This is a genomic window from Archangium sp. (assembly GCF_057119385.1).
In genome coordinates this window covers 1-56304 of record NZ_DBNGVP010000188.1, presented here as the reverse complement: position 1 = coordinate 56304, position 56304 = coordinate 1, and the positions used below count along the sequence as shown (strand labels likewise).

The following is a 56304-nucleotide window of genomic DNA, read 5'->3' as shown; positions in this document are numbered from 1 at the left end:
CGCTCACGGCGGCGGCGGCGTCCACGAGGGAGTTGTCCCCTGTCTCCTCCATGAGGCGCAGCAGCACGTTGGCGCCCAGGGAGAAGCCCGCGGCGAAGAGCGGGCCGGTGAGGCGGGCGCGCAGGTGCTTGATGACGGAGAGCGCGTCGCCGATGTCGCCCGAGTGGTAGGAGCGGGCGAGGCGGTTGGGCTCGCCGCTGCAGGAGCGGAAGTTGATGGCGGTGGCGCCCCAGCCGCGCTCGGCGGCGCCGCGGAGGATGGCGGCGATGTAGCCGGAGCGCGAGGAGCCCTCGAGGCCGTGGAGGGTCACCACATGGGGAGCGCCCTGGGGGCCGTCGAAGGAGTCGAGGTCGACGAAGTCTCCGTCGGGCAGCTCCCAGCGCTCGCGCTTCAGGGGCGGGGCGTGGGTGGGGCGCGCGAGCGTGGCGAAGATGGTCTGCGCGTGGGGCGAGGCGAGGCCGCGCGCGGGGGCGAAGGGCTCGGTGGGTTGGAAGGACACGAGCGGGGGGATATCACCCGCGGCGGGCCTCGCGCATGGAGGAACAGCCGCGCGCGCGCAGGGCTTGGGCTTCCTCGGTCAGCTCGAAGAGGGCGAGGTACTTGCCCACGCGCTCCTCGAGGGTGGGGGCGTCGATGAGGCGGCAGACCTCGTCGGCCTGGTAGGCGCGGCAGACGTCGGGGCGCCGGTCATAGACGGAGCAGAGGTTGTCGGCGGTGAGGTGGGGGCAGCGCATGCCCAGGGGCTTGTCGAGGGCGGCGATGTCGGGCGCCACGCAGCAGGCGCCACAGCGGGTGCATTCCATGGGCATGGGAGGGGCTCAGCGCACGGCATCGCCGGCGACGATCTCCGCCGAGCCGAAGTTGTTCACCTCGAGGGGGACGGACTGGCCCTTCTTCCAGGTGAGGAACTCGGCCTCGCTCTTGGGCTCGTGCACGTGCTCCTGGGTGTCGCCGTCCTCGTAGCCGATGCGCACGGCGTACTTCTCCTCGCGGCGCAGCCGGTCCAGGGGGCCGGGCTCGAGCGCGGGCCAGCGGGGGGCGCAGTCGTGGCCGGACTCCACCTTCTTGTCCACCGGCTGCCAGACGTAGGTGTCGTAGGTGCAGCTCACGTCGTAGACGGGCTCGGAGCGGTAGCGCGTGCGCGTGTCGCAGTCCTGGTAGGACTTGCTGCAGTACTTGGGCTCGTCCCGGCACGTCTCCTTCATGTAGCCGTTGCCCATCTTCTTGCGGGTGCACTTCTCCGTGGTGCCGCACTGCTCTCGGCGCGTCTTGGTGGAGCACACGCGCTCGGTGCCATCGGCCACCTGGCGGGTGCCGCGCTGGCGGGGGAAGCAGGCGCGGATGTTCTCCACGCCGGCCACCTCGCCCGTGCCATTCACCGGCATGCGGGACGAGCGGACGCTCAAATCACTGCGCCAGCCCTCGCGGGACACTCGCTGGAAGGTCTCCCGGTGGATGGTGCGCGTCCACTCGGTGGTGGTGACCTGGCCGGTGACGCCGTGGGTGCGCGAGCCCCAGTACATGCACGAGCCGAACACGGTGAGGAGGCCGAGCCCCACGTAGAGCCACTTGCGCCCGGAGCCCTGGGTAGCCGGAGGGGGCACGGGGGCCGAGCGGCGGGGACGGGGGGCCTCGATGGGCTCCTCGGGCTCCTCGGCGAGGGCGCGCGAGGTGGAGGAGCGCTCGGCGCGGCAGTTGCGGCAGATGGGGGAGTCGCCGCGGTTGGAGGCGGAGCAGTAGTCGCAGAACCAGTCGGCCCCGGCCTGGGCGGCGGAGAGGGCCTTCTCGTCGGTGACGCCCTCGCCGAGGGACTTGCCGGTGGTGGCATCCGCCTCACCGAAGTCGAACTCGGACTCCTGGCCCGTCTCCTCGCGCGGGTTGTTGCAGCTGGGGCAGCTGCGGTGCCTCGCGAGGATGTTCCGGGCATCGCAGGAGGTGCAGTTCCACGTGCCCTCGATGATGCGGGTGCGTTCGGCCATGGCCGCATCCTAGCGGTTCCTCACACCCAGAGCCCACGGGGGGCCGGGAGGAGAGGGGTGATGGGGGGCAGGCCGGGGCGGAGGGGCCGCACCATGGGCAGCGAGCCGTTGCGGGCCACCCGGGTGATGCCGCCGCCCTTGAGGAGCTCGAGGAAGGTGGCATGGGAGGGCTCCTCCCACAGGACCACGCGGGAGAGGCCGCAGCGGGAGGCCTCGTGCCGGGCGGCCTCCAGGAGGGCCCAGGTCTCCGAGGCGGAGCGCGCATCGAGCATCAGCACCGTCAACTCCGGGCTCCGGCCCACGAGTCCCCAGAGGATGGTGGACGTCCCGGCCCTGGCACCGGCGGAGGTGGGGCGGGAGCAGCCGAGGTGCCCGGCGTAGATGCGGCCGCGCTCCAGGTGCCAGTCGAGCTGGGCCGGGGTGGGCCAGAAGAAGAAGGGCACCTCGGGGTGGCGCAGGTGGGCGAGGGCCGTGGCGAGCTCGTCCTCGCGCAGGAGCGAGTCCACGGGCCCGGCGGGGTCTCCCGGGGTGGGGGACAGGTGCCAGTCCCAGGCGGGCAGCTCCTGGTAGCCCGAGCGCGCGTAGAGGCGGGGGCCCACGTCGGAGAAGAGCAGGGCGGCGTGGGCGCGAGGCTGGCGCTCCAGCTCGGCGGCGAGCAGGTCCATCAGGCGGGTGGCGTACCCTTGGCCGCGCAGCCGCTCCTCGGTGAAGACGCTGGCGATGGCGAAGCTGTCGCCCGGGACGAGCGAGCCCCCCGGGATGCGCAGGAAGCTGGGGGTGCGGAACGTCTCGCAGGAGGCGAGCACTGCGCCGTCCTCGCCGCACAGCAACCAGGTGCGCATGGCCGAGCGGGACCACGGGTGGGCGCGCAGCCGTTTCTCCCGGGCGGCGTACTCCTCGAGGGAGAGGAACTTGCCCCACTCGGAGTAGGTGAGCGCGTCGCGCTGGACCATCTGTTCTTCGGAGGCGGCAACCAGGTGCATGCGTCAACTCCCTCTCCCACTGAGACGGGGCTGGAGTGGGGATGTTGCACACGGGGCCCGCAAATGGAACGCGGCGCCGGGCAGTGAGCCGCGGCGCCGCGTGGAGTCCATCCCGGAGACGTGCCTACTTCGGGTTGGTACCCGGGGCCTTCAGCTCCCCGCCGTAGCGGCCGGACTGGCCGCGGGTCTGCACGGGCCACTCCTCGGGCGTGGAGTAGGAGGGCAGGGCGGGGCGGAAGCGGGTGCCGATGTCGAAGAGGGTGAAGAGCAGCATCAGCACCACGAACAGCATGGACGTGGCGAACACCAGCCGGCTGGCGCCCTGGTGCTCGGCCAGGTGCATGAAGAACAGCGCCACGAGGGCGCCCTTCACGGAGGCGATCACCAGCGCGAGCGCCAGCGCGCCCGTGGGGATGTGCATGCGTCCGGTGAACACCGTGACGAGGGTGAGCACCATCAGGGCCGCCCAGACCGCGACGTACTTGCCGGGTCCGGAGTGGTGCTCCTGGCGCATCTCACGGTCTTCCTTGAACGACTCGTTGGCCATGGCGGACATGAGAAGGGCGCTCCCTTAGATGAGGTACAGCATGGGGAAGAGGAAGATCCACACCAGGTCCACCAGGTGCCAGTACATGCTGCCCAGCTCGACCGCCGTGTAGTTGTAGGCGCTGAACTCGTTCCTCATCGCCTTGAGGGTCACCCACCCCAGCACGATCATGCCCACGATGACGTGGAAGGCATGCAGGCCCGTGGAGAGGAAGTAGATGGTGAAGTAGGCGGACGCGCCCGGCAGGGTGAGGCCCGGGAAGGCGTAGTAGGGGCCGGGGAGCTGGTGCTCGTGGAACTTGTGGGCGTACTCGAAGTACTTCACCACGAGGAAGCCCATGGCCATGAGGATGGTGAGCACGAACATCACCACCACCTGCTTGTTCTTCGCCTCCTTGGCGTAGTGCACCGCCATGGCGGCGGTGAACGAGGAGGTGATGAGCAGCAGGGTGTTGAAGGTGCCCAGGTTGAGGTTCAGCTCACGGCTGGCCAGCGCGAACGCCTCCGGGAAGAGGAAGCGGTAGTTGGCGTAGATGACGAACAGGCCGGCGAACAGCAGGATTTCCGTGGCCAGGAACAGCCACATGCCGAGCCGGGCCGCGTGGTTCTGCACCTCGAGCGAGGCGAAGTGCGCGGCCACCTGGGGCCGGTGGGGCACGCCGGCCACGCCGGCGGTGGCGGTACTAGACTGCATCGGGCACCTCGGCCTTCTGGGGCTCCACGTAGAAGTGGGGCTCCTCGGAGTACGTGGGCTGCGGACCCACGAAGTTGTGCGTGGGAGGCGGAGACTCCGTCATCCACTCGTAGCCGCGGCTGCGCCACGGGTTGGAGGCGGCGCGGCGGCCGTACACCAGCGCGTACGTCAGGTAGATGGCGCTGATGAGGAAGCCGAACGCCAGCAGCGAGGCGCCGGCCGTGGAGGCCACGTTCAGCGTCTGGAAGCGCTCCGGGTACTCGTAGTAGCGCCGCGGCATGCCCGCGTTGCCCAGGAGGAACTGCGGGATGAACGTCGCGTTGAAGCCCAGGATGATGAGCGCCGCGGACACCAGGCCCCACCCCTCGTGGTACATCTTCCCGAACATCTTCGGGAACCAGTAGTGGAGGGCGGCCATGAAGGCCATGATGGTCGCGCCCACCATGATGAAGTGGAAGTGCGCCACCACGAAGTAGGTGTCGTGCCAGGGCACGTCCAGCGACGCCGTGGCGAAGGCCACGCCCGTCATGCCGCCGAACACGGTGAAGTACAGGAAGCCGCAGAAGTAGGCGAAGGGCGTCTTGAAGTCGACCGCGCCCTTGTAGACGGTGCCCACCCAGTTGAAGACCTTGATGGCGGTGAACACACCCACCAGCATGGTCAGCACCGCGAACACGCCCGCGTTGAACGTGGACTGGCCGGACACGAACATGTGGTGGCCCCACGCGAAGAAGCCCACGAAGGCGATGCCCAGCGAGGAGAACGCCACCGCGCGGTAGCCGAAGATGTTCTTGCGGCTGAAGGCGGCCACCACCTCGGACATCACGCCGAAGGCCGGCAGCACCATGATGTACACGGCGGGGTGCGAGTAGAACCAGAACAGGTGCTGGAAGAGCACCGGATCTCCGCCCTGCGCCGGGTCGAAGATGCCGAAGTGGAACAGGTGCTCACCCACCACCAGCAGGAGCACCAGGCCGAGCACCGGCGTGGCCAGCACCTGGATGCACGCCGTGGCGTACATGGCCCACACGAACAGCGGCATCTTGAACCACGTGATGCCCGGGGCGCGCATGGTGTGCGTGGTGACGATGAAGTTGAGGCCCGTGGCGATGGAGCTGAAGCCGATGATGAACGCGCCGAAGAGGATGGGCGCCACCGTCGTCGTCGTGTGCGTGCTGTACGGGGTGTAGAACGTCCAGCCCGTGTCCATGCCGCCGTTGATCATTCCCCAGATGGCGATGAACGCGCCCGTGAGCAGCAGGTAGAGCGAGAGCAGGTTCAGCCGCGGGAAGGCCACGTCCTTGGCGCCCAGCATCAGCGGCAGCATGAAGTTGCCGAAGGCGCCCGGGATGGCCGGAATCATGAACAGGAAGATCATCACCACGCCGTGCATGGTGAAGGCGCGGTTGTACGTCATCGCGTCGATGATGGTCGGCCCCGGAGTCAGCAGCTCCAGGCGGACGATCAGCGCGTAGATGCCGCCGATGAGGAAGAAGAGCAGGACCCAGATGAGGTACATCACCCCGATGCGCTTGTGGTCGAGGGTCAGCAGCCACGACTTCACCGTGGTGCCGTCGACCAGGTAGCTCGGGTGGTGCTCGTGATGCTCATCCGGCGCGGGCACGGCGCCCGGCTCGGCTGCGATGCTACTGGATGGGCTCATAGGTCGGTCCTTGAGAAGCGCCGGTGCGGATGTCCGGAGTGCGCAGGGTCTTGATGTACTCGACGATGGCCGCCGTCTGGGGGCCCGTCAGCTTGCCCTGGTAGGTGGGCATGACGTTGGGGTAGCCGGCCACGAGGTGGGCACCCGGGTCCATCATCGACTGGGTGATCCACGCCTCGTCCACGCGGATGTTGCGGCCGGTGTCCAACGTCTCCGTACGGCCGTAGAGGCCCAGGAAGGTGGGCCCGATGTGCGGCTCGCCATTGACGGTGTGGCACTTGAAGCAGCCCACCTCGGCGGCCACCTTCTGGCCCTGCTCGGCCATGCGGGCCGGGTGCGGCACGAGGCTCAGGTCCGCCAGCGCGTCCTGGCGGTTCTGCAGCGCGCCCTTGCGCTGCTCCTTCACCCACGCGTCCCACTCCTCGGGCGCGAGCACGACCACCTCGCCCAGCATCTTGGAGTGAGACAGGCCGCAGTACTCCGTGCACAGAATCTGGTACGTGCCGGGCTTGGTGGCCTCGAACCAGGTCTGCGTGTAGCGGCCCGGAATCGCATCCATCTTGATGCGGAAGGCCGGCACGAAGAAGGAGTGGAGCACGTCACGCGAGGTGATGAGCAGACGCACCGGGCGGTTGGCCGGCACGTGCAGCACGTTCACGCCGTTGGGGCCCTCCGGGTAGGAGAACTTCCACATCCACTGCTTGCCCATGACGTAGACGTCCATGGCGTCCTTGGGCGGAGTGGAGACGAAGACGAAGTCCCGGAAGCCGATGACGAACCACGTCAGGAAGAAGAACAGCGGCAGCGAGACGAAGAGGAACTCCGTCTTCACCGACGGGACGACGTACTCCGTCGTCTGGTTCGGCTTGCGCTTGCGGTAGCGGAAGAAGAAGAAGACCGCCGCCGTGCCCACCGCGAGCGAGCTCAGCATCGTCACGGAGACGACGAAGTAGTGCAGGCGGTCCACCCGCTCCGCGAAGGTCGACGCCTGCTCCGGCAGGAACAGGAATGTGTTCAGCAACTCGTTCATGCTGCTGCGCCTTTCTTCAGCTCACGCCTCCAGTAGTAGGCGAGCATGGTAGCGAGCGCGCCAAAGACCATGAGCGCGCCTATCCGGAGGAATCCAAAGATGTAGAAGCCGTACCGCCGGGTGGCGGTGTCATACTTGAAGCAGGTGAGGACGATGCGGTCGAAGCTGGTGCCCACGCGGCCACCGGCCGCTTCCAGCAGGGCCAGCTTCATGTCCTTCGCGGGGAAGGACGTGCCGTAGAGGTAGCGGGAGATGGCCCCCTCGGGGGTGAGCACCATCAGAACGGCCGGGTGCACGTACTGCTGGGTGCCCGTGTCGTAGGCGTACTTGAAGCCCACGGTGTTCGCGAGCTGGTGGATGTTCTCCTCGGTGCCGGTGAGGAAGTGCCAGGGCGCCGTCTCCGGCAGGCCCATGGACTGAAGGTGCTTGCGGCGCCGCTCGTGGCTCTGCGCCGGGGTGTCCTTCGGGTCGATGCTCACCGTCACCGCCTCGTAGTCCTTGCCCAGCTCCAGCCCCAGCTCCCGCATGGTGCGGATCTGCTCGTTGATGACGAGGTTACAGAGCAGGGGGCAGTTGTAATAGACGAGCGTGAGCAGCACCGGCCGGGTCCGCGGGAGCACGTCCCGCAGGCGCACCGGCTTGCCGGAGGCGTCGGTGAACTGGGCCTCCAGCGGCGCCAGGTCCCCGAGGTGCTCCTCGACGTCCACCCCGCGCACCTGCGGCGGGGCATCCGACTGGGCGTCGATGATGCTCTTGGGAACCTTGCCGCCACCCGGGAGGGCGTACGCCTGCGTCCCGGCGCCGAGCGCCAGGAGCAGGGCCGCCATCGCGGCGCGGAGAATGAGGGGAGAGGAGGGGGTGTACATCGCGCTTCTTCTTCTACCGCGAAACTACGGCTTCGGGGGCGCGGGCTGCGGCGCCGGGGTGGGATTGGCGGGGGCCTGCTGCTGCTGCCGGCTGGCCGCCTGCTCGGAGATGATCTGATTCATCGCCGTGGAGATGGTGGGACGGGCCACCACGCCGGGCTCGTCCGCCCAGCCGCTCTCCAGCGCCTTCTGCTGGGAGCCGATCTTCTCCTCGGCGTGCGTGTCCAGCTGGAACATGCGCTGGTTCACGATGCCAATCTCGTACGCCGTCTTGCCGTCCTTGTCCGGCGTGATGAGCGCCGGGACGGGGGCCGAACCCTCGGGGACGAACTCGTGCGTCGTCGCCACCTGGATGCGCCAGGCCCAGATACCGCCGACGATGAAGATGACGAGCGACACCACGCCCACCTGGACGACCTTGCCGGTGAGGATGTGGTCCTCCTCGGCGGCCACGCCATGCGCGCCACGGATGACGCGCGACTCGAGCTCCGACTCGGTCTTCTTCATGGCTGCACGTACCTCAGCGACTCCGAGATGTAGGGATCCTTCACCGGCAGCGTGTACCGGCCCCGGGCCTGCCACATGGCCGCGGCCACGGACAGTCCACCCACGCCGATGAAGGCGGTGATGAGCGTCCAGTGGAACGACGGGGCCTTGGGCGAGTACGCCGGCCAGATGAGCCAGTACATGTCCACCGCGTGCATGATGAGCAGGTAGACGGCCACCACGGCGAGCAGCCGCGGCTTGAGCTTCAGGTTGCGCGACAGCAGGGTGAAGAAGGGCACCGCGAAGCCCATCACGAACAGCGCGATGGACAGCGGCTTCCACTCGCCCTCGATGCGCAGCTTGAACCAGCCGGCCTCCTCCGGGATGTTGGCCACCCAGATGAGGAGGAACTGGGAGAAGGCGATGTAGGCCCAGAAGGCCGTGAAGGCCAGCATGAGCTTACCCAGGTTGTGGTAGTGCGCCGTCGTCACCAAGGTCCCGTACTCGTCCTTGCCCTGGGCGTTCACCGTGGCGAGCGTCAGCACGCAGAAGGCGGCCAGGAAGCTTCCGGCGAAGTAATAGACGCCAAAGATGGTGGACTGCCAGAGCGGCGTGAGGCTCATCAGCCAGTCGAAACCAGCAAAAGTAATGGTCAGCGCAAGGAACGGGAGCGAGCCGGGGGAGAAGCGCCGCTGCTTGACGGTGAGCTCCAGGGCGCCGGAGGCGTCCTGCTCCATGCTCCAGGTGCGCAGCCGCCAGGACACGAAGATCCACACCCCGAAGTAGATGGCCTGACGCACGTAGAGGAAGGTCAGGTTGAGGTAGGGGTGCTTGTGGTGCAGGTGGTGCAGCTCCACCTCGGTGAACTTCACGCCGTCCGTGCCGGGGAACACCCAGCTGGCGCCGTCCACCCAGGGGAAGATGTACCTGGCCCCGAAGAGCAGGGGCAGCACGAGCAGGGCGAACACGAACACGCTGGAGCCCATGGTCTCCATCGTGCGGCGCAGGATGGTGATCCACTTGGCCTTGGCCGTGTGGAAGATGGCCACCATGATGATGGCGGCCACCGAGATGCCCAGCCAGTAGGTGAAGCCGAACAGGTAGCTGAACATCGTCGGCTGGGGCGCGGTGAAGAACCCCACGGCGGTCAGCACCAGACCGACGACGCCCACGGCACCCGCCAGGGTCATCGTCTTGGAGCCGCCGTTGAAACGATCCACGGCAATCATCACCGGTTCTCCTGCGGAAGGGGCTGGCCGCCCACCTGGCTGTTGCGGGCGCGCTGGAGCGCACGGACGTAGGCCACGACGGCCCAGCGCTCCTGGGTGTTGAGCTCACCCGAGAACGACGGCATCACGCCGTAGCCCTCGTTGATGGCGACATAGAAGTGGCCGTCCGGCTTGTTGGCGACCTCGAGCAGGGACGGCGGCAGGCGCAGGGCCATGTTCTCGGCCACCACGCTGTTGCCGTCACCGAGCCGGCCATGGCACTGCGAGCAGACGATGTTGTACTTCTTCTGGCCCAGCTCGAGCACCTCGCGGTTGAGCTCGAGCGGGATGCCGGAGACGAGCGTGCCGTTGACGCGGCCCGTGCTCATGCCGGGGTTGCCCACCGGCCGCTCACGCGGGATGGTGCCCTCGGGAGGGGTGCGCATGGCCCTGCCATCCGCCCAGAACTCACTCGTCTCGTAGTACTCGTACTTGGCCTGAGCCTCCATGCGCTGGAGGAACTCGGACGGGACGTTGCAGCCGGCCAGGGCGAGCCCGGCCGCGGGGATGAGCCACTTCATTCCTTCTCTCCCGTGACCACGGTCACATGGGTGGCACCCAGGGACGTGAGCTGGTTCTTGATGTCGTCGGGCTTCACGGTGGTCTCCGCCGTGGGCACGCTCAGCCAGTAGCCGTGCGTGGACGCGCTGCGGAACTCCTCGCTCTCGAAGACCGGGTGGTACGGCTGGGGCAGACGGCTGAGCCCCAGCAGACCGAAGAAGATGCCGAACGCGGTGAGCAGCACCGACAGCTCGAAGGTGATGGGCACCCAGGCCGGCAGGCTCAGCGTCGGACGGCCACCCACGTTGAGCGGGTAGTCGATGGTGTTCATGTACGTCTGGAAGGCGAGCGCGGTGATCATCCCCGTCAGCGCGCCACCCAGGGCGATGAAGGGGACGCGCGAGGGCGGCAGGCCCAGCGCCTCGGACCCACCGTGCAGCGGGTAGGGCGAGTAGGTGTCCATGCCTTGGTAGCCCTTCTCCCGCATCTGCCGGGTGGCATCCACCAGGGCGTCGGGAGTGGCGAACTCGGCCAGCACCCAGCTATCCAGAACCTTGGTTTCGGCGGACATGGTTCAGTGCGCTCCGTGGGTGAGGGTCCCGGCGGCGCCAGTCTCCGCGCCATGAGCGGCGTGGTGGGCGGCGTGCTTGAGCTCCAGCTGGAGCTCCTTCACCTCGCTCACCGCGACCGCGGGGACGAACTTGAGGAACAGGAGGAACAGCGTGCTGAAGAGGCCCAGGGTTCCGACGTAGATGGACCAGTCCACCCAGGTCGGGCTGTACAGGTCCCACGACGACGGCAGGAAGTCCTGGGTCAGCGACGTCACGATGATGATGAAGCGCTCGCACCACATGCCGATGTTCACCAGGATGGACGCCACCCACATGATGGGGATGCTGGTCCGGCACTTCTTGAACCAGAAGATGTTCGGGGTGATGACGTTGCAGGCGATCATCAGCCAGTACACCCCGGCGTACGGACCGCGGGCGCGGTTCACGTAGAAGGTCCAGATCTCGAACTCGCTGCCGGAGTACCAGGCGATGAAGTGCTCCATCATGTACCCGTAGGACACGATGAGGCCCGTCGCCAGAATCACCTTGTTCATGTTCTCCAGGTGGCGGTCGGTGATGACGTCCCGGAGCTTGAGGTACTTGCGGGCGGGCACCATCAGCGTGATCACCATCGCGAAGCCGCTGAACACGGCGCCGGCCACGAAGTAGGGCGGGAAGATGGTGGCGTGCCAGCCGGGGATGAGCGAGGTGGCGAAGTCGAAGGACACGATCGTGTGCACGCTGACCACGAGCGGGGTGGAGATACCGGCCAGCAGCAGGTAGCCGATCTTGTAGTTGTGCCAGTGACGGCCGGAGCCGCGCCAGCCGAGGGCGAACAGGCCGTAGATGGTGCGCTGCAGCTTGCCCTTGGACGAGTCACGCAGGGCCGCCAGGTCGGGGATGAGACCCACGTACCAGAAGAGGGCGGACACGGTGAGGTACGTGGAGATGGCGAACACGTCCCACACCAGCGGCGAGCGGAACTGCGGCCAGGCGCCGAGGGTAGAGGGGTAGGGGAAGAGCCAGAAGGCGAACCAGGGACGGCCCGTGTGCAGCAGCGGGAAGAGACCCGCGCAGCACACGGCGAAGAGCGTCATGGCCTCGGCGAAGCGGTTGATGCTCGTGCGCCACTTCTGCTGGAAGAGCAGGAGGATGGCGGAGATGAGCGTACCGGCGTGGCCGATACCGACCCACCAGACGAAGTTGACGATGTCGAAGGCCCAGCCGTTGGGCTGGTTGTTGCCCCACATGCCGATGCCGCGGGCCAGGGTGACGGTCACACCCAGGACGAGCAGACCGAGCGCCGCGAGGGCCAGGCCGAACAGCATGAACCAGCCCTTGCCGGGCTTGGCCCACACGTGATCCAACAGCGTGTCATTGAGGGACTTGTCGTCGTGGTGCGGCGCGACGAGGGGCCGCGGCTCGAGCGGATCGAGCGAAGCGGCGGTATGAGCAGCGGTCTCGGCCATGGCTCAGTGGCCTCCTTCGTGCGACTCGCCGGCGGGCCTGGCGGACGCGAGGGCGGGATTGGGGTTGCGCAGGCGGATGAGGTGAGCGGTGCGCGGCTTGGTGCCCAGCTCGTTCAGCAGCTTGTAGGCGCGCTCGTCGTTGTGGTGCTTCGTCACCTGGGCGTTGGGATCGCTCAGGGTGCCGAACACGATGGCCTCGGTGGGGCACGTCTGCTGGCAGGCGGTCTGCAGCTCCTTCTCGAAGATGGGCCGCTTCTCGACGCGCGCCTTGATGCGGACGCGCTCGATGCGCTGCACGCAGTAGGTGCACTTCTCCATGACGCCGCGGTTGCGCACCGTGACGTCCGGGTTCATCTGCATCTTCTGCGTGGGCGTCTTGTCCGCGGTGTAGTGCAGGTAGTTGAAGCGGCGGACCTTGTACGGGCAGTTGTTGGAGCAGTACCGCGTACCGACGCAGCGGTTGTACACCATGTCGTTGAGGCCCTCGTCCGAGTGGACGGTGGCGTTCACCGGGCACACGTACTCGCAGGGCGCCTTCTCGCAGTGCACGCAGGCGACGGGCTGCATGACCATCTCCGGATCGTGCAGCTCCTGGCCGGAGAAGTACCGGTCGATGCGCAGCCACTGCATCTCGCGGCTGCGGGACACCTGCTCCTTGCCCACGACGGGGATGTTGTTCTCCGACTGGCAGGCCACCACGCACGCGGCGCAACCGGTGCAGCGGGCCAGGTCGATGGCCATCGCCCACTTGTAGTCCTCATACTTGAAATCCGGCATGAGGTTGGGCCCCTCGACGTCGCCGCGGACGCGGAAGAGCAGCGGGCTGGCGTTCTTCTTCTCCTGCTCCTGCTCGTGCCGGAACTGCTCCACCGACATGTCCAGGGCGATGGGCCGGCCCTCGGTGCGCCAGTGGCTCTGGGTGAGGGCGAACTTGTGCGTGGCCTTCACCTTCTCCAGCTTCGCGCCACCCTCGAACCAGGGGGCGTCCACGCTGCGCACGAGGTTGGCGTTGAAGCCCACCTCCTTGGCCACCGTCTCGAACAGACCCGTGCGGCCATAGCCCAGCGGGAGGACGATCACCCCGTCGGCGATGCCGGGGATGATCCACACCGGGACCTCGAGCGAGCCGGTGCGGGTGGTGAGCTTGACCTTGTCACCCGGGTGCAGATTCTCAACATCGGCGGTGGCCGGGCTGACGTAGGCCGCGTTGTCCCAGGTGATCTTCGAGATGGGATCCGGCAGTTCCTGCAGCCAGGACATGTTGGCGAACTGGCCGTCGTAGACCTTGTAGTCCGTGACGAAGTTCACCTCGAGGCCGCCGGAGGTGGGCGGGGTGTAGGCATCCACCAGGGCACGGGCGGCGTCCAGGTTGGGCGTGGCGGTGACGGCCGGCGAGGCCGTGTCCGGCACGATGCCCACGGACACCCACGTCTCCCAGGCCGTCTCGAAGTCCGCGATGGCGGCGGAGCGGCCGCGCCAGAAGTCGCGGAGGATCTGGTAGCTGGTGCGGTACGGCTCACCCAGGAAGAGGGCGAGCAGCTCCGTGGCGGGCACGCCGTTGTGGAGCGGCTGGATGAGCGGCTGCACCACGGTGACCGTGCCGTCGGCGGAGCGGCCATCGCTCCAGGCCTCCAACTCGTGCGCGGCCGGGATGAACCAGTCGGCGTACGCGCTCGTCTCGTCCTCGAAGAGCGAGGTGTAGACGACGGTGACCTTGTTGCGGTGGGGGTTCTCCGGGCTGAGCGCCTTCTGGAGACCCAGGTCCGCCGGGGTGCTGTAGATGGGGTTCCAGGACGTGATGACGAGCACGTCCACGCCACCGTTGTTCAGCTCCTCCACCAGGGGGCGGAGGCCGGAGGCCTGGGTGTTCTCGGTGACCACGGGGGCCACGTAGCGCACCGTCTGGCCCACGTTGCCGAGCGCCGAGTTGAGCGCGGCGGCCAGGGCGTGCACCGCGGCGGGCTGACGCTCACCGGCCACCACCACGCTGCGGCCCGCGGCGGCGCGCAGGTCGGCGGCGACGGCATCCACCCACTTCTGGTGGGCGCTGTTCAGCTGGGCCTTCGCGGCGGCGGCGGCGCCCAGGCCCTCGGCCCCTCCACCCACGCGCGAGGCGAGGGCGGCGGCGATGGCGAGCACTTCCTGGGACTTCGCGCGCAGACGGTGGTCCGCCATGCCGCCAGTCAGGGTGAAGCGCGGCTCGGCGACGTACAGGCGGTTGAGGTTGCCCTCGGCCGGGTCACGCCGGCGCGCGAAGGCGCGGGCGTAGGCGAGGTTGGACGGGCGGCTCTCCAGGAAGTCGGCGTCCAGGGAGACGACGACATCCGCCTTCGCGAAGTCGAACACCGGGGTGGCCGGCGTGCCGAGCACCGCCTGGGTGCCCTCGTTGGCCGGGTCCTGGGTGACGGACGTGTAGGTGATGAACTTCGCGTTGGGCAGGCGCTGCTGGATGCGCGCGCGCATGTCGCCGAGCACCGGGGAGGCGTTCGGCTCGGTGAGGAAGCGCACGCGCGCTCCACCGTTCTCCTGCGCCGCCTTGGCGATGACCGTGCCGATGTCCTCACCGAAGGTGCGCAGCGAGCGCGGCTCCTTGCGGTAGCGCAGCACGCGGGCGCGCTGGGGATCGTACAGGGAGAGCAGGAAGGCCTGCTCGAAGGGACCGGCGGCGCCCAGGTTGACGGGGTGCTGCGGGTTGCCCTCCACCTTGATGGGGCGGCCCTCACGCGCGGTGATGAGCAGACCGGAGGTGTGGCCCCCGAACGTCATGCCCGAGGCGTAGTGCAGGGGGTTGCCCGGCACCATCTCGGGAGGCGTGCGGGTGTAGGGCACCATGCGCTCGTCCACCGGACGGGTGGAGCAGGCGGTGGCGCCGGCCAGGGCCAGCGAGGCGCCCAGCAGCTGCATGAACTCGCGGCGGGCCACGCCGGTGGGAGGCAGGTCCGCGCCCGTGGGGAACTCGGGGCGGGTCTCCTCAAGGTACTCGGGCTGGCCGAGCCTCTCCTCGAGGCTGCGCCAGTAGGTCTTCCCGTAGGCGCCCTCGGACTGCACGGAGTGCGCGGCGGCGTGATCGAGCGCCTCACCCACGACGTCGTTGTGGTCGTGGTCGTGCGCGGCCTCGGCCTTGTCGGAGACGACCGGCAGGGCGAAGGAAGTAGGGGTGTCCTTCATGGGGGCTCCGTCGAGCTTGGGCTTCAGCGGTGGCATGTGGAGCAGCTCGTGCGCGAGTGAACGTCGTACTGTTCAGCCAGCGTGTCGGCGAGCTTGGCGGCCTCTTCGTGATTCTCGGGCGGCTGCCAGGTCATGCTGGTGATGAACTCCTGCGGACGCAGGTTGGGCTTCGGGTTGCGGTGGCAGTCCAGGCACCACTGCATGGTGAGCGGCTGGTACTGCTCGATGGCGGCCATGTGGTCCACGCGGCCGTGGCAGGTGACGCAGCCAACGCCCTTGGCCACGTGGATGGCATGGTTGAAGTAGACGAAGTCGGGCAGGTTGTGGACGCGCACCCAGGGGATGGGCTGGTCCGTGAAGTACGCCTGCCGCACCAGCGTCAGGTACGGGCTCTTGTTCCACACCTGCGCGTGGCACGACATGCACACGGTGGTGGAGGGGATACCCGCCGACGGCGACTTCTCCACGGAGAAGTGGCAGTAGCGGCAGTCGATCTGCTCGTCACCGGCGTGGTGCCGGTGGTCGAACTCGATCGGCTGCTCGATGGGCCGGTTCTGGTTGGTGACGAACGGGGAACGCACGTACGCCATCAGACCGCCCAGCGCGATCGCGGGGATTGCAAGAAGCGCCGCGGCCGAGGCTCGCGACACCGTGTTCGTCCAGCGTGGGAAGAGAGGACCGCTCATATCCAGGACCGGGGGCTAGTCAATTGGGGCAGCTCCGGAAGGACGCGACCGGGAGGACGGTGCGGCCGGACCGGAGGTGACACAGGAAGACTGGAACAAGAAGCTCATGCACGGCGTTGCTGTGGCTGCGACGGCTCCTGCCCTGGCAGGAGACATGCGGACACGCCCGACCCCATCCGACTGAAGATGTGCGGTGGGCGGGGTCCCTCCTCCTCGTCCCGTCCCAACGCGGCGCGTGACCATCGAGCATCATTATCCGGGTGTCAACCTTTCTCTGTCCGCGAGCAGGGGGATACCACGACCCGCCACGTTGTGGCGCGGGCGGAAACTTGTCTGGATGATGTTCTCTTCTACGAGATGGAAGGGAGCTTGAACCCACGCGGCTCAGGCGTCTTCTGGATCGCGCCAGCGCTCGCGGCGGCGCTCGAGCAGTCGGTCCACCAACTGTCGGACCCGGGGATCGCGATCAAAGTGGCGATCATGCCGGCTGCCCTTGCCCTGGTTGCAGCGGGCACACGCCAGGCCGAGGTTCTCCAGCGCATCCGTGCCGCCGTGCACCCGGGGGATGATGTGCTCGATGGTGGCGCGGCTGATGGGCTCGCCCTCCAGGCTGATGGCGAGGTACGTGTTGCAGTGCAGGCACTTTCCGAGCCACACCTCGCGCCCGCGGTGGTCGGTGCGCTCGAAGGTGGCGTCGGTGGCCACGATGTCGAGGATGCGGCGGCGCTTGGCGGAGCTCACACCTCTTCTAATAGATGGAAGGGGCGCCGGGTGCCATGGGGGGTGGGGGTGGAGCGAGCATGCCGTCCATGCAAGGAAAGACGGTGGTCATCACCGGGGCGTCCTCGGGAATCGGTGAAGAGCTGGCGGTGGCGCTCGCGGAGCGTGGGGCCCAGGTGGTGCTCGCGGCCCGGAGCGAGGCGGAGCTGGAGCGGGTGAAGCAGCGCTGTGAGCGGGCGGGAGGCCGCGCGGTGGTGGTCCCCACGGACGTGGGTGACCCGGAGGCGTGCCGGCGCCTGGTGGCGCGCGCCGTGGAGGCGTTCGGCGGCATCGACTGCCTCGTGAACAACGCCGGGATGGCGATGCGGGGCCGTTTCGAGGACGTGACGGACCTCTCCATCTTCGAGCGCCTCATGCGGGTGAACTACCTGGGGGCCGTCTACTGCACGCACGCGGCGCTCCCGCACCTGAAGGCGCGCAAGGGACTGCTCGTCGCCATCTCCTCGCTGACGGGCAAGAGTGGCGTGCCCACCCGCAGCGGCTATGCCGCCACCAAGCACGCGATGCAGGGGTTCTTCGACTCGCTGCGCATCGAGCTGAGCGGCGCCGGGGTGGACGTGCTCGTCGTGTCCCCCGGGTTCGTCGTCTCCAACATCCGCTCGCGGGCGCTCGGCCCGGATGGCTCGGCGGGCCACACGGACATCGCCGAGGAGAAGGGCAACCGGGTGATGGACACGCGCACCTGCGCGGAGCTCATCCTGCGCGCCATGGAGCGCCGCGAGCGCGAGCTGGTGATGATGCCGGCCGCGAGGCTGCTGCTGGCCGTCAAGGCGCTCGTGCCGGGCGTCATCGACCGGCTCGCCTCGCGGATGATGAAGCAGGTCAGGCCCTGACGCCCGCGGCGAGCAGGTCCTCGCGCAGGCGTGTGAGCACCTTGCCGAGCAGGTTCTGACCCCGCCACGTCGCGGGGTCCTGGATGCGCGGGTCCTCCTCCGAGAGACCCACGCCCCAGATGCGGTCCATCGGGCTGGCCTCCACCAACTCCGTCCCCTTCGTGGCCAGCAGCGCCGCGAGCAGCTCCGCGTTCTGCGTGAACTTGGCGTGGCTGCCCTCGTAGACGATGCGCTCGCGCTCGCGCTCCCACACCGCGCCGTCGAAGCCGCGCACCTTGCGCCCCAGCGCCTTGTGCTCCTTGGGCGTCCTCGCCTCCAGGATGCGCGCCGCCATCTCCGCGTCCCCGAAGAGCATCGCCTTGCCGTGCATCATGTACTGCTCGGCGCACGTGAAGCGCACGCCCTCCACCATGAACTCCGACGGGTGCCACTGCGAGAACGGGGACTGCTGCCGCCAGAAGAAGGTGAACCTGCGCTGCGTGTCGCTCATGAGGGTCCTCGCGTGGTTGGTGTTATATGAACACCAAGCCTGACGAGGCAAGCCCGCATCCCTGACAGCGCCGGCAGCGGCTCAGGAGGAGGTGGGCGGCTGGTAGGACACGCTGGTGACGGTGTACTCCATGGCGCCGCGGGGGCGCTCGACCCGGACGGACTCGCCGGGCTCCTTGCCGAGGAGCGCCCGCGCCAGGGGCGACTCGACACTGAGGCGGCCCGACTTCACGTCCGCCTCGTCCGGGCCGACGATGCGGTACGCCGTCTCCTCCCCCTCCTCGTCCTCGAGCGTCACCCACGCGCCGAAGTAGACGTGCTCCTCGTCGGGGTGCTCCGCGTCCACCACCTTGACCTCCTCCAGGGTGGTGGCCAGCTGCCGCGTCCGGCGCGCCCAGTCCGGAGGCCGCGCCGCCACTGGGAGCGCCGTCAGCGCCGCGAGCTCCTCCTGCACGGCCCGGTAGCCCTCGGGCGTGATGTACCGCGTCTCTCCGGTCGTCGAGCGGGGCCGCGGAGGCAGCAGAACGTCCTCTCCACCCGCGTCTTCCTTCGTGAAGGCCTTCGACATGGTGCTCCCTCCCGGATGCTCGGCATCCTGCCTGGGGGCTCGTGCCTTGTCCCGGAGGACAAGGGGCCCTTGTGGGCATGCACGGCCACACCGACATTCAAACAACCATGGGACTCTCTCAACTCATCGCGCTTCATCGGCAGGAGGTCCTCGCCCGCTGGAAGGAAATAGTGCGCACGCTCAGTGACGCACGGCACCTCTCCGAGGAGCACCTGGAGAACCACGTTCCGGACCTGAGCGACTGGCTCGTGGTGCGGCTGCGCGAGCGCGACGCGGCGGATGTCTACGGCAGCCAGATGCTCTCCCGGGTGCATGCCTTCCAGCGGGTCGGAGACGACTTCGACCTCGTGGAGGTGCTCGCGGAGCTCGCGGTGCTCCGGGACGTGGTGCTGGGCCTCTGGGCGGAGCAGCCAGGCGAGGTGACGCCCGCTGAAGTCATCCAGCTCAACCGGGACCTGGATGACGTGGTGGCGGTCTGCACGACCGAGTTCGCCAAACAGATACTCGCCAGGCATGGCGCTTCCCGGGAGGCCACGCAGGCCATGGGGCCGTGAGTCCTTCCGGCCGCTCTCCTGGCCGCCCTCCAGTCCAGGGGGCGGAGAATGCCGCGCGCCGGAGGGATGCCGACGATTGCCCGGGAAGAAAACCGGGAGGCGCAGGCACATGGCGAGGAAGACATTGAGAGGCATCCGGGTGGGCGTGCTGGCCGCGGATGGTTTCGAGCAGGTGGAGCTCACCATTCCCGTGAAGGTATTGCGCAAGCGGGGCGCCCAGGTGGACATCATCTCCCTTCACAAGGGGCGCATCCGGGGCATGAACCTGATGTGGCCGGGCAAGAAGGTCCGCGTGGACGAGACGGTGCACAGCGTCCGCCCCACGGATTTCGACGCGCTCCTCATCCCTGGCGGCTTCGTCAACCCGGACAAGCTCCGCCAGAGCGAGGAGGTGCTCGACTTCGTCCGCGAGTTCGACCGCCACGGCCGGCCCATCGCCACGCTCTGTCATGGCCCCTGGGTGCTCGTGTCCGCGGGCCTGGCCAGTGGACGCAAGCTGGCCTCGTGGCCCGGCATCAAGGACGACCTCCGCAACGCGGGCGCCCAGTGGATGGATGAGCCCGGCGTCCGCGATGACCGCTGGTTCTCCAGCCGCGGGCCCCACGACATGCGCCACTTCATCAAGGGCATGGTGACGCTCTTCGACGAGCACGCCCCGCGCAACCACCCCGTGGAGAAGCGCTCGCACTGGGGCCGCTGGCTGGTCGCCGCCCTGCTGGGATGGGTGGCCATCCGCCCGGCTCGTGCCGCCCTCGCACGCTAGCGGCGAGGTTGGCAGGGTCCACCGGGGGCGGTTACCGTCCGCCCCCATGTGGAAGATGACTCGGAGGCGCCTGCTCGCCGAGCGTGGGCGCCGCGTGGTGATGCTGGAGCAGGGCGGCTACTACACGCGCGCCGCGGCTGGAGGACGTCGACACTCGACGTCTCCGCCTCTCCATTCCACCCTGGGTTGAGCCATGGACACCACGACACTGGAGCAGCGGGCCCGCGAGGAGGGCACACCGGTCATCCACGGAGAGACGGCCACCTTCGTGTGGCGGGGGCGCAGGCCCGTGTCCGTCGCGGGGGACTTCCTGGACTGGTCGGGCGAGCCCATCCCCCTGAAGGAGGTGGCGCCCGGGCTGTGGACGCACACGCTGAAGCTGCCGCGCGATACGTATGTGGAGTACGCCTTCCAGGACGCCAGGGGCCGGCGGGTGAGGGATCCCCTCAACGAGCGCCTCACCTCCAACGGCTTCGGGGACTTCAACCACTACTTCCACATGCCCGAGTCGCAACCCACGCCCCTCGCGCTGCGGCAGCGGGGCGTGCCGCGTGGCACCGTCACCCGTCACCTGGTGGAGACGCATGAGCTTTGTGTGGGCTCGCAGCGCGCCGTCCACCTCTACGCGCCTCCCACCTCCGAGCCCTGCCCTCTCGTGGTGGTGTTCGACGGGCCGGACTACCTGCGCCGCGCGAAGCTGCCCTCCATCGTGGACAACCTCATCGCCCAGGGCCGCATCCGCCCTCTCGCGCTGGCCATGGTGGCCAATGGTGGCCCCGCTCGCACCGTCGAGTACGCCTGCAGCGAGGCCACCCTGGCCTTCCTGCTCGACAAGGTCCTGCCGCTCGCCCGTGGCGAGCTGAACCTCCTGGATGAGACGCGCGAGCCTGGCGCCCATGCCGTTCTTGGCTCGTCACTGGGCGGGCTCATCGCCCTGTACACGGGGCTGCGTGCCCCGCACGTCTTCGGCCGCGTGCTCTCGCAGTCGGGCGCTTTCAGCGTGTGGAACCGCGACTTCGTGGTGTTCGACCTCGCCCGGAGCGCTCCCTCCCGGCCGCTCGACGTGTGGTTGGACTGCGGCCACTTCGAGGCGCTCGTCGAGGGCAATGAGCGCATGCTCCCCGTGCTCCGCGCCTCCGGACACCGCGCCGAGTACCGCGAGTACCACGGCGGCCATAACTACTCGGCCTGGCGCGACAACGTGTGGCGCGGCCTGGAGTGGTTGTTCGGCACCGGCCCCCGCGAGGGCTGAGCGGCCCACCTGGACTCCGCGTGTACCCCATGCCCGCTCGGAGAGGGGTCGAGGTCACGGTCGTGTCAAGCCGGGCAGGTGGGACGGTATCGGACGTCCGTGGCCCTTTCCCTGTCCGCGAATAACGGGGACAATCCGCCGGTGATGGGGTGACTTCCGGAACACCCACACCCCAGCCCTCTCCCAGAGGGAGAGGGGGCCTACACAGAGGAACGTGATGAACGCTCAGGAGCGCAAGGCGGCCTACCGCCAACGCGCGGAGAAGGGCGAGGCGGTTCCCGTCTCGGTCGTGCTCCCCGCCGACCTCGACACCCCGCTGTCCGCCTACCTCAAGCTCGGGGGTGCTCGGGGTTTCATCCTCGAGTCCTGCCACGGTGGCGAGCGCTTCGGCCGCTACAGCCACATCGGCACCGCACCCTCCGGCCGGCTCCGGCTCGACCGCACCGGCGGCACCCTCTGGCGCGGCGAGCAGCAGCAGCGTCTCGAGGGTGCTCCGCTCGACGTCCTCCGCTCCGTCTGGCGCGACCACGCCGTGGCCAAGCTCCCCGGTGAGCCCCCGTTCGTCGGCGGCCTCGTGGGCTACCTCGGCTACAACTGCATGTCCTGGTTCGAGCGCCATGTGCCCGACCGGCACACCTCCGACACCACCTTCCCCGACTCCGAGTGGCTGCTGTGCGATGAGTTCGTCACCCACGACTCGCGCACCCAGACGCTGCACGCCACCGCCATCGCCCGGCCCAACCGTCATGGCAGCGTCGCCCAGGCGCTCGCCGATGCCGAGGCCCGTGCCGAGGCCCTCGCCGAGCGGCTGCTGCGCCCGCTGCCCGTGGACGCCTATGTCCCCCATCCGCCCATGCGCGGCGAGGCGGAGGTCTCCGTCAACTGGGACCGCGCCGGCTACGAGGCCGCTGTCGAGCGCGTGAAGGAATACATCCGCGCCGGTGACTGCATGCAGGTGGTGCTCGCCCGCCGCTTCGAGGCGCGGGGGGCGCCGCCGCCGCTCTCGCTGTACCGCTCGCTGCGCCGCATCAACCCTTCGCCGTACCTCTTCCACATCGAGCTGGGCGAGGCGCGCGCGCTGGTGGGCGCCTCTCCGGAGCTGCTGGTGCAGGTGCGCGACGGAGACGTCGTGGTGCGCCCCATCGCCGGCACCCGGCGCCGCGGCGCCACCGAGGCCGAGGACCAGGCCCTCGAGAAGGAGCTGCTCGCCGACGAGAAGGAGCGCGCCGAGCACATGATGCTGGTGGACCTGGGCCGCAACGACGTGGGCCGCGTGGCCGCGCCGGGCTCGGTGCGCGTCGAGGACATGATGGTCATCGAGCGCTACAGCCACGTGATGCACATCGTCTCGCAGGTGCGCGGCAAGCTCGACGCGAAGTACGACGCGCTCGATGCCCTGGCGTACACCTTCCCGGCGGGCACGGTGTCCGGGGCTCCGAAGATTCGCGCGATGCAGATCATCGACGAGCTGGAGCCCGTGCGCCGCGGCCCCTACGCGGGCGCGGTGGGCTACCTGTCCTTCTGCGGCGCGCTGGACCTGGCCATCGCCCTGCGCACCTTCTACATCGACGGGGACCGCACGCTGTGGGAGGCGGGCGCGGGACTCGTGGCGGACTCGGTGCCCTCGAAGGAAGCGGACGAAACGGAGGCCAAGGCGCGGGTGCTCGCCACGGCCCTGAAGCAGGCGCGTGAGGGAGGTGTGCGGTGATCCTCGTCATCGACAACTACGACTCGTTCACCTTCAACCTCGTGCAGCTGCTGTACACGCTGGGCGCCGAGGTGAAGGTGGTGCGCAACGATGAGATCGACGCCGCGGGCGTGGCGGCTTCGGGCGCCTCGCACCTGGTGGTGTCGCCCGGGCCGTGCACGCCGCACGAGGCCGGGGTGTGCATGGCGGCCATCCGCGACGCGAAGGTGCCGGTGCTGGGCGTGTGCCTGGGCCACCAGTCCATCGGGGCCGTCTTCGGCGGCAACGTGGTGCGGGCGCCCGAGCCGGTGCACGGCAAGACGGCGTCCATCCGCCACGAGGGCCGGAGCATCTTCGAGGGCGTGCCGACGGGCTTCCAGGCCGCGCGCTACCACTCGCTGGTGGTGGACGCGGGGACGCTGCCGGCGGAGCTGGAGGCGACGGCGTGGACGCCGGACGGGCTCATCATGGGGCTGCGGCACCGTGAGCGGCCCGTGGTGGGCGTGCAGTTCCATCCGGAGAGCGTCCTCACGCCCGAGGGCCCCCGGCTGGTGCGCAACTTCCTCGACGGGAAGCTGTAGCTCCCCTCCCTCGCCCTCCGGGAGAGGGCCGGGGTGAGGGTATTGGAGGTCCCGGGCTGGCTCCGTGCAGTCGTCGCGGAGCCCCTCTCCGGCTCAGGGCGGTGCCACCTCGCGGAAGGGCAGCACCCACCCGTGCACGCTGTCCCACGGGCCCACCGCGGCCAGGTTCACCGTGGGGTCCACGAGCCGCTGGCGGGGTCGGCCATTGAGGCTCGCGAAGGCGTCCACGCGCACCTCGACTCCCGGGTGCCCCTGCTCGGCGAAGTGGCGCGCGAGGTAGTGCGCGAACGTCAGCAGCATGTCCGGCTGCGTGGCCATCATCTTCACCTGGTAGGGCGAGAGGTGCTGGCCCGGCGACACCACCCACCGCTTCCCCGTGGCGGGCTCGCTCACGTGGAACTCGGCCACCCCGTTCTTCTCCATCAACATCACGTTCCACGAGAAGCGGAAGCCCTCCTCCGTCCACATCACGTCACCCGGGTAGAGCAGGTGCCGCAACGGCAGGAGGAACTGCACCCCCAGGAAGGCCACCGCCAACGCGGGCCCGAGCCAGGAGTGTCTCGTGGGCAAGGAGGGGGACTCGGGCTCGCGGTGCTTCACTGGCTCGCGCCGCAGCCAGCTCGCGAGCCGCCGGGGCCAGTCCGGTGGGAAGAACAGCAGCGCCCCCGCCATCATCAGCCACGGGAACATGCCGATGGGGAAGAGCATCCGCGTGATGACGTGGAAGCCCACCACCGCCGCGTAGGCGAGCCACCGCGTCCGCTTCCACAACAGCGCGGGCACCACGCACAGGTCGAACACCGCTCCCGCGATGCTGAAGGCGTGCGGCGCCCATGGTTGCTCGAAGAGCCGGCCCAGCACAGGCAGGTCCGTGCTCGCCGCCAGCCAGATCTTCATCGGCTGCGCGTGGACGAGCCAGTCGCTCTTCAGCTTCGCCACCCCGCCGAAGAAGTACACGAGCCCCACCTGCGCCCGCATCAGCCACAGCCACCACGCGGGCACGTGGCTCCGCCCCTTCATGTCCAACGGGAGCGCCACCAGCAACAGCCCCGCCAGCGAGATGAAGTAGTAGTGGTTGAGGTAGTACGTCTTGTCGATGAGGTGCGCGTACGTGAACGTGAGCAGGAACGTCAGTGCGCTCGCCCGGTATGCGACTCCCAGCGTGATGCCCAGCGCTCCCAGCCCCATCAGCGCGAAGTGGACGTACATGCCCACCCCCGGCCACGGGCGGATCCACTCCAGCCCCGCGTAGGGGAAGAGCACCTTGGGTGCCAGGTAGTGCTCGTGAATCCACCCGTACGCGAAGAACCTCGCGACGGCGACCATCATCAGCAGCCCGAAGACGACCCGGTACGCCACCAGCGAGGATGGGTCCACGGGCGCGAAGAGGGTGGCCGTGAGGCGCTCGTGGAGGGCGCGCAGGGGCAACCCGGGGCCCGTGGCACCCTCACCCCCGCCCCTCTCCCGGAGGGCGAGGGGAGTGACGGGCGCGAGGGGAGTGATGGGCGCGAGGGGCGTGGTGGGCGCGAGGGGCGTGGTGGGGGCCAGCGGCGCCTGCTCAGTCGCCATCGTTGTCGTTGAACTTGAGCGTCACGCCCAGGTTGGACACCACCTCGGAGGCCAGGGTGGCTCGCAGCGTCGACAGCGCCGCCCGGGCCGCCTCCACCGACTCACGGTCATTGGTCAGCGCCGTGCGCAGCGGCGGCGGAATCGCCTCGAGTGCCGAGCGCACCGCCGCCAGGTCCCCACGCACCGTCGCGTCCACCTGCTTGTTGCTCGCGGCCACCACCTTCGACAGTCCGCCGTTCCCGCTCGCCCCCAGCCAGACGCGCTCCATGCTCAGGACCGCGTTCTTCAGGTCCTCCAGCGAGTTGTCGCTGCGCCGCGCCTCCTCCAGCTCGGGACGCACCGTGCCTCCCGTCTCGAAGCCGAGCGGCTTCGACAGCTTCTGCTCCGTCACCTCCACGCTGGAGATGAGCCGGTTCACCACCGTGTCCACCGCGTCCTTCTGCGTGGCGTAGGGGCTCCCCTCGTTCCCCGCGTTGGACAACTGCGCGACGTAGTTGCCCTGCTCGGGCTCCCACGCCGTGCTCACCGCCGTGGCGTCCTCGTGCAGCAGCGCCCCGAGCGCCTTCAGGTACGCCCGCCGCCGCGCGCCCGCGCTCCCTTCCTCCGTGGCCCCCGCGTCGAAGAGCAGGTACTCCATGGCGAGCAGTCCCTTGCGGTTCGCTCCCTGCTCCGCCACGTAGGTCTCCGTGAGCTCCACGTCTCCCACGAGCAGGCTGTCGATGCCCGTGGTGGACGGCACCTGGTTCACCGAGGCCGACGTGTGCTGCTCCTCCGCCGGGCCGAAGCGGAAGGCCTCCTGCCGCAGCCACGCCCCTCGCGCCTCCCTCCAGGCGGTTCGCGCCTGCGTGAGCGTGGTCTCCGTGGGGGTGGCCTCCAGCGCCGCGAGCGCTCCGGCCAGCGCCTCGGTGCGCGTGTCGAGGTCCCGGTACGCCGGGAGGGCCACGTCCCCGGCCAGCTCCTTCAGGAAGGCCGAGCGCAGGGCCGTGCCCTGGGAATCGCCGCAGCTCACCACGGCGAGCGACAGCAGGAGGGTGGGGGCAATCAGACGGCGGAAGATGGGGCTCACAGCGACTCCAGGAAGCGCAGCAGCGCGGTACGGTCCTTCACGGTCAGGTTGCGGAAGCGCTCCCGCGAGCGCTCGGCCTCGCCCCCGTGCCAGAGGATGGCCTCCTCCAGCGAGCGGGCCCGCCCATCATGCAGGAAACGCGTGTGGCGGTTGACCGTCTCCACCAGCCCGATACCCCATAGCGGCGGTGTGCGCCACTCACTCCCCGTGGCCTCGAAGTCCGGGCGCCCATCGGCCAGCTCCGGCCCCATGTCGTGCACCAGCAGGTCCGTGTACGGGAAGATGATCTGCTTCGACAGCTCCGGCGCGTCCGCCACTGTCCCCGTCTCGTGGCGCGGCACGTGGCACTTCGCGCAGTCCAGCTCACGGAACAGCCGCCGCCCGCGCAGCACCTCGGGCTTGTCCACGTCCCGGCGCGCGGGCACGGCCAGCGTCCGCGTGTAGAACGTCAGCTGCTCCAGCTTCTCCGCCTCCAGCTCGGGCGCTCCCCCCGAGGGCGCGTCGTGACACGCCGTCTGCACGGGAGGGCAGTCCTCCGTGGGGAACAGATCCGACGTGATGCCGATGTCCCCCCGGAAGGCGCCCGCGTTCTGCTGGCGCAGGGAGGGCTGGTTGGCCTTCCAGCCGAAGCGGCCCACGCGCGTCTCGCCATGCTCCACGTCCCAGACGTGGTTGATGCGGCCGGAGATGCCATCGCCGTCCTTGTCGTCCGGATCCGCGAGCGCCTCCAGCGCCGCGTCCGGAATGGCCTCCAACAGGCCGAGCCCCACCATCACCGGGGCCACGCGCGGGCTCATCATCAACTCCGGGTGCACGGGGCCGAAGGCCAGCTTCGTGAGCGTGTAGTGCGGCTCCTCCAGCGCGTAGCCCGTCCCGTCCGCGTACTGGCCCTCGCGCGGCGTGTGCGTGAGGGCCACCTCGCCCTCCGCGGGCACGCCCAGGAGGGCCTGCGGCTGGAGCTGCCCTCCATAGTTGGGGTCCCCGAGCGGCTCGCCATGCGCGTCCTGCCCGGGGATGCTCAACCGGAAGAGCAGCGACAGCGGCTTCTCGTCCGGCTCGGTCGGGGGCTTGCCGCGCCCGTCCTTGAAATGACATGCGGCGCACGAGGGCGCGTTGAAGGTGGGGCCCAGTCCGTCCAGCCCCGTGGTGGAGGCGGGGGCCGTCACCCAGTTGCGATTGAAGAGCGCGTTGCCGGTGAAGAAGGCATCGCGCCGATCGCCCTGGAGGTTGCGCGCCGCCAGGGTGAAGGCGTTGCGCGTGGTGTCGTGGACGGTGGTGTCGCCGCCGGACAGCTCCTCGCCCGGCTCCGGCCCTTCCTCACCGCACGCACAGGCGAGGAGGAGCAACAGACTGATCGTGCGCCACATGGTTCGTCCTCACTCCAGGTTCAGCGTGATGCCCAGCGCGGTGGCCACGTCGACGAGCGTCTCCGTCTGGGCCTTCAGCGCGTCGATGGCCGTCTTCACCTTCTGCCGGCCCCCGGCATTGTCCGCGCCGAGGATGGCCTGGTCGAACGGGCCGGGGATCGCCTGGATGGCGTCGAGGCTGGCCTGCAGGCGCTGCTTCATCTCCTCGTCCAGCTTCGGGTCCACCGCCGCCACCAGCTCGTCCAGGCCCTTGCCGTCCACGGTGCCGTAGCGGCCCAGGTACACGTTCTGGATGCCGAGCGCGTTGGCGTACAGGTCCGCCTTCGTGTTGTCGCTGAAGCAGGAGTGCTCGTCCTCCTGGTCCTTGTTGTCGTAGGCCACCGTCATCCGCTCGCCGGACAGCTCGGCGCCGCTCAGGCTGCCCAGGCCGGTGAGCACCTGCAGCACCGCCTCCTGCGGCTCCTGCGCGGCGAACCTCTTGCCGTAGTTGTCCGCGCCCGGCGTCCACTGCGCCTGCACCGACTCCAGGTCCTTCACCAGCAGCTCCGTCGCGAGCTTCAGGTACTGGCGGCGGCGCTCGGCGTTGGGCGCCGTCACGAAGTCCGAGGCCGGCCGGTTGCCCGGGCCCGTCACGCTCCGATCCTGGCCCCACAGCAGGAACTCGATGGCGTGGTAGCCGGTGGCGATGTTCGTCTCACCGTCGCGCTCGTTGAGGGAGATGAGCAGCTCCTCGGTGAGCGTGGGGTACTCGGTGGTGGCGTTGATGATGCCGGCGTTGGGCGAGCCCTCCACCGAGTCGATGTACGCCTCGTCCAGCGGCCAGGCGTTGATGCGGCCCTCGGGGCCCGTGTCCTCGTCGTCGATGGGGCCGCCGTAGAAGCGGAAGGCCTCGCTCTGCCCGTAGGCGGGACGCGCCGCCAGCCACGCGTTGCGCGCCGCCGTCAGCTTCGCCTCGGTGGGGTCCGCCACGAAGGCCTCCACCGCCGTCCGCAGCTCCTTCGCCTTCGTCACCGCGTCCGTGTAGTTCTCGTTCACCAGCGCCGCATAGCGCTCCACCACCGGCCTCGCCCGCGACTCCTCCAGCGGCTCCGTCCCACAGCCCACGGAGGACAGCGCCCCCGCCACCAGTGCCATCCATCCCAGCTTCTTCATGTGCGGCCCTTTCGAGTGCTTCCGTCGAATGGGCTGGCTCGATAGCGAAACTGAGAATCAAAGTCAAAATTGGGGGGCCGCAAGGAAGGGAGCGGTGGCGCGCGTGGGGCCACCGCTCCACTGCGCTCAGGCGGGGAACAGCTCCAGGGGCAGCACCGCGGGCCCGCGGGTGGTGATGGCCACGTTCCACTTCACCGGCCCGGGCTCGCGCACCATCCGGTCGCACTGCTCGAGCAGCGCTTCCAGGGCCAGGCGAGCCTCCATGCGCGCCAGGGGCGCACCCACGCAGAAGTGGATGCCCTGGCCGAAGGTGAGGTGCGGCGAGCCCGTGCGCTCCAGGTCGAAGCGGTGGGCGTTGGGGAAGACGGACTCGTCGCGGTTGGCCGAGACGAACTGCACCAGCAACGTCGCGCCCTTGGGCAGCCGCACTCCGCCCAGCTCCGTCTCCTGGGTGGTGGTGCGGATGGTGGACTGCGAGGGGGCGTGGAAGCGCAGCACCTCCTCGACGAATCTGGGGATGAGCGCCCGGTCCTTCTTCAGCCGCGCCCAGAGGTCCGGGTCGTCCGTCAGCGTCAGCGCGCACATGCCGAGCAGGTCATACGTCGTCTCCAGCCCCGCGACGAGCAGCAGGACGCAGTAGCCCAGCAGCTCGTCATCCGACATGGAGCCGCCCTGCGCGCGGGCCTGGAGCAGATCCGTCACCACGTCATTGCCGGGCTCGCGCTGGCGCAGCTCCAGGACGCTCGTCAGGTGATGCTTGAGCTCTTCCAGGTAGCCCGTCAGCTCGGTGCGCCGCTTCATGTCCTCCGCGGGGACGATGCCGACGCCCGTCACCGCATGCGCCCAGGTCTTGAAGCGCGGCGCCAACGAAGGGTCCAATCCCAGCAGGGCGCTCATGGCGCGCGAGGGCAGCACCAGGGCCATGGACTCCATGAAGTCCACCCGGCGGCGCTCCAGCATGCCGTCGACGATCGACCGGGCCGAGTCGCGGATGGAGGGCTCCAGGCGGGCCACGCCCGAAGCCGAGAACGTCCGGGTGATGAGCGCGCGCAGGCGGGTGTGCGTCGGAGGATCCATCATCAGGATGGAGTCGGCCACCGGGTTGCGCTGCTGGAGCCATGCCGGCTGCACCGCGGGGCGGAAGCCCTCGGACGAGAAGAGCTGCGGATTCTTGAGGACGTGGAGCACGTCCTCGTAGCGCGTCACCGCCCACATGCCTCCCGGCTCCACCTGGCTGACGGGCGCTTCACGCCGCAGCGAGGCATAGAAGGGGTGCGGGTCGCTCCAGATTTCAGGCGCGTAGATGTTGGGTTTGTCGGCCATGGGCAGGTCTCGGGGTGTGATCTGGAGCCTAATCCTGGCCGCGTTGTGGAGGGAATATACCCCCCCGCTCAGCCGCGCAGATGGGGGGTGTCGTTCCAGAGCTGGAGGACCTGCTGGTCTCCATCGCTGTCCAGGCCGAGCACGCTGATGGAGGCGGTGCTCAGCGTGAAGAGGCGGCGGTTCCATGCGATGTCTCCATGGCGGATGAGGACGAGCACGAGGGACGCTGGCTTCATGGTTTTCCTCTCAAGATGGGCGAACGCTGCCACCGCTCGAAAGCTCGGAGGAACACCCCCCCGGAAAGCCTTTGTCTCTAAAGCGGTCATCCTCAACGCAAGCACTCGTAAAGCCATGCTCCTTTGTGTATGTGTCTGGTGGTCTGGCCTTTCAGCGGAAGCACCCCTCGCGAGGAAGAAGTACCACGGCCTGACGAACAGCGGTGCCGCTGGAATGCATTCAGAGATGGGATAGAAGCGCGGACGAGATCATGTCCTCGAACGAAGAAAAGGTCTCGTATTTCTCCAGGGAGATGCGATCGCATCTGACGTATTCGTTGTTTTTCTTGTCATACGCATAGAAGTAGAACTCCGAGTCGGCGAAGATGAGGTAATCCACCAGTTCAGGAACGCCCTGCTGAAAGAGCTTGTTGGACTCCACGAATCCAGCGATGAAGCGATCCGCACGGCCCGCGATGAGGCTGGTCTCGCTCGCATAGATGGTGAGTCCGTTCCAGGTAAGCCCATTGTGCCAGCGCAGGAGATCCACATGCGGGTCGGGTATGTCGCTTCCGAGTTCTTGTTTGGCTCCGAGTCTTAGCCTCACCAACTCCTCCTGTGAACAGGGGGGCTGCATACGCCTGCCATGGTGTCTCAACTGCTTTTCGAAATCCTGCAGAACCTGTTGATAAGGGATGGATGGCACGTTGACTCTCCTTGCTGTGGTGTTGCCCCGTCAGTGGGCCTTGGGTGGATAGATGAATCCATCGGGAATGGGGAAGTCGGCCACCTTGGTCTCTCCGACCTTCAAGCTTCGGAATAGCGCAGATTGTTCGTTGGTGATTGTCTGGTGGTAGGGTACTTCTTTGATTACAACCAGGTTGTCGAAACTGTTGTCGCCGCCGTCGTCAAGAGAGAGTTTGTGATGTACTCTGTAGCCCTCTGGGGGCTTCCCTGCTTTCATGCTTGCGATGTCGTTGGAATCAAGCCCCGCCTTTTTCAGTTGTTCGACCTTGTCGGGATCGTTCGCGAGCGACTTGAGGAACTTCTCCCGCTCGGTACTGTCGAACTTGTTGCGGAGCTTCTCGTATTCGGCTCGATCCCGTTTTGTATATGAGAGCTTCTGTGTTTTGACACCGGGAAGTTCCACGGGCTTCTTGCCGACCGTGCCAGTGAAGGAGCCTGGTGATTTGCCCGGCTCCAACATTTCCTGTTTGTAGACGTGTGTTTGCCGGGCGGGACCCATCGCTGGCACGGGCTCATAGCGCCGCATGATGTCATCAATGCTCGCTTCGATTTGATGGATCGTTTGATCCACCATGCGATCCACGCGAGATTTGACCTGTTTGATGGCATCCAGCAGATTGGCGATGCCGGCCTGGATGTCATCCGCTAAGTCGGGTGTATATCGCCTGAGGGTCTTGAGTGTATCCTGAAGCTTGTCCAACAGACCGTGCAACTTGGATTTCACCTGCGAGCCGATTGATGAAAGCTCCGTTGCTCGGAGTTTCTTGAGCCACTTGAAACCGTTCCCCTTGGCGAAGAAATTGAAGACCTTCAGGAGTTCTTGCAAGGTAAGGCGTTTGGCATAGATCAAGACCGTCTTGCAAATGCCTTTGACGAGCGAGCCAAGTACGGGGATGAGGCCAATCAGGGTGAGTACGAGCCCCACCCATACAAAGTAGTCATCGTACTTTTTGTCCCAGAGCAATTGCTTCAGGCCGGCAACGAGATCCCGGATGTCGGCGAGTTGATCGACGACGGGAAACATGGTGATGATTGTCCCAACGATGATTTGATCGATTGTCGGGTCCTCGTTGAAATCACCTTGAACGACCCCCCACATCCACGACCCGAAATCCTTGAGCTTTCCACCCATCCGGTCAATCCAGCCAGCGGGCGCCTGCTGCCCGTGTGGCTTGGGTTGCACCCGGATATCGAGGGTGTCTGGGTCATCCTGGAACCAGTACTTGACCTTGCCAACATTGGGCGGAAGTGCGACGCGGGCAAAACCGTTGGCGTCGAGATTACCCGTGGTCTGAAAAGAGCCGTGGGCGTCCTCTACGAAGTATTTGGCACCTGAAACAGGTGTTCCATCAGGATAGAGGTACTTGAGCTCAACCCAGTTGCTGGGGCACTCCTGAATCTTCTTGCCCGGGAACGTATTGAGTTGAGATTGGGTAATCTTGAATGGTTCATTCCCCATGGATTCTCCGGGCACACGAGGAGCAGGCTCAGCCGCTTGCGACTGACGTCACGCTCCTTCACTCAACCTCGCAGGTGGGTGGTGTCGTTCCAGAGCTGGAGGACCTGCTGGTCCCCGTCACTGTCCAGGCCGAGCACGCTGATGGAGGCGGTGCTCAGCGTGAAGAGGCGGCCCTCGGTGGGCGCCAGCCCCAGCCAGCGCGCGGCGAGCACGCGCAGCAGGTGGCCATGGGCGAAGAGGAGCACGTTGCCGTCCACGGACTGGGCCTCGGCGATGATGCGGTCCGCGCGTGCACCCACGTCCCGCGCGGACTCGCCGCACGGCACGCCATCCGTCCACAGCATCCAGTTCGGGCTGGTGGCGCGGATCTCCGCCTTGGTCTTGCCCTCGAAGGTGCCGTAGTCCCACTCCATCAGGTCCGAGCGCAGCTGCGCCACGTCCCCATAGCCGGCGAGTGCGCAGGTCTCGCTGGCGCGGCTCAGGGGGCTGGTCCACACCGCGGCGAAGTCCCAGGCGCGCAGCGGCTCGCGCAGCTTCGTGGCCAGGCGGCGGCCTTCCTCGAGCAGCGGGATGTCCGTGCGGCCGGTGTGCTGGCCGCTGCGGCTCCAGGCGGTGTCTCCATGGCGGACGAGGACGAGCACGGGGGCGGCTGGCTTCATGGTGTTCCTCTCGGGACGGGTGAACTCTGCCACCGCTCGGGGGCGCGGAGGAACACCCCCCCCTGAAGCAGGTCTTTACCCCTCGTCCACCGATTCCCGTACTTCGCTTTGGCGCTGAAAACATGGAGGCCGGAAGCCCCCTCGACGAATCAGGGGCTTCCGGCCTCGGTGTTTTCAGGCCTCGTGGCCTCGCGCCGTTACTTCGCGACGCGTGTGAGGGTGCTGTTCTCGGAGAAGGTGCCCGAGTACGACTTCCCCTGGGATGCCATCGTCACGTTACCGGCGAGGCGGAGCTCGACGACCTTGCCGGAAAGCGAGGCTGTCCCGGTGGTAATGCTCATGGTGATGGTGACACCTTCGATGATCTGGGTGCAGGAGGCGCCGGGAGAGACGACGGCCACGTCGCCTTCGAGATTCGCGGGCAGCAAGCACTGCCCGCTCGAGTCGGAAATGATGAGGTCCGAGGTCACTCCCTCGGAGATGCGTCGAGTGCCCGTGACCTGCCCGGTAGCACCTGAGTATCCCGTGATGAGCAGGGTGGTGACTCCCGAAGCGCTGTAGATGCCGTGGAAGGACTGACCTGCGGGGCCACAGCCGGTGGCCAGGAGCACGAACAGGAGAGAGAAGATGCGGTAGGGGCGCTTCATGGTGACTCCTCGTGGGGATTGCCGCCGCGCCTGGAGAAGTAGACGCGCGGCGGTGGTGTCCGCGCTCCGGTTGCAGGCCCCTTGCCAATGCCGTGGGGGAGGTGTGCCCCTCGGAAGGACGGAGTCCATGCCTCGCTCACCCGTCCACGAGGAAGGATGGGAGTCCCACCCGCGAAACGCCCCTCGGGACCTCGGCCAGAGGCGAGCTGCCCGGCGGAATCAGGTGCTCGGGCTCACGCCGGGATGGCGAGTGGTGTGGCGTCCGTCTGGCGTGACGCTGGCCGCTGGTGGTTCAACTCCGGCCCGACAGCCACTCCTGGAAGTACGCGGCCGTGGGCGGGAACTGGTCCACCCTGCACCAGTCCACCAGGTACAGTTGGTGCCGCGCGGCGAATCCCGCCACCCGGCGGAGGTCTTCCTCGGCGCCGGTGAGTCCCTCCGGCGAACGGAGGGCCAGCACCTGGATGCGTCCTCCCCGCTGCTGCCCGTACAGCGTGAGCCCCGAGGGCTGCTTCACGGCGAAGCCCCCCGCGACCCGTCCCGCCGTGCCCTGGAACGACACCCCGTCCCACCACGAGGACTTCTCCCCCAGGTCTCCTCGCAGCTCCTCCAGGGTGAGCCAGGTTCCCTCCAGCGGCGAGGGCACTTCCTTCCGGATGTGGATGGCGTCGAAGCCGGCGCCCTGGCGGTGCTTCTGGTGGATGCGCGCCACGGCCCTCATGTCCTTCTCGATGGAGGCCTCGAGCGTGTGCGCCACCAGCTCGAGCTGCCGCCACTCGTCCTCGTGCAGCTCGAGCACCCGCTGGCCCGGCTGCGCCGAGCCCTCCTCGAGGCCGGGGAGCTCGTTGGAGAGGGTGGGCAGTGAATAGAGGATGTCTCTCGGATTCATCGTCGTCCCGCGTGGAGAGGGGGCCTGTTTCCAGGCCCCCTGCTCGCCAGGCTCCGCTCCGCCCGTGCGCCTCAGTAGAGGCGTTGGAAGAGCGCGGAAGCGGAGTGGCCGCCGGTCTTCAAGATGCCTTCGATCTGGCCCGCCAGGGGGTTGCTGTTGGACAGGCCGAACCAGCTGCCGGCGTAGTTGTAGCCATTGCCCACGCCGAAGGTGGTGACCAGGTGGCCGGACAGGTCGTGGACGACGGCGTGCGCGCGCACACCCGGAATCCAGCCCGTGGTCACATCCAGCACCTGGGCGAACAACCCATCCCCCGGGCCCACCAGGCCGCCCGAGCTGTTGAGCGCGATGGCCTCGCCCTTCTTGATGATTCCGCCCGTGGCACGCTCCATGGCCTCACCGTACATCTGCTGCTTGGACGTCCACTTCTCCGGGCTCTGCATCAGCGCTATCTGCTCGTCGGTGAAGGTGTCGATCATCTGCGCCTTGGAGGCCTCGAGATACCGGGTGTCCAGGTCCTTGCGTACCTTCTCGGCACCGGTCTGGATGCGCTCGTCCAGGCGGTTGAACTCGAAGAGCAGGTTCTGGGCGGTGTAGGCCCAGCCCAACGCGTTCTTCAGGCTCGAGTCCAGGGGACTGACGGGTGAGGTGAGCGCGGCCATGGAGCCTCCAATCACCGCGTTCAACAGCGGCTCGGTGGTGCTGAGGTAGCCCACGCCGAAGGCGAAGCCGGAGGCGCCTCCCAGCAGGATGCTGCCGATGCTCATGAGCATCGGATCCTTGAGGATGTAGCCAGCGGTGGTGGTGGCCGCGCCGATGGTGGCGATGATGAAGGCGGTGCTGGTCCACCCCACGGCGGCCCCGACGCTGGCGGCGGTGGCGATGGCGGCCACGACGGGGACGTGGCCGGTGGGGTCGGTGTTGGAGATGGGGTTGTTGTAGACGTAGGCGTAGCGGTTGAGGGCCTGGGGCGAGTGGGAGGAGGGCACCAGGGAGTCGGCGGACAGGAAGCGGCCGAGGACGGGGTCGAAGTAGCGGGCGCCCATGTACACCAGGCCGGAGGTGTCGGCGGTGTGGCCGGTGAAGCCGCGGGTGTTGGCGACGGAGGCGCTGGAGGCCACGGGCACGCCGAAGGCGGAGTACTCGTAGCTGGCCACGCGGGCACCGGACGCGTTGGTGAGGGCGCGCACGGAGCCGAGGTGGTCCTGGTGGTACCAGTGGACGCCGGAGTTGTCGCGGCGGGCCACGACGAGGGGGCCGGCGTAGTAGTACTTCGTCAGGCCGTTGTTGCCGTACTCGAGGTGGGGACCGAAGAACCAGGTGGTGCCGGCGGGGCCGGAGAGCTTCACGCGCTGGCCCGAGGCATCATAGGTGAAGTCGGTGGTGCCGCCGGACTGGGTGACGCGGGTGAGGCGGTTGTCCCCATCCCAGGAGTAGGAGCGGCCGCCGCCGGAGGTCATGTTGCCGTTGGCGTCATAGGCGTAGGCCAAGCCACCCGCGGCGGTGACGGCGTGGCGGTGGGAGGCATCGGCGTAGCCGTAGCCGCCGAGCTGGGAGTTGTAGGTGAGGTTGCCCAGGGAGTCGTAGGAGAAGGCCTGGGACTGAGCGCCACTCACGCCGGTGAGGCGGTCCAGCTCGTCATAGGAGAAGGAGAGGTTGGACTGGGAGTGGGTGGAGGAGGACATGCCGCGCACGCGGGCCTTGGCGTCGTAGGAGTAGCCGGCCTGGTAGACGGTGCCGGAGGGGCCGGAGACGAGGGCGCTGGAGAGCCACTGGCGGTTGGCGTCGTAGGTGTAGGTGGTGCGTGTGCCGTTGGCGTAATTGAGGGCGAGCAGACGGCCGCTGGCGTCGTAGGTGAGGCCGGAGGCGTAGCCACCCACGGACAGCAGGTTGCCCGAGGCGTCGTAGCTGTAGGGCACCAGCTCGCCGTCGGGGTAGGTGACGGAGGAGAGTCTGCCGGCGGAGTCGTAGGAGCGGCCGGTGGTGTAGCAAAGGCCGGTGACGCACTTGGTGGAGGAGGTGACGCGGCCGGCGAAGTCGTAGCTGCGGCTCTCGCTGCCGGAGGCATCAATCTGGGTGGTGAGGGCGCCCTTGCTGGCCCCACGTCCCGCCTCGTCGTAGATGCGGCGCACCTGCTCGCCATGGGAGTACGTGGTGGTGAGTACGCGGCCCAGGGCGTCGTAGGTGAAGGAGGTGAGCTGCCCCTTGGCATCGCGGCGGTTGAGCATCAACCCCGCCGCGTCATAGGCGTACGAGGTGCAGCCGGTGTCGGGGTCGCAGCCCTGGAGCTTGCGGCCCAGGGAGTCCCAGGTGACGGAGGTGGCGTGGCCGGCCGGGTTCTGGACGCGCACCAGGTTGCCGAGCAGGTCATACCGGTAGGTGGTGTAGGCGTAGGAGCCGGCATTGCGCTCGCGCACCTGGGTGGACTGCCCGTAGGCGTCGGTCCAGGTCACCTTCTCCTGGCCGAGCTCGTCGTAGGTGACGACGTAGCCGTTGCCGTAGACGCGCTGGGCGGAGGTGCCGTCGGGGTTGGTGACGGTGCGCAGGCGGCCCAGGCCGTCGTAGGAGAAGGTCTGGTAGCGCGGCGTCTCGCCCGCGCCGAACCAGGCCGACTGCTTCCACACCCGGTTGGAGGCGTTGCTGAAGAGGGTCTCCTGGGTGGCGCCGCCCTCCTTGACGGTGCGGTAGCGGCGGCCGAGCCCATCCTCGTAGGCCTCCAGCCACAGCCCGTCGGCGGAGCCGTCGGACAGGGTGCGGCGCACGCGCTGGGCAAAGGGGTTGCCCCGGTCGAGGTAGGCGAAGGTCTCCACGGAGCCGTCGGGTAGCGTGGTGCGAATCGGCCGCCCCAGCGCGTCATGCGCGTAGCTCGTCACCCCGCCGTTGAGGTCCGTCTCGGCCTTCACCAGGGCGCGGGCTGCGTCCCACGTCTGGCTGGAGCACTGGCCCAGGGCGTTGCAGCGGCTCACCGGGTAGAGGCGGTAGGTGGAGTCGTAGGTGACGGTGGAGACGTAGCCGCGGGGATCGGTCTCGGAGGTGCGGTTGCCCCAGGCGTCGTAGCCGAAGCCGCGTACCGAGTAGCCGCCCGTCTGGTTGTTCCACGCCAGCTGCCGCGTCAGCAGTCCCGCCGTGGGCGCCCGCGTGTAGGAGCCGCTGTGGTCGTACTCGTACAGCGTCTGCCGCAGCAGCGCGCCGCCGGTGCCCAGGCCGGCGTAGATGTTCTCGTAGGCGGGCAGGCCCACCACGTAGGCCGAGGTGTTGGGGACCAGGCCGCGCAGCGAGGTGCGCTCGTCACCGGCCACGTCGTAGTCACCGTGCTCGTAGGTGAGGTAGCCGTTGCCGTAGGTGTCGTAGCCGATCTGCAACAGGGTGCGGCGGCAGGAGGCCGACTGGTTGCACTCGAGCTCCCAGCGCGACGTCATCAGCGAGGTGTAGGGCGGCGCCGCGTTCTCCGAGTACTCGAAGGTGGAGTACTTGAAGAGGGCACCGGAGGCATCGCGGTAGTACGTCACCTCGGGCTTGCTGATGCAGCCGAGGTGCTGGTGGTAGTACGTCTCCGTGTAGTTGCCGGCGGCGTCGAGCACGGCGGTGGCCTTGCGGAAGCCGAGGAAGCGCCGCTCGCGGGAGGACCACAGCCCGCCCTGGTACTGGTAGCGCGTGGTGGAGCTGTTGCCGCGGCCATCGCTCAGCGTCACCGCGGAGGCCGTCTGCAGCACCGCGCCCATCGGGAGGTACGTGTTGGCCCAGGCCGAGGAGGGCTGGTACTGCACCGTCGTCGTCCCGCCCTGGCCGTTGGCCGCGGACGTGAGGAGATCCGGCACGGGCCCCGACGCGGTGGTGCAGGCCAGGTAGCTGGAGGAGCCGTTGGTGTTGCCCACGAGGCGGCAGAAGTCCGAGAGGCCATCGCCATCCGCGTCCGTCCACTGGCGCCCGGTGTCATAACCCCAGTCCACGACTCCCGTGGCCCAGGTGTTTCCGAAGCCCGTGCCGGTGGACACGGTGCAGGACATGGAGCTGTTGACGCCGTTGGTGCCGCCCACGCGGCGGCAGTAGTCCGCCCTGCCGTCGCCGTTGAAGTCCGTCCACTCGCGCCCGCTGTCATAGCCCCAGTCGATGACGCCCGAGGAGTACGTGCCCGCGAAGCCCATGCCCGTGGACACCGTGCAGGACAGATAGCTGGAGGAGCTGTTGGTGTTGCCCACCACTCGGCAGTAGTCCGCGCGGCCGTCACCGTTGAAGTCCACCCACTGGCGGCCGGTGTCGTAGCCCCAGTCCACCACGCCGGAGCCGTACGTGGCGCCGAAGCCCGTGCCCGTGGACACGGTGCAGGACACGTAGCTGTTGACGCCGTTGGTGCCGCCCACGCGGCGGCAGTAGTCGGCCTTGCCGTCGCCGTCGAAGTCCGTCCACTGGCGGCCGGACTCATAGCCCCAGTCGACGACGCCGGAGCCGTACGTGGCGCCGAAGCCCGTGCCCGTGGACACGGTGCAGGCCAGGTAGCTGGAGGAGCCGTTGGTGTTGCCCACCGTGCGGCAGTAGTCGGCCTTGCCGTCGCCGTCGAAGTCCACCCACGCTCGTCCCGACTCGTAACCCCAGTCCACGACGCCCGAGCTGTACGTGGCGCCGAAGCCCGTGCCCGTGGACACGGTGCAGGACAGGTAGCTGTTGACGCCGTTGGTGCCACCCACGCGGCGGCAGTAGTCGGCCTTGCCGTCGCCGTTGAAGTCCACCCAGGCCCGCTCCGACTCGTAACCCCAGTCGATGACGCCGGAGCCGTACGTGGCGCCGAAGCCCGTGCCCGTGGACACGGTGCAGGCCAGGTAGCTGGAGGAGCCATTGGTGTTGCCCACCACGCGGCAGTAGTCGGCCTTGCCGTCGCCGTTGAAGTCCACCCACTGGCGGCCGGACTCATAACCCCAGTCCACCACGCCGGAGCCGAACGTCCCCCGGAAGCCGGTGCCGCCCCCCTGCCAACCGAAGGTGTACGCCGGCTGGGCCGTGCCCCCCACCACCGTGCCCGAGCCATCGAGCACCGCGTCGTTTCCGTACTGCTGCACGTTGACCAGCAGCGAGCGCCAGGTGCTCCCGCTCGTCGTGTACCGCAGCGCATAGGCCCGCAGCCGGCTGCCGCTCACCGTCACGTCCACCGTCTTCAGCCGGTAGCGCGTCTGCCCCAGGCCGGCGCCGTGGGCCCACGTGAGCACGTCCGGGCGAGGCTCCCGGTACAGCTTCACCACCGTCCCGTTGTACTGGACGTTGTCCGGGTAGCACTCCTCCACCGGAGCGCCGTCGCACCACCAGCCCAGCGACACGGTGTTGCCCACGGTGTCGGCCACGCTCGTCAGGCCCCAGCGGAACGTGCCCCGCGAGGTGGGGAAGAGGGGCGAGTAGACGGCGCGCTTGCCGTCCTTCTGCGTCACCGTCCACGTGGTGCCGTCGAAGCGGATGCGCTGGTAGCTCTCGATCTTCGTCGCGTGCGTACCGCCCGTGAGGCAGCTCGGGCTGCTGCTGCCGGCGGTGCACGCCATCAGCTCCTGCCCATCCAGCAGGAAGATGTCCGCGCCGTCATAGCGGGGCGTTCCCCGGCCCGCGCTGGCGCGCTCGATGGTGGAGAAGCCGGTGAGGCTCCAGCCCATGCCCTGCGGCCCGTTGGCGCCGGTGGAGCCATAGGCCAGCTCGAGCGGCGGCTCCAACCCGCGGAACCGGGGCACGGCGAGGGGGACCCGGGTGGTGTAGGCCCCGAAGAAGGACTCGACGGGACCGTTCGAGCCCGAGTGGGAGTCCTGCGCGGCCCAGGTGCGCGCGCCGGCCAGCGCCAGCAGCAGCGTCACGAGGGCCACTCCCGCTCTCCTCACCATGGGGAACGGGGCACTGCTGCTTCCGGGCGGATTGCGATGGCCCGACGACATATGACGACCTCCGGGTAAAGCTCTTCACCCGGAGTAAACAGCAAGGCGTCCGAGAGTGGAAGTCCCGGACCTAGCGCTTCAGGCCGCGCTTGATCTCCGCGCACACCTGACGGGCCGCCGCGGGCCCATCGGCCTCGGCCGCGCGGACGATGGCGCTGCCCACCACCACGCCATCCGCATGGGCACCAACGACCCGCGCCTGCTCGGCGTTGGAGATGCCGAAGCCCGCCACCACGGGGACGGGTGACGCGCGCCGCACCATCTCCAGCCGCTCGGACAGGTTGGCCGGCAGCTCCGAGCGCATGCCCGTCACGCCCGCCACCGACACGCAGTACACGAAGCCCCGCGCGTCCTTGACGATGCTCTCCGCCCGCGCCGGGGACGTGGTGGGCGCGCACAGGGGGATGAGCTCCAACCCCTCCTGGTCGAAGGCCGCGCGGATGCCCGCGCTCTCCTCGGGCGGCAGGTCCGGCAGGATGGTGCCCGACACGCCGCGCTCCCGGGCCAGCTTCGCGTAGCGCTCCTCGCCCAGGGCCATCACCACGTTGACGTACGTCATCACCACCAGCGGCGTCTGCGGGCAGCGCGCGCGCACCGCCGGCACCACCTCGTCCAGCACCCGCTTGAGCGTGGCGCCCGCCTTCAGCGCCCGCTCGGACGCGGCCTGGATGACCGGGCCGTCCGCGATGGGGTCACTGAACGCCACGCCAATCTCCAGGATGTCCGCGCCGCCTTCCACGCACGCGGCGAACACGTCCACCGAGCGGGCCAGGTCCGGGTCTCCCGCCATGGCATACGCCACCAGCGTGCCCTCACCATGGGCCTTGGCCCGGGCGAACGCTTCCGCGATCTCGCCGCTCATGACTTCTCCTGACCGACGGCGGGAGGAATCCCCCGCGCCGCGATGGTGGCCACGTCCTTGTCGCCGCGGCCCGACGTGTTGATGACCAGGTGCTTGCCCTTGCCCAGCTCGCGCGCCAGGTCCGCCGCGCGCGCGAAGGCATGCGACGTCTCCAGCGCGGGGAGGATGCCCTCGGTGCGCGACACCATGTAGAAGGCCGCCAACGCCTCGTCGTCCGTGGCGGTGCGCACCTCCACCCGTCCCGTCTTCGCCAGGTGCGCCAGCTCCGGCCCCACGCCCGGGTAGTCCAGGCCCGCGGAGATGGAGTGCGCCTCGATGATCTGCCCGTTCTCGTCCTGCAGCACGAGCGAGCGCGAGCCGTGCAGCACGCCCTCCGTGCCCAGCGTCAGAGAAGCGCCGTGCTGGCCCGAGTCCAGGCCGTGGCCACCGGCCTCCACGCCCACCAGCCGCACGCCCTTGTCCTCGATGAAGGGGTGGAGCGCGCCGATGGCGTTCGAGCCGCCGCCGATGCACGCGATGATGGCGTCCGGCAGCTTGCCGAAGGCCACCAGCGACTGCGTGCGGATTTCCCGGCCGATGACGGACTGGAAGTCGCGGACGATGGTGGGGTAGGGGTGGGGACCGGCCGCGCTGCCGATGACGTAGTAGGTGTCCTCGACCTGGGCCACCCAGATGCGCATGGCCTCGTTCATCGCGTCCTTGAGCGTGCGCGAGCCCGACTCCACCGCGTGCACCGTGGCCCCGAGCGCCTTCATGCGGAAGACGTTGAGCGCCTGGCGCTCCACGTCCAGCGCGCCCATGTACACCTCGCAGGTGAGGCCGAACAGGGCGCACGCGGTGGCGGTGGCCACGCCGTGCTGGCCCGCGCCCGTCTCCGCGATGACGCGCTTCTTGCCCATCCGCTTGGCGAGCAGTACCTGGCCGATGGTGTTGTTGATTTTGTGGGCGCCCGTGTGCGCGAGGTCCTCGCGCTTGAGCCACACCTCGGCGCCTCCCCACTTCTCGGTGAGCCGGCGCGCGGGCGTCAGGGGCGTCTCGCGCCCGACGAACTCGCGCAGCACCTGCGCCACCTGCTCGTCGAAGGCCGGGTCCTTGCGGGCCTCGGCATAGGCCTGTTCCAACTCCAGCAGCGCCGGCACGAGCGTCTCCGGCACATAACGGCCGCCATAACGCCCGAAGCGGCCCGGGGCGGTTTGCGTGTCCATGTTCTCCATCACTCCCAAGTCAGGGTCTTCACGGCGCGCACGAAGGCGCGCACCGCGTCCGCGTCCTTGACGCCGGGGCTGGCTTCCACCCCGCTCGCCACATCCACTCCGTAGGGCCGGGTGGCCCGTACGGCTTCCCGCACATTCTCGGGGTTGAGTCCCCCGGCCACCAGCACCGGCACGCCCGCGTCCGCGAGCCGCGCCACCAGCGACCAGTCGAACCCCACGCCGCCGCCCCCGTAGCCCGGCGCCGCCCCGTCCAGCAGCAGCGTGGCCACGTCGCCCGCGCCCACGTAGGTGCGCGCCTTCTCCACGTCCTCGGGCCCGCGCACCCGCAGGGCCTTGATGACGGGCACGCCGTAGCCCGCGCAGGCCTCGGGCGGCTCGTCGCCGTGCAGCTGCACCGACGTCAGCCCGCAGTCCCGCACCCGCGCGCGGATGACGTCCGGCGATTCATTGACGAAGACGCCCACCACCGCGCCCAGGGCCGGCCGCGTGCGCGCCAGGGCCGCCGCCACCTCCGGTGTCACGTACCGGGGCGAGCGCGGGTAGAAGTTGAGCCCCAGCGCGTCCGCGCCCGCGGCCCAGGCCATCCGTGCGTCCTCCACGCGGGTGACGCCGCAGATCTTCACCCGGGTGCTCACGGTGCCCCCGCGAGCAGCCGCGCCAGCGCACGGCCCGGCTCGGCGTCGCGCAGCAGGGACTCGCCCACCAGCACGGCATCGGCTCCCGAGGCCCGCGCCGCCGCGAAGTCCTCGCGCGTCTTGAGGCCGCTCTCCGCCACCAGCGCCTTCGCGCGGCTGCGCAGCGTGGGGATGACCTTCAGCGCGGTGTTGATGTCGGTGCGCAGCGTGGCGAGGTTCCGGTTGTTGATGCCCACCAGCTCCGCGCCCGCCTTCAGCGCCCGCTCGGCGTGCTCCTGCGTGTGGGCCTCGACGAGCGCCGCCACCCGGCAGGCCTTCGCCGCGGCCACCATCTCCGCGAGGGGCCCGTCCTCGAGCGCATCCGCGATGAGCAGGATCGCGTCCGCGCCGAGCGCCGCGCTCTCCTCCACCTCCTGTGGCGCCACCAGGAAGTCCTTGCGCAGCACCGGCAGCGAGATGGCCGCGCGCACCTGGAGCAGGTCCTCGAGGCTGCCGCCGAAGTCCACGTCGTCCGTGAGCACGCTCACCGCGCTCGCTCCGGCGGCCTCGTACGCCCGCGCCACCGCGACCAGGTCCTGGTGGGGGAAGTCGCCACCCGAGGGGCTGCGGCGCTTCACCTCGGCGATGACGTTCACCGGCAGTCCGGCCCGGTGCTGGGTGAGGGCGGCGGCGAAGTCCCGCGATGGCGGGCGGGGCGCGCGGGCCACCAGCGGCTTGCGCGCGGCGAGCTCCCGGCGCTTGCGCTCGAAGATGAGGGCGAGCTTGTCCGTCTCGGGCGCGCTCATGCCACGCCTCCGTTCACCAGGGCCCGCAGCTTGGCCGCCGCGGCACCGGAGTCGATGGACTCCACCGCGCGCAGCACGCCTTCCTCGAGGTCCTGGGCCTTGCCCACCACCACCAGGGCCGCGGCGGCGTTGAGCAGCACCGCCGTGCGCACGCCGGAGCGCTCACCGGCCAGCAGCGCCTCGAGGCGCCGGGCATTGTCCTCCACGTCGCCGCCGGCGATGGCCTCGGGCGGCACCCGCTCCAGCCCCGCGTCCTCCGGGGAGAGGGAGAAGGTCCGCACCGAGCCGTCCTCGCGCAGCTCGGCCACGTCGGACACCGTGCAGGGGGAGATCTCGTCCAATCCGTCCCGGCCGTGCACCACCCACGCCCGCTTGCTGCCGAGCTTGGAGAGCACGCGGGCCGTCTGCTCCAGGCGCTCGCCCGCGAAGGTGCCGAGCAACTGGTAGCGCGCGCCCGCCGGGTTGGTCAGGGGGCCCAGCAGGTTGAAGAGGGTGTGCAGGCCGATTTCGCGCCGCGCGGGCGCCACGTGCCGCAGGGCGCTGTGGTGCGAGGGGGCGAAGAGGAAGCCCACGCCGTGCTCGTCCACGTCCCGCGTCACCTGCTCGTGCGAGCGGTCCATGGGGACGCCCAGCGCGGCCAGCACGTCCGAGCTGCCACAGCGCGAGGACACCGCCCGGTTGCCGTGCTTGGCCACCGTCACCCCCGCGCCCGCGGCCACGAAGGCCACGGCGGTAGAGATGTTGAAGGTGTGCGCGCCGTCTCCGCCGGTGCCGCAGGTGTCCAACACCACCTCGGCCCGGGGGTGGATGCGCGTGGCGCAGGCGCGCATGGCCTCCGCCGCCCCGAGGATTTCGTCCTCGGTCTCTCCCTTCATCCGCAGCGCGACCGCGAAGGCGCCCACCTGGGCTGGCGTTGCCTCTCCCGCGAGCATCTGTCCCATGACGCGGGCCATCTCCTCGCGCGACAGATCGCGCCGGCCCACCACTCTGCCCAGCGCTTCCTTGAGCGTCATGTGCCTACTCGGGTCTCCGAAGTGGGCCGCCAAGGGGGGGGCGGCCGGGTTGAAGCACTGCGTAAGAAGAGCGGAGGGACTTCGCAGGAAGAAAAGGTGTCCACTTCTTCTCAAAATTCCCGAAGAGTCTCGCCAAGCGGTATGCGGGAATCAATGTAGGACGGGAATTTTCATTTTTACGGAGGGTGCGCCTTGGCGAGGCCGAGCGTCATCGTGGTGGGGGCCGGACTGGCGGGGTTGACGTGTGCCCGGCTGCTGCACCAGGCCAAGGTGAAGGTGCGGGTGCTCGAGGCGGGCGATGGCGTGGGAGGCCGCGTGCGTACGGACGCGGTGGACGGCTTCCTGCTGGACCGGGGCTTCCAGGTGTTCCTCACCGCCTACCCGGAGCCTCAGCGGTGGCTGGACTACAAGGCGCTCGACTTCCAGCGCTTCTTCCCGGGGGCCCTGGTGTGGCGCGCGGGGAAGCTGCACAAGGTGGCGGATCCCTTCCGCCGGCCGCTGCAGGCCGCGGCGCACGCCTTCAACCCGGTGGGCTCGTTCGCCGACAAGTTGCACATTCTCGACTTGCGTCAGCAGGCCCTGGCGGGCTCGGTGGAGGACGTGCTCCTGCGCAGGCAGTGGCCGTCGCGGGTGTACCTGCGCGACGTGGGCTTCTCCGATGAGATGGTGGAGGCCTTCTTCCGGCCCTTCTTCGGCGGCATCTTCCTGGAGAAGGAGCTGCGCACCTCGAGCCGGGTGCTGGAGTTCGTCTTCCGGATGTTCGCCACGGGGGCCACGGCGGTACCGGCGAGGGGCATGGGGGCGATCCCGGAGCAGCTGGCGTCGAAGCTGCCCTTCGGGGTGGTACAGCTGAACACGCCGGTGGAGGAGGTGTGGGGCCACCGGGTGCGGTTGACGACGGGGGCACGGGAGGAGGCCGACGCGGTGGTGGTGGCCACGGACGCGCCCGCGGCGGAGGAGCTGTTGCCGGGCATGCCGCCGAGGGCGATGAACGCGGTGACGTGCCTGTACTTCGCGGCGCCGGAGCCGCCGGTGCGAGGGCCCTACCTGGTGTTGAACGGGGAGGGGAGGGGGCCGGTGAACAACCTCGCGGTGATGAGCGAGGTGGCGCCCACGTACGCGCCGCAAGGTCAGGCGCTGATCTCGGTGTCGGTGGTGGAGGCGGGGGAGGACTCGGAGACGCTGGAGACGCGGGTGCGCGAGCAACTCACGGAGTGGTTCGGCACGGGGGTGGCGCAGTGGAGACACCTGCGCACGTACGCGATTCCCAACGCGTTGCCGGCCCAGCCGCCCGAGTCCTTCGAGGAGCCCCACCGGAAGGTGCGGCTGTCACCAGGGCTGTACGTCTGTGGGGACTACCGGGAGAACGGCTCCATCGAGGGAGCCATGGTCTCGGGGCGCCGGGCCGCCGAAGCCCTCCTGAGGGACCGTGGCCTCGACTGAGCCCATCTCCCCTCGCCCTCCGGGAGAGGGTCGGGGTGAGGGTATCCGTCACCCGGGTTGGTTCCTGGCCGCGGCGGTGGCCGTGCTTCCGTGGACCGCGCTGGTGCACGTGCACCCGCCGCGCTTCTTCCTGTGGGCGGCGCTCTACTGCGCGGTGTGGAACGGGCTCTCGTGGAAGGCGCTGGGCCATGAGGCCCGAGCCCTCCTGCTGCCGAATCGCGCGGACGTGTGGTGGGGCGTGGCGCTGGCGGGAGTGCTGTACGTGGGGTCGCGGGCGGTGCTGTGGGCGATGTGCGGAGGCTTCACGAATGTCCTCTGCGAGCCCCTGACGGCCATCTACGCGACGTTCGGCCAGGGCTCACTGGGAGCGGCGTTGGCGCTGGCGCTGGTGATTGCTCCGGCCGAGGAACTCTTCTGGCGAGGCGCGGTGCAACAGGCGCTGCGGCCGAGGCTCGGGCGCGCCGGTGGCGCACTGGTGGCCGCGGCGCTGTCGAGCCTGGTGCTGCTCGCCTTCCGTGAGCCGCTGCTGGCGCTGGCGGCGTTCCCCACGTCGCTCGCGTGGGGGCTGCTCGCTGAGTGGAGACGCGGCCTCGTGGCCTCGGTGGTGAGTCACTCCCTGTGGGATCTGCTCATCGTCATCCTGCTGCCGGCGGTGTGACGCTCACGGAGTGTCCTCGTCGCCCGTGGCGGTGCGGCGGATGATGACCACCGCCGTCTGGCCCGCCTCGCCGGAGTGGACGGACACCCGCAGCTCGTCCGTGCCCTTGCGGTAGAGACCGGGCTCCCGCTCCTGGTAGCCGGAGCCACCCAGCTGCTTGCGGTAGAAGGCGCGCACCTCTTCCTCCGGCGTGCCCACGGTGTAGGCGAGCGTCCGGGCTGCTTCCTGGCGGCTGTGCAGCACCGCCGAGGCCCCCGGCATGACGGGCGCCACGTCCGAGTCCGGAGTCCTCCGCGCTCCCACGTTTGTCTCCCCGAGGATGACGGTCGTCGTCTTGTTGGGGTTGGGCTGGAGGATGAAGGTGTAGGAGATGAGCCCCATCGGATCGAGCGCGGTGAGCTGGGGCTCGCGCAGCAGTTGGGGCTGGTGCTCGACGGGCGGGAGGTAGAGCCCCGCCTGCGCGAAGCGATCCACCATGTGCTGGAGGATGACCTCGGGACGCTCGGCGCTCAGCACCGCGCTGAGCTTCACGGGGAATCCGTTGGCCTCCATCACGTCGCTCATGGGGATGATGTCCAGCACGCGCGGCACGTCCCAGGTGAAGGGCAGCGGCGCGGGCTTCCACTCCTCCTCGGGCTCCTCCGCCGCCTCCGCCTCCTGCACGGACTTCACCAGGTCCGCCACGGTGCGGGTGTTGCATTGCATGGGCTCCGTGGCCTCCGCGCTCGCGGCGCAGCTGCCACCGGAGGGCGGCGGCGCCGGCTTCTTCTCCGAGGCCTTCGCCGGGCGACTGGGCTGCGCGGTCTTCGGCGCCGGGGCGGCCTTCCCGGGTGGGGGAGGCGCTCCGGGAGCCGGGGCTCCGAGCAACAGCATGAGGACGAGGAGGGACGAGGCGGACGGCATGACGGCTCCTAGCGCTTTGCCTTCTTCTTGCCGCCGCCGTCGCACGACTTCGCGCAGGCGTCGAACTCCTTCTGGTGCCGCTCCGAGCAGCGCATCGCGCACGACTGGTACGCGCGGGTATTGGCGGGGTTGCTCGGCTCCGGGCACTTGAGGACGCACTGCTGGATGACCTCGGAGCTCTTGCTCGCGCAGTCGGTCTCGCACTTCTCCGGGTCCGCGGCCGCCGGCAGGGCCAGCAGCATCCCCCCCAGGAGCACGGCGCTCCACCAGGCGGTCTTCGTCATGGCTTTCTCCCTCAAGGTGTTCATGGGTTCTTGCACTTCTTGCCGAGGAAGCAGTTCCCGTTGGACAACCGCTTCACGTAGGACAGGGTGTAGGGGAGCGTCTGGATGCTCACGGCGGCGCCCGGGCTGGTTCCCCACGCGGTCCCGCCCCTGTCGCGCGGGAGGGTGGGCAGCTGCGTGAAGTTCGTCTCCTCGTTGGCGGCGCTGATGAAGAAGGCGTGCTCGTCGATGGGGGAGTAGCCCACGGCGGCCTGGGCCAGCTTGCTGGAGGCGCCGTAGATGCCGCCGAACATCATCAAGGTGAGGGACATGGGCTTGTACACGCCGTACACGGTCGCGGCGTACTGCGGGTTGGTGCAGGCCCCCATGCCGCTGCCAATCATGTTGCAGGGCAGGCTCTCCGACGTGCCGGCCAGTCCCCAGTCATCCACCAGCATGCCGAAGCTGCCGTTGCACTCGCCCCCCACGGCCCGTCCCACCCCGCACACCTTCAGCGTGGTGTGCGTGTTCTTCATGTTCCGCTCGTTGAAGAGCGCGCCTGGGCCCCGGTCCAGGAAGGAGCGGGGAAAGCGGTAGGCGGAGAGCGAGGCCTCGGCGCCGCAGCGGGCGCCGCCGTTGTCCCGGTACACGATGCGCGTGAGGATGGCGCCTCCATACGAGGGGCCACCGCCCACGTCACAGCTCACGTCCAGCCGCGAGCCCCGGGTGAACACCTGCTGCATCGTGGCGTTCGTCTCGGAGCTCAGCCCGTTGAAGTCCGCGTAGCGCTCCTCGGCGCGCTCGGCGGCCTTCTTCATGGAGCCCCCGGCCTCCGAGAAGCTCACGGGCAGGGTGTGCATCTTCCCCGCCGTGCCGTCCCAGAGCGCCGAGATGGCGGACTCCTGCACCTTGAGGGACAGGAAGCCCACCTCGGCGAAGTAGATGCCGAAGGCGAGCACCGTGACGAACACGGTCAGGCCGATGGCCAGCTCCGTCACCGCCTGGCCGCGGACGTGTTTGCGGATGTGCCTCGAATGGTGTCGCGTGCTCATTGGAATCCCTTGAAGCCCTGGTCCTGGAGGGCCTGGACGACCTCGGCGCCCTCGGCATTGCCCCCCGCCTTCAGCGTCTTGCGCACATCCTCCAGCCGCTTGTCGTCGGTATCCGGGGCGACGAGCGTGGCGCGCCAGTAGGGGTTGAGGAGGTTGGGCGGCTCGCTCCAGTGCTCGAAGTCGATGAGGGGCGGCCTGCTGCGGTGGTAGTAGGCGATGCCCGTGGAGAGCGCCGTCTGGACATCCGTGGCGGGATCCAGGTTGTTGAAGGACGAGTCGCGCGAGGCGAAGCGGAAGCGGAAGGAGAGGTTCCAGGGATCCTTCACGCCGCGCTTGCCCGGGTCGCGCTGCACCATGGCGAAGTTCTTCGGCTGGCCGAAGTTGTTGTCCTGGTTGAGCACCTGTCCGATGTTGTAGTCGACGAAGGGGGGCCAGACGCCCGGGCAGCTCGAGATGCCGCCCAGGCACGGGATGAGCCGGTGCACCTGGGGCTGGGCGTCCCCTCCGTTGAACCACCTGTGCACGGGGGACGGGCCGCCCTGCACCTCCACCTTCATCCTGTTCTCGCCCTTCGAGTCGAACCACACGGGAGGACACGGCAGGGCGCCGCCGTGGGCGATGTGCAGGTACATGGCGAAGAGGTTGCCGTGGTCGTCCGCGCCCGCCGTCTTGGCGTAGGCGGGGAGGATGGACAGCGAGCCGCCATGCTCCTGGGTGAACCAGCCACTGCCCTTGTGGTTGAAGACGAAGAGGATGTCCGGCGGCGGGATGAGCCGGAGGAACTGCGCGTTGAAGGCGGTCTCGAAGCCCTGGCGCGAGGTGACGAAGGGATAGCCGCGGCTGCCCATGGCGGCGTTCACCGAGTGGGCCACGGTGAGCGGCAGGTCGCAGCCGGCGCCTTGTCCGGTCAGACAGAAGGGGCCGCCCGCCACCTCGCCCTCGGACACGTCCCCCGCGCCCGAGGGGACCACCCACTGCTCCTTCCAGCGCGTGCCGCCGGCGGCGTGGTCCACCACGCTCCGGGCCAGCGATTGATCTCCGAGCTTGCCCACCAGCCCGCGGAAGGCCACCTCCTCGTCGGCGTAGATGGTCAGGCGCATCAACATCTGCATGGCCGCCACCTGGCGGGCCGCTGCCGGGTCCATCGTCTTGAAGACCTGCTGCAGGCGCTTGCGCTCCTGGCTCAGCCGGTTGATGAACCGGTCGGTGTCACTCACGCCCCGCTTGCCGCACCGGCAGGCCAGCTTGCAGAACTTGCTGAAGGGGGAGCAGGGGCAGCCGAAGCTCTTGAAGAACTTGTAGGGCTTCTGGATCTTCTTGAAGCCGTCGATGCCACCCTCCACATAGCCCAGGTAGGCGGTGCTCCAGCTGATGAGGCTCTGGGCGCCGGCCTGGGACACGGCGAAGGCGATCTGCGCGCGGTTGAGCACCGCGATGTTGTTGAAGGTGCGGGCGGTGGCCACCGCGTTGGAGTAGGCGGCGGCGTCGGTGACGGTCTGCAGCTCCGTGCGCTCGCGCACCTTCATGGACAGCGACAGCGTGAGCACCACCATGAGGGTGAGCAGCATCAGGCTGAGCGCGAAGAGCACCAGCGTCTGACCTCGGTTGAAACGGAGCGCTCGCATCGGACGGCACCTCAACGGCACATGGGGGAGGAGAAGTGGGCGCGGATGGCGGGCGTCATCATCCGCATGGTGAAGGACGTCTCGATGGGCAGGGTGTATTGCCGCTTGCCGATGCGCGAGAGCAGCTCCGACCTCACGTCCGCCCGGAGGTCTCCGCTGCCCGGCTCCCGGGTCCACCGGTCCTTGTCGGTGGGCATGAGCGGGTTGGCGGCCGTATAGTCGCGCAGCCCCAGGTGCGCGAGGAACATGCGGCTGATGACCCAGTTGGCGAAGGGGACGCGCATCGGGAACCAGTAGATGAGCCGCACCTCGAGCCGCATCAGGTTGCCCGGCTGATCGAAGGAGCGGTCCTGGTCTCCGTCCACGTCCGCGGCGCGCGGGCTCTCGCGCATCAGCCACACGATGTGGCCGTCGTGGCCCGAGTCCTTCGCGGGGTTGAACTTGTTGTCCTTGCGCGCGGCGAAGGCGAGCGCCAGCTTCTGGGCCCGCGAGCCGCCCGGCTTGCTCGGCGAGAGGAAGGAGTCGAACGAAGGCAGCAGCGCCAGCACCGCCGCGTGCTTCATGCGCTCGCAGTCGCCATGGTTGACACTGCCCGCGCGGGTCGCCCGGAAGGCCGCGTACTGCGCCAGCACCCGCCCCTGGAACATCAGGAAGAGCTGCAGCGTCCCCAGGATGAGGAACACCATGAGCGGCAGCGTCAGCGCCGTCTCCACCATCGCCTGGCCTGATTGCCGCTCCCGCGGCTGCCGCGCGTTCATGAGCTGAAGAATTTCATCAAAGACACACAAAGACTATCGGTCACCTGGACGCCGTTCCAGCGTGTTTTGCAACGTCTGGGTTACGCTGACGCTCGGGTGACGATGAAATGACGATGGATTGACGCGGGGGCCTCATGGGGTCTGCTCTGGGGCCTTGATTGTAGGTTCCCGGCCGCCGATGTCCGATACCCCCCCCCCCCAGTCCTCCCCCGGAGGGCGAGGGAGTGGGTGAGCGCTGTCCTACACGTCTTCCACCGGCTAGAAGGGCCGCCATGACCCGACGACTCCTCTCCCTCGCCGCCGCCGCGCTGCTCTTCTCGGGCTCCGCCGCCGCCGAGGCGCCCGCCCGTCCGCCCAACGCCGCCGAGCTCAAGCGCATGACGTCCCGCTTCGCCCCCGTCGACATCCAGGTCGATGTCTCCAAGCTCCCCGAGAACGAGCGCCGAGCCCTCGCCAGGACCGTCCAGGCCGCGAAGCTCATGGACTCGCTCTTCCTGCGTCAGGTCTGGGCCGGCAACGAGACGCTCCTGCTCGATCTCCTCGAGGACACCTCCCCGCTCGGCCGCGAGCGGCTGCACTCCTTCATCCTCAACAAGGGCCCCTGGTCCCGGCTCGACCACAACGCGCCCTTCCTCTCCGGTGTCCCCGCCAAGCCCCCCGAGGGCAACTTCTACCCGGCCGGCGCCTCCAAGGCCGACATCGAGGCCTGGGTGAAGTCCCTCCCCGAGGCCCAGCAGCGCGAGGCCACCGGCTTCTTCACCACCATTCGCCGCGACACCACCGGCAAGTTCGTCACCGTCCCCTACAGCGTAGAGTACCAGGGCGAGCTCGCCCAGGCCGCGCAGCTGCTGCGCGAGGCCGCCGCGCTCACCACCCAGCCCACGCTCAAGGCCTTCCTCGAGAAGCGCGCCGACGGCTTCCTCAGCAACGACTACTACCCCAGCGAGGTCGCCTGGATGGAGCTCGACGCCAGCATCGAGCCCACCATCGGGCCCTACGAGGTCTACGAGGACGAGTGGTTCAACTCCAAGGCCGCCTTCGAGGCCTTCATCACCCTGCGCGATGACGCCGAGACGCAGAAGCTCGCGAAGTTCAGCGGCGAGCTCCAGGGCCTGGAGAACCTCCTCCCCATCGACCCGAAGCTGCGCAACCCGAAGCTGGGCGCGCTCGCTCCCATCCGCGTGGTCAACAGCCTCTTCTCCTCCGGGGATGGCTACCGCGGCGTGCAGACCGCGGCCTACAACCTGCCCAATGACGAGCGCGTGGCGGCCGAGAAGGGCACCAAGCGCGTGATGCTCAAGAACATCCAGGAGGCCAAGTTCCAGCGCGTGCTGCTGCCCATCGCCCAGGTGTCGCTCCCGGCGAAGGACCGCAAGGACGTCTCCTTCGATGCCTTCTTCACCCACATCCTCATGCACGAGCTGATGCACGGCCTGGGGCCCCACAACATCACCGTCGAGGGCAAGCAGACCACGGTGCGTCAGGCGCTCCAGGCGTCCTCCAGCGCCATCGAGGAGGCCAAGGCGGACATCTCCGGCCTGTGGGCCCTGCAGCAGCTGGTGGACAAGGGCGTGCTCTCCAAGGACCTGGAGCGCACCATGTACACCACCTTCCTGGCGTCCTCGTTCCGCTCCATCCGCTTCGGCCTCAACGAGGCGCACGGCAAGGGCGTCGCCCTGCAGCTCAACCACTTCCTCGACACCGGCGCGGTGGTGGTGAACAAGGACGGCACCTTCGCGGTGGTCCCCGGGAAGATCAAGGAGTCCGTCACCGCCCTGACGAAGCAGCTCATGGAGCTGCAGGCCAGCGGCAACCGCGCCAACGCCGAGTCGCTGCTCGAGAAGATGGGCGTGGTGCGTCCCGAGGTGAAGCGCGTCCTGGACAAGCTGAGCAACGTGCCCGTGGACATCGCGCCGCGCTACGTCACCGCCGAGAAGCTCTCCGCCGAGCTCGGTGGCTTCTCCACCCCCGCCGGGAAGTAATCCCGCCGTCCGCTCGCCCGCCGCGTGCGTTTTCCCGTGCGCGGCGGGCCGGGTGGTTCGCAGACATGAGCCAGATGCGGAACCACGTTCCTCCAGGACCCTGGGGTGTGCCCATCGCGCTGACCGTGCTCGGCGCGTGGCTGGGCCATCTCGTCTGGCTGCTGGCCGCGGCCAATCTGTCCCTCGCCTCGCCCCTCACGTCCCTGCACATCGCCCTGCAGGCCTACCTGTGCACCGGCCTCTTCATCACCGGCCATGACGCGATGCACGGTACGGTGAGCCGCTTGCGGTGGGTGAATCAGGCCGTGGGCATGGCCGCCTGCTTCCTCTTCGCCGGGCTCTCCTACCGGCGCCTGGTGGTCAACCACCGCGCCCACCACGCCGACCCCACCGGCCCCGACGACCCGGACTTCTCCACCCGCACCCAGTCCTTCTGGCCGTGGTTCGCCACCTTCATGGTGCGCTACACCACCTGGCTCCAGATTCTCGTCATGGCCGCCAAGTTCAACCTGTTGCTGCTCCTCGGAGTGGCGCAGTGGCGGATTGTGGCATTCTGGGTGGTGCCCTCCCTGCTCGGCACGGTGCAGCTCTTCTACTTCGGCACCTACCTGCCCCACCGGCGGCCGGACACCCCGGACATGGTGCCCCACCACGCCCGCTCCCTGCCGCGCAACCACCTGTGGGCCATGCTCTCCTGCTACTTCTTCGGCTACCACTGGGAGCACCACCAGTCGCCCTCCACCCCCTGGTGGCATCTGTGGAAGATGAGGGACGCGCGCCAGTCCGCCCCCGCGCAGGAGGCCCGGTTGTAACCGGATTCCGCTTCGGGCGTACTGAGGGGAACCATGCGCCTGAAGCTGCCCGAGCCCCAGGGGTCCGAAATCACCTCCGAGTCGCTGTACCTGCGCCGGCGCGAGCTCATCAAGAGCGCCGCCCTCTTCACCGGTACCGCCGCGGCCGTGGGCGCGGGGCTCCAGCTCCTCAGCAACCGGCCCACCGGGGGTGACGGTCCCTCGCTGCTCGCCACGCCGGGCGACGCCCCCAAGGTGGTGCGGCCCCGCGGCCCGTACGACACGGATGAGCGCGCCACGTCCTACGAGGACGCCACCACCTACAACAACTTCTACGAGTTCGGCCTCGACAAGGGCGAGCCCGCCGAGAACGCGCACACCCTCAAGCCCCGGCCCTGGACGGTCGTCATCGACGGCGAGGTGCACAAGCCCCAGCGCGTGGACCTGGACACGCTCCAGTCCTGGTTCCCGCTCGAGGAGCGCGTCTACCGCATGCGCTGCGTGGAGGCCTGGTCCATGGTGATTCCGTGGCTCGGCTTCCCCCTGGCGGGCCTGCTGCGCCGCGTGGAGCCCACCAGCAAGGCGAAGTACGTGGCCTTCACCACCCTCAAGGACCCCGAGCAGATGCCCGGCCAGAAGTATCCCGTGCTCGACTGGCCCTATGTCGAGGGCCTGCGTCTGGACGAGGCCCTGCACCCGCTCACGATGATGGCGGTGGGCATGTACGGCCGCGTCCTGCCCAACCAGAATGGCGCGCCGCTGCGGCTGGTGGTGCCGTGGAAGTACGGCTTCAAGGGCATCAAATCCATCGTCCGCATCTCGCTCACCGAGAAGCAGCCGCCCACCACGTGGAGCCAGGCCAACTCCCGCGAGTACGGCTTCTTCGCCAACGTGAATCCCGAGGTGGCGCACCCGCGCTGGAGCCAGGCCTCCGAGCGCCGCATCGGAGAGCTGCGCCGCCGCCCCACGCTGCCCTTCAACGGCTACGCCGAGCAGGTGGCCGGCCTCTACAAGGGCATGGACCTGAGCAAGAACTTCTGACGCCCATGGCCTCCCCTCCACACCCCTGGCTCAAGCCGGCCGTCCTCGTGGGCGGCCTCTACCCGTTGGCCCATCTGGCGCTCGCGTTCGCACAGGGGGCGCTGGGCGCCAACCCCATCGAGCGCGTGCTCAACCAGACGGGGCTGCTCGCCCTCATCTTCCTGGTGGCGTCGCTCGCGTGCACGCCGCTCAAGGTGGTGTCCGGGTGGACGTGGCCCATCCGCCTGCGCAAGCTGCTGGGCCTCTTGGGCTTCACCTACGCCTCGCTGCACTTCCTCACGTACGTCGTGCTGGACCAGGGGCTGGCCCTCGGCGTCATCCTCGAGGACATCGCGAAGCGGCCCTTCATCACCGTGGGCTTCCTGGCGCTGGTGCTGCTGGTGCCGCTGGCCGTCACCAGCACGAATCGCATGGTGCGCCGCATGGGTTTTCCCGCATGGCAGCGGCTGCACCGGCTCGCCTACGTGGCGGCCTCGCTGGGCGTGGTGCACTTCGTCTGGCGTGTGAAGAAGGACCTCACCGAGCCGCTCGTCTACGGCGGAGTGCTGGCGTTGCTCTTCGCCATCCGCGTGGCCGAGGCGCTCCGCAAGCGGCGGGCGCGCTCCGCTGCTCCGGTCTCGGCCACCTGAGAGGGTCTGGCCGCTTCCTTGGTTGGCCGGGGGCGGCCCTCGCCGAGTGGACGCGGTCAACGACAGGAGGTGCGGCATGTCACGCGGGTGGACCGCGCTGCTCTGCATGTTTCTCGTGGGGTGTAGTGGTGCTGCCCGAAACGTCCGTCACGACGCCATGGGTCGGCAAGAGCGCTGCGTTTATGTCCCACGTCATTACGTTGCGTCGGGTTCACTGAAGAAGGCGTTTCATTCGGCTCGCGTTGCCGTAGTGC

53 protein-coding genes (1 of these 53 only partly in view) are annotated in these 56304 nt (G+C 68.7%); 12 read left to right on the top strand and 41 right to left on the bottom strand.

What is annotated here, in order from left to right:
* The 17 genes from AC16DP_RS44080 to AC16DP_RS44000 form a co-directional block, all read right to left on the bottom strand.
* Positions 1–499, bottom strand: partial view of a YheT family hydrolase gene (locus AC16DP_RS44080; RefSeq protein ID WP_329726972.1) — the 5' portion only. Its footprint begins 488 nt before the window's first position; the window shows 499 of its 987 coding nt (coding positions 1–499); it begins with the start codon at positions 497–499; the stop codon falls past the left edge of the window.
* A gap of 13 nt (positions 500–512) precedes the next feature.
* On the bottom strand, positions 513–803 hold the full coding sequence (locus tag AC16DP_RS44075) for a YkgJ family cysteine cluster protein (protein WP_329727000.1): 291 nt from the start codon (positions 801–803) through the stop codon (positions 513–515).
* Between the two features lie 15 nt (positions 804–818).
* A complete protein-coding gene (locus tag AC16DP_RS44070; RefSeq protein WP_329726971.1) occupies positions 819–1979 on the bottom strand; it encodes a hypothetical protein in 1161 nt (386 codons plus the stop codon).
* 20 nt (positions 1980–1999) lie between these two features.
* A complete protein-coding gene (locus AC16DP_RS44065) occupies positions 2000–2962 on the bottom strand; it encodes a GNAT family N-acetyltransferase (RefSeq protein WP_329726970.1) in 963 nt (320 codons plus the stop codon).
* Between the two features lie 124 nt (positions 2963–3086).
* A complete protein-coding gene (locus AC16DP_RS44060) occupies positions 3087–3518 on the bottom strand; it encodes a cytochrome C oxidase subunit IV family protein (RefSeq protein WP_329726969.1) in 432 nt (143 codons plus the stop codon).
* 15 nt (positions 3519–3533) lie between these two features.
* Positions 3534–4202 carry a cytochrome c oxidase subunit 3 family protein gene (locus AC16DP_RS44055; protein WP_329726968.1) on the bottom strand — a complete coding sequence of 223 codons (669 nt, stop codon included), beginning with the start codon at positions 4200–4202 and terminating at the stop codon, positions 3534–3536.
* Positions 4192–5865 (bottom strand): cbb3-type cytochrome c oxidase subunit I, encoded by a 1674-nt coding sequence (locus AC16DP_RS44050; RefSeq protein WP_329726967.1) that lies wholly within the window; start codon positions 5863–5865, stop codon positions 4192–4194. The genes AC16DP_RS44055 and AC16DP_RS44050 overlap by 11 nt, the downstream gene beginning before the upstream one ends.
* Positions 5849–6895 (bottom strand): cytochrome c oxidase subunit II, encoded by a 1047-nt coding sequence (gene coxB, locus AC16DP_RS44045; RefSeq protein WP_329726966.1) that lies wholly within the window; start codon positions 6893–6895, stop codon positions 5849–5851. Before coxB ends, AC16DP_RS44050 begins: the two co-directional genes overlap by 17 nt.
* Positions 6892–7761, bottom strand: coding sequence for an SCO family protein (locus tag AC16DP_RS44040; RefSeq protein ID WP_329726965.1), 870 nt, complete (start codon positions 7759–7761; stop codon positions 6892–6894). The genes coxB and AC16DP_RS44040 overlap by 4 nt, the downstream gene beginning before the upstream one ends.
* A 24-nt stretch (positions 7762–7785) precedes the next feature.
* A complete protein-coding gene (locus AC16DP_RS44035) occupies positions 7786–8268 on the bottom strand; it encodes a hypothetical protein (RefSeq protein WP_329726964.1) in 483 nt (160 codons plus the stop codon).
* Positions 8265–9476, bottom strand: coding sequence for a hypothetical protein (locus tag AC16DP_RS44030; RefSeq protein ID WP_329726963.1), 1212 nt, complete (start codon positions 9474–9476; stop codon positions 8265–8267). Before AC16DP_RS44030 ends, AC16DP_RS44035 begins: the two co-directional genes overlap by 4 nt.
* Positions 9476–10036, bottom strand: coding sequence for a c-type cytochrome (locus AC16DP_RS44025; protein ID WP_329726962.1), 561 nt, complete (start codon positions 10034–10036; stop codon positions 9476–9478). The genes AC16DP_RS44030 and AC16DP_RS44025 overlap by 1 nt, the downstream gene beginning before the upstream one ends.
* Positions 10033–10587 (bottom strand): DUF3341 domain-containing protein, encoded by a 555-nt coding sequence (locus AC16DP_RS44020; protein WP_329726961.1) that lies wholly within the window; start codon positions 10585–10587, stop codon positions 10033–10035. Before AC16DP_RS44020 ends, AC16DP_RS44025 begins: the two co-directional genes overlap by 4 nt.
* Before the next feature lie 3 nt (positions 10588–10590).
* Positions 10591–12036: an NrfD/PsrC family molybdoenzyme membrane anchor subunit gene (gene nrfD / locus AC16DP_RS44015; RefSeq protein WP_329726960.1), complete on the bottom strand. Its 1446-nt coding sequence runs from the start codon at positions 12034–12036 to the stop codon at positions 10591–10593.
* A gap of 3 nt (positions 12037–12039) precedes the next feature.
* Positions 12040–15231, bottom strand: a complete 3192-nt coding sequence (locus tag AC16DP_RS44010; protein ID WP_329726999.1) for a TAT-variant-translocated molybdopterin oxidoreductase — start codon at positions 15229–15231, stop codon at positions 12040–12042.
* On the bottom strand, positions 15228–15890 hold the full coding sequence (locus AC16DP_RS44005; protein WP_329726959.1) for a cytochrome c3 family protein: 663 nt from the start codon (positions 15888–15890) through the stop codon (positions 15228–15230). Before AC16DP_RS44005 ends, AC16DP_RS44010 begins: the two co-directional genes overlap by 4 nt.
* 384 nt (positions 15891–16274) lie before the next feature.
* The gene (locus tag AC16DP_RS44000) at positions 16275–16631 is read right to left on the bottom strand and encodes an HNH endonuclease (protein WP_329726958.1); all 357 of its coding nucleotides are present in this window, start codon (positions 16629–16631) and stop codon (positions 16275–16277) included.
* A 59-nt stretch (positions 16632–16690) separates the two neighbouring features.
* Between AC16DP_RS44000 and AC16DP_RS43995 the strand changes: the two genes are divergently transcribed.
* Complete coding sequence (locus AC16DP_RS43995) at positions 16691–17503, top strand: SDR family oxidoreductase (RefSeq protein WP_329726957.1); 813 nt, start codon at positions 16691–16693, stop codon at positions 17501–17503.
* Here AC16DP_RS43995 and AC16DP_RS43990 read toward each other — a convergent pair.
* Together AC16DP_RS43990 and AC16DP_RS43985 are read right to left on the bottom strand one after the other, a co-directional pair.
* Positions 17493–17993: a riboflavin biosynthesis intermediates N-glycosidase gene (locus AC16DP_RS43990; protein WP_329726956.1), complete on the bottom strand. Its 501-nt coding sequence runs from the start codon at positions 17991–17993 to the stop codon at positions 17493–17495. The genes AC16DP_RS43995 and AC16DP_RS43990 overlap by 11 nt on opposite strands.
* An 81-nt stretch (positions 17994–18074) precedes the next feature.
* Positions 18075–18560: a GreA/GreB family elongation factor gene (locus AC16DP_RS43985; RefSeq protein ID WP_329726955.1), complete on the bottom strand. Its 486-nt coding sequence runs from the start codon at positions 18558–18560 to the stop codon at positions 18075–18077.
* Between the two features lie 170 nt (positions 18561–18730).
* Here AC16DP_RS43985 and AC16DP_RS43980 point away from each other — a divergent pair, with 170 nt between their 5' ends.
* The 5 genes from AC16DP_RS43980 to AC16DP_RS43960 all read left to right on the top strand — a co-directional run bounded on the left by AC16DP_RS43980 (position 18731) and on the right by AC16DP_RS43960 (position 23397).
* Complete coding sequence (locus tag AC16DP_RS43980; RefSeq protein WP_483957069.1) at positions 18731–19114, top strand: hypothetical protein; 384 nt, start codon at positions 18731–18733, stop codon at positions 19112–19114.
* A gap of 109 nt (positions 19115–19223) precedes the next feature.
* A complete protein-coding gene (locus tag AC16DP_RS43975) occupies positions 19224–19877 on the top strand; it encodes a type 1 glutamine amidotransferase domain-containing protein (protein ID WP_329726953.1) in 654 nt (217 codons plus the stop codon).
* A 193-nt stretch (positions 19878–20070) separates the two neighbouring features.
* Complete coding sequence (locus tag AC16DP_RS43970; RefSeq protein WP_329726952.1) at positions 20071–21129, top strand: alpha/beta hydrolase-fold protein; 1059 nt, start codon at positions 20071–20073, stop codon at positions 21127–21129.
* Between the two features lie 217 nt (positions 21130–21346).
* A complete protein-coding gene (locus AC16DP_RS43965; protein WP_329726951.1) occupies positions 21347–22837 on the top strand; it encodes an anthranilate synthase component I family protein in 1491 nt (496 codons plus the stop codon).
* The gene (locus AC16DP_RS43960; RefSeq protein WP_329726950.1) at positions 22834–23397 is read left to right on the top strand and encodes an anthranilate synthase component II; all 564 of its coding nucleotides are present in this window, start codon (positions 22834–22836) and stop codon (positions 23395–23397) included. Before AC16DP_RS43965 ends, AC16DP_RS43960 begins: the two co-directional genes overlap by 4 nt.
* 93 nt (positions 23398–23490) lie before the next feature.
* Here AC16DP_RS43960 and AC16DP_RS43955 read toward each other — a convergent pair whose 3' ends face one another.
* The 17 genes from AC16DP_RS43955 to trpD all read right to left on the bottom strand — a co-directional run bounded on the left by AC16DP_RS43955 (position 23491) and on the right by trpD (position 44905).
* A complete protein-coding gene (locus AC16DP_RS43955; RefSeq protein WP_329726949.1) occupies positions 23491–24966 on the bottom strand; it encodes an HTTM domain-containing protein in 1476 nt (491 codons plus the stop codon).
* Positions 24956–26032 (bottom strand): imelysin family protein, encoded by a 1077-nt coding sequence (locus AC16DP_RS43950; RefSeq protein WP_329726948.1) that lies wholly within the window; start codon positions 26030–26032, stop codon positions 24956–24958. The genes AC16DP_RS43955 and AC16DP_RS43950 overlap by 11 nt, the downstream gene beginning before the upstream one ends.
* Positions 26029–27399 carry a di-heme oxidoreductase family protein gene (locus AC16DP_RS43945; protein WP_329726947.1) on the bottom strand — a complete coding sequence of 457 codons (1371 nt, stop codon included), beginning with the start codon at positions 27397–27399 and terminating at the stop codon, positions 26029–26031. The genes AC16DP_RS43950 and AC16DP_RS43945 overlap by 4 nt, the downstream gene beginning before the upstream one ends.
* 9 nt (positions 27400–27408) lie before the next feature.
* Positions 27409–28551 (bottom strand): imelysin family protein, encoded by a 1143-nt coding sequence (locus AC16DP_RS43940; RefSeq protein WP_329726946.1) that lies wholly within the window; start codon positions 28549–28551, stop codon positions 27409–27411.
* Positions 28552–28677: 126 nt separating this feature from the next.
* Positions 28678–29874, bottom strand: a complete 1197-nt coding sequence (locus AC16DP_RS43935) for a cytochrome P450 (RefSeq protein ID WP_329726945.1) — start codon at positions 29872–29874, stop codon at positions 28678–28680.
* 68 nt (positions 29875–29942) lie between these two features.
* Positions 29943–30110: a hypothetical protein gene (locus AC16DP_RS43930; protein ID WP_329726944.1), complete on the bottom strand. Its 168-nt coding sequence runs from the start codon at positions 30108–30110 to the stop codon at positions 29943–29945.
* 220 nt (positions 30111–30330) lie between these two features.
* A complete protein-coding gene (locus AC16DP_RS43925) occupies positions 30331–30795 on the bottom strand; it encodes a YrhA family protein (protein WP_329726943.1) in 465 nt (154 codons plus the stop codon).
* A 30-nt stretch (positions 30796–30825) separates the two neighbouring features.
* Positions 30826–32295 carry a hypothetical protein gene (locus tag AC16DP_RS43920; RefSeq protein ID WP_329726942.1) on the bottom strand — a complete coding sequence of 490 codons (1470 nt, stop codon included), beginning with the start codon at positions 32293–32295 and terminating at the stop codon, positions 30826–30828.
* Between the two features lie 62 nt (positions 32296–32357).
* Positions 32358–32954: a histidine phosphatase family protein gene (locus tag AC16DP_RS43915; protein ID WP_329726941.1), complete on the bottom strand. Its 597-nt coding sequence runs from the start codon at positions 32952–32954 to the stop codon at positions 32358–32360.
* Positions 32955–33151: 197 nt separating this feature from the next.
* Entirely contained in the window at positions 33152–33601 is a 450-nt protein-coding gene (locus AC16DP_RS43910; protein ID WP_329726940.1) for a hypothetical protein, read from the bottom strand.
* Positions 33602–33893: 292 nt separating this feature from the next.
* Positions 33894–34490 carry a hypothetical protein gene (locus tag AC16DP_RS43905; RefSeq protein ID WP_329726939.1) on the bottom strand — a complete coding sequence of 199 codons (597 nt, stop codon included), beginning with the start codon at positions 34488–34490 and terminating at the stop codon, positions 33894–33896.
* Positions 34491–34561: 71 nt separating this feature from the next.
* Positions 34562–40327, bottom strand: coding sequence for a toxin TcdB middle/N-terminal domain-containing protein (locus AC16DP_RS43900; RefSeq protein ID WP_329726938.1), 5766 nt, complete (start codon positions 40325–40327; stop codon positions 34562–34564).
* A gap of 139 nt (positions 40328–40466) precedes the next feature.
* On the bottom strand, positions 40467–41258 hold the full coding sequence (gene trpA / locus AC16DP_RS43895) for a tryptophan synthase subunit alpha (RefSeq protein ID WP_329726937.1): 792 nt from the start codon (positions 41256–41258) through the stop codon (positions 40467–40469).
* Positions 41255–42463 (bottom strand): tryptophan synthase subunit beta, encoded by a 1209-nt coding sequence (trpB, locus tag AC16DP_RS43890; protein ID WP_329726936.1) that lies wholly within the window; start codon positions 42461–42463, stop codon positions 41255–41257. Before trpB ends, trpA begins: the two co-directional genes overlap by 4 nt.
* Positions 42464–42471: 8 nt before the next feature.
* A complete protein-coding gene (locus AC16DP_RS43885; protein ID WP_329726935.1) occupies positions 42472–43107 on the bottom strand; it encodes a phosphoribosylanthranilate isomerase in 636 nt (211 codons plus the stop codon).
* On the bottom strand, positions 43104–43892 hold the full coding sequence (locus AC16DP_RS43880) for an indole-3-glycerol phosphate synthase TrpC (RefSeq protein ID WP_329726934.1): 789 nt from the start codon (positions 43890–43892) through the stop codon (positions 43104–43106). The genes AC16DP_RS43885 and AC16DP_RS43880 overlap by 4 nt, the downstream gene beginning before the upstream one ends.
* Positions 43889–44905 carry an anthranilate phosphoribosyltransferase gene (gene trpD, locus AC16DP_RS43875; RefSeq protein ID WP_329726933.1) on the bottom strand — a complete coding sequence of 339 codons (1017 nt, stop codon included), beginning with the start codon at positions 44903–44905 and terminating at the stop codon, positions 43889–43891. The genes AC16DP_RS43880 and trpD overlap by 4 nt, the downstream gene beginning before the upstream one ends.
* A 192-nt stretch (positions 44906–45097) precedes the next feature.
* Between trpD and AC16DP_RS43870 the strand changes: the two genes are divergently transcribed.
* Both AC16DP_RS43870 and AC16DP_RS43865 read left to right on the top strand, forming a co-directional pair.
* Positions 45098–46348 (top strand): NAD(P)/FAD-dependent oxidoreductase, encoded by a 1251-nt coding sequence (locus AC16DP_RS43870; RefSeq protein WP_329726932.1) that lies wholly within the window; start codon positions 45098–45100, stop codon positions 46346–46348.
* Positions 46349–46430: 82 nt separating this feature from the next.
* Positions 46431–47006 carry a CPBP family intramembrane glutamic endopeptidase gene (locus AC16DP_RS43865; protein ID WP_329726931.1) on the top strand — a complete coding sequence of 192 codons (576 nt, stop codon included), beginning with the start codon at positions 46431–46433 and terminating at the stop codon, positions 47004–47006.
* Between the two features lie 3 nt (positions 47007–47009).
* On the opposite strand, the gene AC16DP_RS43860 is transcribed toward AC16DP_RS43865, so the two are convergent.
* Genes AC16DP_RS43860 through AC16DP_RS43840 form a run of 5 tightly spaced genes read right to left on the bottom strand, consistent with a single transcriptional unit; the run spans position 47010 to position 51607 of the window.
* Positions 47010–47909, bottom strand: coding sequence for a hypothetical protein (locus tag AC16DP_RS43860; RefSeq protein ID WP_329726930.1), 900 nt, complete (start codon positions 47907–47909; stop codon positions 47010–47012).
* An 8-nt stretch (positions 47910–47917) separates the two neighbouring features.
* Positions 47918–48193 carry a hypothetical protein gene (locus AC16DP_RS43855; RefSeq protein WP_329726929.1) on the bottom strand — a complete coding sequence of 92 codons (276 nt, stop codon included), beginning with the start codon at positions 48191–48193 and terminating at the stop codon, positions 47918–47920.
* A gap of 20 nt (positions 48194–48213) precedes the next feature.
* A complete protein-coding gene (locus AC16DP_RS43850) occupies positions 48214–49224 on the bottom strand; it encodes a pilus assembly protein (protein ID WP_329726928.1) in 1011 nt (336 codons plus the stop codon).
* Entirely contained in the window at positions 49221–50849 is a 1629-nt protein-coding gene (locus AC16DP_RS43845) for a pilus assembly protein TadG-related protein (RefSeq protein ID WP_329726927.1), read from the bottom strand. The genes AC16DP_RS43850 and AC16DP_RS43845 overlap by 4 nt, the downstream gene beginning before the upstream one ends.
* An 11-nt stretch (positions 50850–50860) precedes the next feature.
* Positions 50861–51607: a TadE/TadG family type IV pilus assembly protein gene (locus AC16DP_RS43840; RefSeq protein ID WP_329726926.1), complete on the bottom strand. Its 747-nt coding sequence runs from the start codon at positions 51605–51607 to the stop codon at positions 50861–50863.
* A 272-nt stretch (positions 51608–51879) separates the two neighbouring features.
* Here AC16DP_RS43840 and AC16DP_RS43835 point away from each other — a divergent pair, with 272 nt between their 5' ends.
* The 4 genes from AC16DP_RS43835 (at position 51880) to AC16DP_RS43820 (ending at position 56050) form a co-directional block, all read left to right on the top strand.
* A complete protein-coding gene (locus tag AC16DP_RS43835; protein ID WP_329726925.1) occupies positions 51880–53589 on the top strand; it encodes a dipeptidyl-peptidase 3 family protein in 1710 nt (569 codons plus the stop codon).
* Between the two features lie 74 nt (positions 53590–53663).
* Complete coding sequence (locus AC16DP_RS43830; RefSeq protein ID WP_329726998.1) at positions 53664–54401, top strand: fatty acid desaturase; 738 nt, start codon at positions 53664–53666, stop codon at positions 54399–54401.
* Positions 54402–54434: 33 nt separating this feature from the next.
* A complete protein-coding gene (gene msrP, locus AC16DP_RS43825; RefSeq protein WP_329726924.1) occupies positions 54435–55421 on the top strand; it encodes a protein-methionine-sulfoxide reductase catalytic subunit MsrP in 987 nt (328 codons plus the stop codon).
* A gap of 5 nt (positions 55422–55426) precedes the next feature.
* Positions 55427–56050, top strand: coding sequence for a protein-methionine-sulfoxide reductase heme-binding subunit MsrQ (locus AC16DP_RS43820; protein ID WP_329726923.1), 624 nt, complete (start codon positions 55427–55429; stop codon positions 56048–56050).
* Positions 56051–56304 lie beyond the last annotated feature (254 nt).

Bases quoted from the DNA above. Each gene is read 5' to 3' on its own strand.
- AC16DP_RS44035 (WP_329726964.1), bottom strand. From the start codon at position 8,268: ATGAAGAAGACCGAGTCGGAGCTCGAGTCGCGCGTCATCCGTGGCGCG.
- trpB (WP_329726936.1), bottom strand. From the start codon at position 42,463: ATGGACACGCAAACCGCCCCGGGCCGCTTCGGGCGTTATGGCGGCCGT.
- AC16DP_RS44065 (WP_329726970.1), bottom strand. From the start codon at position 2,962: ATGCACCTGGTTGCCGCCTCCGAAGAACAGATGGTCCAGCGCGACGCG.
- AC16DP_RS44055 (WP_329726968.1), bottom strand. From the start codon at position 4,202: ATGCAGTCTAGTACCGCCACCGCCGGCGTGGCCGGCGTGCCCCACCGG.
- AC16DP_RS43985 (WP_329726955.1), bottom strand. From the start codon at position 18,560: ATGTCGAAGGCCTTCACGAAGGAAGACGCGGGTGGAGAGGACGTTCTG.
- AC16DP_RS43995 (WP_329726957.1), top strand. From the start codon at position 16,691: ATGCCGTCCATGCAAGGAAAGACGGTGGTCATCACCGGGGCGTCCTCG.
- AC16DP_RS44040 (WP_329726965.1), bottom strand. From the start codon at position 7,761: ATGTACACCCCCTCCTCTCCCCTCATTCTCCGCGCCGCGATGGCGGCC.
- AC16DP_RS44020 (WP_329726961.1), bottom strand. From the start codon at position 10,587: ATGTCCGCCGAAACCAAGGTTCTGGATAGCTGGGTGCTGGCCGAGTTC.
- AC16DP_RS43820 (WP_329726923.1), top strand. From the start codon at position 55,427: ATGGCCTCCCCTCCACACCCCTGGCTCAAGCCGGCCGTCCTCGTGGGC.
- AC16DP_RS43990 (WP_329726956.1), bottom strand. From the start codon at position 17,993: ATGAGCGACACGCAGCGCAGGTTCACCTTCTTCTGGCGGCAGCAGTCC.
- nrfD (WP_329726960.1), bottom strand. From the start codon at position 12,036: ATGGCCGAGACCGCTGCTCATACCGCCGCTTCGCTCGATCCGCTCGAG.
- coxB (WP_329726966.1), bottom strand. From the start codon at position 6,895: ATGAACGAGTTGCTGAACACATTCCTGTTCCTGCCGGAGCAGGCGTCG.
- AC16DP_RS44025 (WP_329726962.1), bottom strand. From the start codon at position 10,036: ATGAAGTGGCTCATCCCCGCGGCCGGGCTCGCCCTGGCCGGCTGCAAC.
- AC16DP_RS43840 (WP_329726926.1), bottom strand. From the start codon at position 51,607: ATGAACGCGCGGCAGCCGCGGGAGCGGCAATCAGGCCAGGCGATGGTG.
- msrP (WP_329726924.1), top strand. From the start codon at position 54,435: ATGCGCCTGAAGCTGCCCGAGCCCCAGGGGTCCGAAATCACCTCCGAG.
- AC16DP_RS44060 (WP_329726969.1), bottom strand. From the start codon at position 3,518: ATGTCCGCCATGGCCAACGAGTCGTTCAAGGAAGACCGTGAGATGCGC.
- AC16DP_RS43880 (WP_329726934.1), bottom strand. From the start codon at position 43,892: ATGAGCGCGCCCGAGACGGACAAGCTCGCCCTCATCTTCGAGCGCAAG.
- AC16DP_RS43975 (WP_329726953.1), top strand. From the start codon at position 19,224: ATGGCGAGGAAGACATTGAGAGGCATCCGGGTGGGCGTGCTGGCCGCG.
- trpD (WP_329726933.1), bottom strand. From the start codon at position 44,905: ATGACGCTCAAGGAAGCGCTGGGCAGAGTGGTGGGCCGGCGCGATCTG.
- AC16DP_RS44050 (WP_329726967.1), bottom strand. From the start codon at position 5,865: ATGAGCCCATCCAGTAGCATCGCAGCCGAGCCGGGCGCCGTGCCCGCG.
- AC16DP_RS43930 (WP_329726944.1), bottom strand. From the start codon at position 30,110: ATGAAGCCAGCGTCCCTCGTGCTCGTCCTCATCCGCCATGGAGACATC.
- AC16DP_RS43830 (WP_329726998.1), top strand. From the start codon at position 53,664: ATGCGGAACCACGTTCCTCCAGGACCCTGGGGTGTGCCCATCGCGCTG.
- AC16DP_RS43835 (WP_329726925.1), top strand. From the start codon at position 51,880: ATGACCCGACGACTCCTCTCCCTCGCCGCCGCCGCGCTGCTCTTCTCG.
- AC16DP_RS43915 (WP_329726941.1), bottom strand. From the start codon at position 32,954: ATGAAGCCAGCCGCCCCCGTGCTCGTCCTCGTCCGCCATGGAGACACC.
- AC16DP_RS43940 (WP_329726946.1), bottom strand. From the start codon at position 28,551: ATGAAGAAGCTGGGATGGATGGCACTGGTGGCGGGGGCGCTGTCCTCC.
- AC16DP_RS43860 (WP_329726930.1), bottom strand. From the start codon at position 47,909: ATGCCGTCCGCCTCGTCCCTCCTCGTCCTCATGCTGTTGCTCGGAGCC.
- AC16DP_RS43845 (WP_329726927.1), bottom strand. From the start codon at position 50,849: ATGCGAGCGCTCCGTTTCAACCGAGGTCAGACGCTGGTGCTCTTCGCG.
- AC16DP_RS43850 (WP_329726928.1), bottom strand. From the start codon at position 49,224: ATGAGCACGCGACACCATTCGAGGCACATCCGCAAACACGTCCGCGGC.
- AC16DP_RS43905 (WP_329726939.1), bottom strand. From the start codon at position 34,490: ATGAATCCGAGAGACATCCTCTATTCACTGCCCACCCTCTCCAACGAG.
- AC16DP_RS44070 (WP_329726971.1), bottom strand. From the start codon at position 1,979: ATGGCCGAACGCACCCGCATCATCGAGGGCACGTGGAACTGCACCTCC.
- AC16DP_RS43935 (WP_329726945.1), bottom strand. From the start codon at position 29,874: ATGGCCGACAAACCCAACATCTACGCGCCTGAAATCTGGAGCGACCCG.
- AC16DP_RS43945 (WP_329726947.1), bottom strand. From the start codon at position 27,399: ATGTGGCGCACGATCAGTCTGTTGCTCCTCCTCGCCTGTGCGTGCGGT.
- trpA (WP_329726937.1), bottom strand. From the start codon at position 41,258: ATGAGCGGCGAGATCGCGGAAGCGTTCGCCCGGGCCAAGGCCCATGGT.
- AC16DP_RS44005 (WP_329726959.1), bottom strand. From the start codon at position 15,890: ATGAGCGGTCCTCTCTTCCCACGCTGGACGAACACGGTGTCGCGAGCC.
- AC16DP_RS44075 (WP_329727000.1), bottom strand. From the start codon at position 803: ATGGAATGCACCCGCTGTGGCGCCTGCTGCGTGGCGCCCGACATCGCC.
- AC16DP_RS43965 (WP_329726951.1), top strand. From the start codon at position 21,347: ATGAACGCTCAGGAGCGCAAGGCGGCCTACCGCCAACGCGCGGAGAAG.
- AC16DP_RS43955 (WP_329726949.1), bottom strand. From the start codon at position 24,966: ATGGCGACTGAGCAGGCGCCGCTGGCCCCCACCACGCCCCTCGCGCCC.
- AC16DP_RS43920 (WP_329726942.1), bottom strand. From the start codon at position 32,295: ATGGGGAATGAACCATTCAAGATTACCCAATCTCAACTCAATACGTTC.
- AC16DP_RS43855 (WP_329726929.1), bottom strand. From the start codon at position 48,193: ATGACGAAGACCGCCTGGTGGAGCGCCGTGCTCCTGGGGGGGATGCTG.
- AC16DP_RS44030 (WP_329726963.1), bottom strand. From the start codon at position 9,476: ATGATTGCCGTGGATCGTTTCAACGGCGGCTCCAAGACGATGACCCTG.
- AC16DP_RS43910 (WP_329726940.1), bottom strand. From the start codon at position 33,601: ATGAAGCGCCCCTACCGCATCTTCTCTCTCCTGTTCGTGCTCCTGGCC.
- AC16DP_RS43970 (WP_329726952.1), top strand. From the start codon at position 20,071: ATGGACACCACGACACTGGAGCAGCGGGCCCGCGAGGAGGGCACACCG.